Below are 49,553 nucleotides of genomic sequence, written 5' to 3'. Positions count from 1 at the left end.
GGCGGGACCGTGGCGGGGCGGGACCGTGGCGGGGCGGGACCGTGGCGTCGGGTCCGGCCGCGATCGGAGCGGTGGCCGGCGGTCCGGTCACCGTCGGGTTCGGCCGCGACCGAGGCGGCGGCCGGCGGACCGGCGCCGGACCTGCCGCCGGCCCCGCGGGCCCACCGCGCCGTGGTGTCCGGCACGTCCTACCCACGTGCCGGACACCACGGCGCGGACCGCCGCCGGTGCCGACGGGGCCCGGTACGGAGCCCCGCCCACCGGTCCCGCCCACCGGTCCCGATGACCGGGGGCGGTGACCGGGGGCGGGACGGGGCCCGGTGGCGTGTGGCGGCCGCACGGCCCCCACACGCCACAGCGCGGTGCGGGCGGCCGGTGGGCCGCCCGCACCGCGGTTGTCAGCCGATCACCTTGTCGATCGCCTCGGTCGCGGCCTTCCACGCGTCGGCGGGCTTGGTGCCCCGCTGCTCCATGTTGTTGATCTGCGTGGAGATCGTGTCCTTGATCGTCGCGTCCTTCGGGCCGAGCACCGCCTCGGGGATGGACTTGGCCTCGTCGGCGTAGATCTGGCCGATCGGCGCGTTGTTGAAGTACGGGAGCGTCGCGCTCTTCACGCTGGCGAGGTCATAGGCGCCCTTGTTCGACGGGAACACGCCGATCGCCTTGAACACCTCGGCCTGCTGCTCCGGCGCGGTCAGCCACTTGACGAGCTCGGCGGCCTCCTTGGTGTGCTTGCCGCTCTTGGGCACGGCCAGGAAGGAACCGCCCCAGTTGGCGGCCGTCGTACCGGGCGCCTTGGCGATGTCCCACTTGCCCTTGAAGGCGTCACCGGAGTTGGTGGAGATCTGGCCGGCCATCCAGGCGGGGCACGCCACGGTCGCCACGGTGCCCTTGCGCAGCGCCGCCGTCCAGGCGTCGGTGAACTGCGCGAGGCCCTGGGTCAGCTTCTTCGACGCGGCCTCGGCGGCCAGGTTCCAGCCCTGCTGCACGGAGGGGCTGTCCTTGTAGATCGCCTTGCCGTCGGCGTCGTAGTACTGCTGCGCGGAGGAGCTGACCACCGCGTTGTACATGGCGCTCGCGGAGTCCATGAAGTAGGTCCCGGACTGGGCCTTCTTCTTGTACTGCTCGCCGAGCTTGAGGTAGTCCTCCCAGCCGCCCGCGACGGCCTTGGCGACTGCGTCGCGGTCGGTGGGCAGGCCCGCCTTCTGGAAGAGGTCCCGGCGGTAGCACAGGGACATCGGGCCGATGTCGGTGCCGGCGCCTATGACCGTGCCGTCCTTGGCGGTGGCCTGCTTCTCCTTCCAGGACACCCAGTCGTTCACGTCGATCGTCTTGCTCAGGTCGGTGAACTTGGCCGCCTGGGTGTCGGCGACCTCCTTGATGCGCCCCACTTCGATGCCGGTGACGTCGGCCAGGCCACTGCCCGTGTTCAGCTGCTGAAGGAGCTTCGGGTAGTAGTCCTGCTCGTTCGCGGTGGTCTCTTCCTTCACCGTGATGTTCGGGTGCAGCTTGTGGTACTTCGCGAACAGGTCGGCTTCCTTGTAGCCGAACTGACCGAAGTCGGCCACCTTGAGAGTGATGTTCCCGTTGGAGTCCGAGCTGTCCGAGTCGTTGTCGCTGCTGCAACCGGTCAGCAGCAGGGCCGAGGCGGCGAGGACCGATGTGGTCACGGCCGCCGCTCTGCGGCCACGACCGCCGGTACGGGTGATGCGCATTCCACTACTCCTTGTTCCAGTGGGGAACGGGATCTCAGGAATCAGACCGCCGGGGTCCGACGGTCCGGACCTGCCCTCTCGGTGCGAGCAGCGGCCGGCCCACAGCACTCGGTGTGCGGTGAAAAGGTGCTGGTCAACGGGGTGCGATGACGACAGAGGGAAGGACCATGGGGTGGTTCCGTGCACACGGGGGAAGTTCCCCCGACCAACCGTGGGACCGCTCCCACGCGGCATGCCGGAAGACTGGTTCCTGCCGGGCCAGCTGTCAAGACTTGAAAACGGCGTTGTTGCCCAAGCGTGTTCCGCGCGTCACGGGAATGTGTCGCCCCGCGGGGTTTCACCGGCCGGACACCGGCCCGTCGCACGCCGGAATCACGCAGGTCACCGGTGCGGTGATCCCAGGGGCCACAGAAGTCGCAGGCCCCGAGGGGGCGGCAGCGGGGATTTCCCGCACGGGACGGGGAACGGCGGAGGCGGGCGCCGGAAGGTGAACGAAGCGGTTCACGGGCGGACCGAGGGAGGGCCCCGACCGCCCACCCGGCACCCGGAGCCGCCCCACCGGCCACCCACCGGCCCGACCCCCACCGCTTCCGGCCGCGGTCCCCTCGTGGCCGACCACCGCTTCCCGCCGCGGCCCCCTCGTGGCCGGCCACCGCTTCCCGCCGCGGCCCCGTCGTGGCTGATCGCGCGGTTCCCCGCGCCCCTTACGGGGCCTGTAGCGCCGCCCATGCGGATCACGCCACCCAGCACCCGCCGCCGTCGGCCGCAACTCCGTCGTGGCTGATCGCGCAGTTCCCCGCGCCCCTTACGGGGCCCGGGGTCGGCATGGACGGCGGTCGAGGGGCGCGAGCCTGTTCGGCGCCGGTCCGGGCGGCCTGCCCAGGGGCGCGGGGAACCGCGCGGCCGGCCACCGCCGGCCTGCACGTGCCCACCGGCCGGCAGCCGACGGGCCTCGTGGACGCGGGTTGGTCGTGGGAGCGCTCCCATGCATAATGGGGGGCCACCGACCCATGGGAGCGCTTCCATGACCGAACCGCTGACCGTGACCTTTCCTCCGGCCTTCCTCTGGGGCGCCGCGACCTCCGCCTACCAGATCGAGGGGGCGGTCCGGGAGGACGGCCGTACCCCGTCGATCTGGGACACCTTCAGCCATACGCCGGGCAAGACGGCCGGCGGCGAGACCGGTGACATCGCCGTCGACCACTACCACCGCTACCGGGACGACGTGGCGCTGATGGCGGAGCTCGGCCTGGGCTCGTACCGGTTCTCGGTCTCCTGGTCGCGGGTGCAGCCGACCGGCCGTGGCCCCGCCGTCCAGGTGGGCCTGGACTTCTACCGGCGGCTCACCGACGAACTCCTGGCCGCGGGCATCAAACCCGCGATCACCCTCTACCACTGGGACCTGCCGCAGGAGCTGGAGGACGCGGGCGGCTGGCCGGAGCGGGACACGGCGTACCGGTTCGCCGAGTACGCGGGGATCGTCGGCGAGGCACTGGGCGACCGGGTCGAGCACTGGATCACCCTCAACGAACCGTGGTGCAGCGCCTTCCTGGGCTACGGCTCCGGCGTGCACGCCCCCGGCCGTACCGACCCGGCGGCCACCCTGCGCGCCGCCCATCACCTCAACCTCGCGCACGGCCTGGGCGCTTCGGCACTGCGTTCGGTGATGCCGGCCCGCAACCAGCTCGCGATCAGCCTCAACTCCTCGGTGGTGCGCCCGCTTTCGCAGGACCCGGCGGACCTGGCGGCCGTCCGGAAGATCGACGACCTGGCCAACGGGGTGTTCCACGGCCCGATCCTGCACGGCGCGTACCCTCCGTCACTGTTCGCCGCGACGGCGTCGGTGACGGACTGGTCGTACGTCCGGGACGGCGACCTCGCCGCCGTCCACCAGCCACTGGACGCCCTCGGGCTGAACTACTACACGCCCGCCCTGGTGTCGGCGGCGGCCGGTACGGCGGCCGGCCCGCGCGCGGACGGCCACGGCTCCAGCACCCACTCCCCCTGGCCGGGCGCCGACGACGTCACCTTCCACCAGACGCCGGGCGAGCGCACGGAGATGGGCTGGACGATCGACCCGACCGGCCTGCACGAACTGATCATGCGCTACAGCCGCGAGGCCCCGGGGCTGGCCCTCTACATCACCGAGAACGGCGCGGCCTACGACGACAAGCCCGACCCGGACGGCAACGTCCACGACCCGGAGCGCATCGCTTATCTGCACGGCCACCTCTCGGCGGTGCGCCGCGCCATCAGCGACGGCGCGGACGTGCGCGGCTACTACCTGTGGTCCCTGATGGACAACTTCGAGTGGGCGTACGGGTACGGCAAGCGGTTCGGCGCGGTGTACGTCGACTACGCGACGCTCGCCCGCACCCCGAAGGCCTCCGCGCACTGGTACGCGGAGGCGGCCCGCACGGGCACCCTGCCGCCGGCCCGGCCGGCGGCGGCCTGAGAGCCGGGGGCGCGGCCCTAGGGGGGTGCCGCGCCCCCTCCCCTCCCCTCGCCTCCTCCCCTGCTCCTCACAGAAACCGCTCAGCCGACGATCAGCGACCTCTCAACTCACCGGCGTCTCATGGTCCGTACGAGGTGATGGAACCTCGGATCGCACCCCGGATCGAACCTCGGGGCATCGGAGGACGTCATCATGGGTCTCATCGCGCTGGTGGTGCTGGCGCTGGTCGTCGCCGGGGCGGTGGCCTTCGCCGCCAGGAGTCCGCACCAGGCCGCGGCCGGTCCCGGGCCGACGGCGCGGCAGGACCTCGCCGCCGACGCGGGCGCGGAGGCCACCCGCTGGGTGGACCGGCTCGGCGGCGGTATCGCGACCCTGAACGGGGGCGACGACCGGGCGGCCCGGCAGGCGCTGGCGGACGCGACGGAACGGCATCGCGCGGCCCAGGCCCAGCTGGCGACGGCGTACACGCCGGCGCAGTACGCGCTGGTGACCCAGACCGCGGTGGAGGGCCTGCACCACGTACGGGCGGCCCGTACCGCCCTGGGCCTCGACCCCGGCCCCGCCCTGCCGCCGACGGGCGCCGCCCCGGCGGGCCGGCAGGTGACGGTGGACGGCCGCACGTACACGTCCGCGGACCGCCCCGGCGCGGGCACCCCTTACTACTACCCGGGCGGCACGGTCGCCGGCCGCGCCGTCCCCGGCGGCTGGTACAGCACCCCGTGGTGGAAGACGGCCCTGGTCGCGGGCGCGGCGGGGGTGGGCGGCATGCTGCTGGCCGACGCACTCCTCGACGGCTTCCACCACCCTGGCCCGCTCCCGCCGCCCGGCCCCGGCGGACCGGGCGGATTCGGCGGACCGGGCGGGTTCGGCGGACCGGGGGCCTTCTAGCGGTACTCGGATGTCCGTACCGGATGTCCGTACCGGATGTCCGTACCGGATGTCCGTACCGGATGTCCGTACCGGATGTCCGTGGTCCCGGCCGGTTCGAACGGCCCGGACCACGGACGTGCGGGGGTGTCGGCCGTGCGTCAGCCGATCGCCTTGAAGGCGTTCGAGAAGGCGTACGGGTTCTGGACGACCGAGCTGCACGTGGCGTCCGCGGTGGGCTTGGCGCCGCCGGCGCACTGCTTGTCCCGGGTGGCCGACCACATCGAGAGCCCGCCGAGGCCCTTGGACCTGGCGAAGTCCACGAGCTGGGTGGCGTCGTCGACCTTGAAGATCTCGGTGGAGACGTCGTTGACGCCGATCATCGGGGTCACCGCGACCGACTTCCAGGCGGCGGCGTCGGAGAGACCGAGGACGCTCTTGATCTGGGCCTGGGTGGCGGTGGCGGCCTGGGTGGCGTAGGTGCCCATGTCGCCGTTGTACGAGGCGCCGTAGTCCATCGCCATGATGTTGACGGTGCTGATCCGCACCCCGTTGGCCTTGGCGTTCGAGAGCAGGTTCACGCCGTCCTGGGTGAGGCCCTCGGGCATCACCGGGAGGGTGAAGGAGACGTCCAGGCCCGGGTGGCTCGCCTGGAGCTTGGCTATCGCCTTGGCGCGGTTGGTGTTCGCCGTGGTGTTGGGCAGCGCGCCGCCCTCCACGTCGAAGTCGACCTTGGTCAGCTTGTAGGCGTCCACGGCCTTGCCGTACGCCGCCGCCAGCGCGTCCGCGGAGGAGCAGGTGGTGGCGAGTTCGGAGCCGGACGCGCCGCCGAAGGAGACCCGGACGTCACCGCCCTTGGCGCGCAGCGCGCCGATCTGGGCGGCGACCGCGTCGCTGGACAGGTCCGACACCCCGCCCCACTTGGGGGTGCAGCCGCCGCCGTCGGTGATGAAGGCCAGGTTGTAGTTCTTCACGCCGGTCGTGTTCACGGCCGCGAGCAGGTCGAACGCCGGGTAGAGGGAGGTGTCGACGTAGGGCGCGAAGCCGGCGGAGGTGGTGGTGCCGGATCCGGTGCCGGTGCTCTGGGACGGCGAGGCCGTGGGGGTCGGTGTCGCGGTCGGTGCCGCGGTCGGTGTCGCGGTCGGTGTCGCGGTCGGTGTCCGGGTCGCGGACGGGGTGGGGGTCGGGGTCGGGGACTGCGTGGGGCGGCCGCTGGGCTCAGGCGTGGCCGTACCGCCCGTCGAGCAACTCGCGTTGTCGATGCGGCAACCGGTCGGGTCCCCGCTGCCGTTGACGACGAAGCCGACGGTGACCGACTTGCCGGCCGCGAGGCCGTCCGTGTCCCACTTCGCGGGCTTAACGGTGACGTGCTGACCGCTCACGCTCGACTCGGCGTTCCACAGCGAGCTGAGCTTCGCGCCGGCCGGCAGGTCGAACTCCAGGGTCCAGTCCTTCTCCGTCGCACCGCTGTTGTTCGTGACGACGTACTGCGCGGTGTACCCGGTCGACCAGTCGCTGGTCTTCGTGTACGCGGCGCCGACCCCGGCGGCCTGCGCGATGCCGCTGAACACGAGGGCGCCGCCGCCGACGACGGCCGCCGCGACCAGACCGCCGATCGCCTTGCTCCTGTTGCTGATCCTGCGCCGGTGCGTGCTCATGCGCGTGCCTGCCTTCGCCTGCCGAATGGGGTGGGGTGCGGCAGCACGCTAGCGACCGGGAACCGGACAAACGGCCTGATAGGGACGGCTGTCGAAGACCTTAGGGTGCGCTTAAGGAAGGGATCGGGAGCGATTAAAGGTCGAGACCATTTCCTGTCTGCGCGAACGGCGCCGCCGCACCGTGCCGCGATGTCCCTTGCGCTCCGGCTGCCGGCCGCCCAGCTGGATCCAGATCCGGACCTCGGTCCCGCCGAGCACCGACGAGCCGATCCGCACGTCCCCGCCCGTCGACTCGGCGAGCCGGCGCACGATGTCCAGCCCGAGCCCGGTCGACCCGGCCGCCCCCGAACCGCGGCCGCGGGCCATCGCCGCCTCCGGGTCCCGGATGCCCTGCCCGGCGTCCGAGACCAGCACGATCACCGCGTCCTCCGCGTTGTGCACGTCGACGGCGAAGGCGGTGCCCTCGGCGGTGTGCCGGAAGACGTTGCCGAGCAGCGCGTCCAGCGCGGCCGCCAGGTCCGCGCGGGCCACCGGTATCCGGACCGGCCGGTCCACCCCGGCCACCCGCCACTTGCGGCCCTCGTCCTCCGCGAGCGCCGACCAGAACCCCATCCGCTCCCGCACCACCTCGGCCGCGTCGCACCCGGCGCCCGGTCCGACGGCCGCCGTCTGCGGTTTGGCCTCCCGGGCGGTACGGATGATGGTGTCGACCTCGCGCTCCAACTGGGCGACGGCGGCCCGGGTCTGCTCGGCGGCCGTGCCGTCCCCGAGGGAGGCCGCGTTCAGCCGCAGCACGGTGAGCGGGGTGCGCAGCCGGTGCGACAGGTCTGCCGCCAGTTCCCGCTCGTTCGCCAGCAGTTGGACGACCTGGTCGGCCATGGAGTTGAACGCGACCGCCGCCAGCCGGAGTTCGGTCGGCCCTTCCTCGGGCACCCGCGCCCCCAGCTTGCCCTCCCCCAGTTCGTGCGCGCCCTCGACCAGTCGCTGGGCGGGCTGCACCATCCGGACGCCCAGCCGGTCGGCGACGGCGACCGAGCCGACGATCAGCGCCAGGCCGACGGCGGCGAGCACCCCCCAGGCCGCGGAGACCCCGTTGGTCACCTCGGACTCGGGCACGTACACCTCGACGACCGCGATGGCGCCGGTGCCGAGCGCGACCGGCTGTAGCAGGGTCGACCCGCCGGCCACCTCCGTCGTGGAGGCGCGCCCCAGCTTCCGTACGGTCGCGATGTCCCCGTCGGCGGCGCGCTGCCGCCCGATGTCGACGGCGGGGCCGCCACCGGCCGCGGGTATGTGCACGGCCATGCCCCGGTCGGCGCCCGCCGAGGCCACCACCCGCTCCAGCTTGTCCCGGTCGGTGGTGATGGACAGGGCCGGGGCGACGGCGGCGGCCTCCCGCTCGGCGTTGGAGAAGGCGCGGTCGCGGGCCATCTCCTTGATGACGAGACCGAGCGGGACCGCGAAGGCGACCACGACCATCGCGGTGACCGCCAGACAGACCTTGACCAGAGCCCATCTCATCCGACCGGCCTCACTTCCCCGCCCGGTGGCTCCAGCTTCACGCCGACCCCCCGAAGTGTGTGCAGATACCGCGGCCGGGCCGCCGTCTCGCCCAGTTTGCGGCGCAGCCACGACAGATGGACGTCGATCGTCTGGTCGTCGCCGTAGGACTGCTGCCACACCTCAGCGAGCAGTTCCCTGCGCGGTACGACGACACCCGGCCGGCCCGCCAGGAAGGCCAGCAGGTCGAACTCCCGCCGGGTCAGGTCGAGCCGGGCGCCGTCCAGTTCGGCCTGTCTGCGCAGCGGGTCGACGGTCAGTCCGCCCACCCGCAGCACACTCGAAGGGGCCGGTTCACCGCCGCCCGACCGCGCCCGGCGCAGCACGGCCGCCATGCGCGCCGACAGGTGCTCCACGGAGAACGGCTTGGTCAGGTAGTCGTCCGCGCCGGCGTTCAACAGCCTTACGATCTCGGCCTCGTCGTCCCGCGCGGTGGCGATGATCACCGGTACGTCCGTGATCCCGCGGAGCATCTTCAGGGCCTCGGAGCCGTCCAGGTCCGGCAGTCCGAGGTCCAGGACGACCACGTCGAAACGGAAATGGGCGACCTCGCGCAGCGCCTCCAGTGCCGTACCGACGCTGCGCACGGTGTGCGAGGCGTCGGTCAGCTGCCGGATGAGCGCCGAGCGTACGAACTGGTCGTCCTCGACCACGAGCACACTTGCCATGCGCCGCACCGTACGCCATGCGACGGGCACCGGTCGGGGCCTGTGGACAACTCGGGTCGAGTGCGCACGGCGCCCCCGCTGAGGCAGTATGGCCCGCGATGCGCAGAGGACTCGTACACGTACTGGCTTGGCTGCTCGCCACGGGCGCGGCGGTCACGCTGTCGTGGTGGGGCGTCCACACGGTGATGGCGGGCACCGCCTACGACCCGCCGCGCGCCCTCCCCATCACGGCGGCGGACGACGCCCCGACGACGCAGGGCGCCAAGCCGCCGGCGTCCCCGAGCTCCCGCCCGCCCGCGCGGACCGCGGCCCCGCGCCCGTCGGTGACCCCCGTCGCGACCCCCTCCCGAACCCCGGCGACCACCCCGAGCCCGTCGGCCACCGCCGGCGCCACCGCGTCGGGCCAGGTGAAGGCCTACGACACCGACGGCGGCCGGGCGGTCTTCGACCTGGGCGACACCAGCGCGACCCTGGTCTCGGCGACGCCGGGCACGGGCTGGTCGATGCAGGTGTGGAAGACGGAGACCTGGATCCGCATCGAGTTCAGCAGGAGCACGGACCGGGTGTCGGTCTTCTGCACCTGGCACGACGGCCCGCCGCAGGTGCAGGTGCAGACGTACTGAACGCCCCGTCAGGGGTGCGGGGCTGTGTCAACGGGACACGGGCTGTGTCAACGGAACACGGAAGGAGGCGGGGAGGGCGAAGCCACGGCCACCGCATCGGTCACGGCCACGGCCCCGCCGGTGAAATCCCTCAGCGCACGCCCGTGTTCGAGCCGCCCCGGGTGAGGGTCGGACGCACAGCGCCGGGTCAGCTCGGCGACGGGGAGCTGCGCGTCGGCCGCCACCAGCACCGCGTTGCCGAACCGCTTCCCCCGCCAGACCCCCGCGTCCGCCACCACCGCGACCTCCGCGAACCGTGCCGCCGCGGTCGCGATCTGCCCCCTCAGGTGGGCGAGCGGCGGCCCGTCCGCGAGGTTGGCCGCGTACACGCCCCCTGGCCCGAGCGCCCTGCGCACCTCGTCCAGGAACTCCGTGGACGTCAGATGCGCCGGGGTGCGCGCCCCGCTGAACACATCGGCTATGACCAGGTCCGCCCAGGCCTCCGGGACCTTGCCGAGGCCGTCCCGGGCGTCCACGGACCGCACCCGGATCCGCGCGTTCGCGTCCAGCGGCAGCTCCCGCCGCACCAGCTGGACCAGGGCCGCGTCCCGCTCGACGACCTGCTGGGTGGACCGGGGCCGGGTCGCCGCGACGTACCGCGCCAGCGTGAACGCCCCACCGCCGAGGTGCACCACCTGCACCGGCCTGCCCGGCGGTGCCACGAGGTCGATGACGTGGCCGAGGCGCCGCTGGTACTCGAAGGAGAGGTATGCGGGGTCGTCGAGGTCGACGTGCGACTGCGGGGCGCCGTCGATGAGCAGCGTCCAGGCGCGGCCGCGGTCGGGGTCGGGTATGAGCTGCGCGAGGCCGCCGTCGACGGCCTCGACCACGGCCTCGACGGCGGCGGCCGACCGGCGCCGGGTGTTCCTGGACTTGCCCATGGGGTCATTTTCCCAGGTGACTGCCGTGCGCGGAACTCGGGCGTCCGTGAGCGGACATCAGCGGCAGCTGTCCGCCGCCCTGATCATCCGCGCCGCCTCTCCCAGCGCCCGGCGCAGCACCGCCGGGTCCGTCGCGAGGTCGGCCTCGCCGGGTGGCAGCAGCCAGTCGGAGCCCTCGACGGGCGGGCCCGGGTCGAGCCGCAGCCCACGCCCGTCGGTCCCGGTACAGGTGCTGCCGGGAACGTCCCAGCCGGCCGCCGTGCCGGCCGGCACCACGAAGCCGAGGGTGTCGCCCCCGTCGTCGTGGAGCACGGGCCCCACCGCCTCACCGGTCCCCCGGCGCAGGATGTCGACCGCCTCCAGGCCCTGCCGGGCCGGCACCGTCACGAGGTCGCATCCCGCATCGTCTGCCGCCGAAGTGTCCGGTGGCGTACGAGGATCGTTGCTCTGGCTGGTCTCCATCCCGGCCTCCACCGCGCAGCCCTCTTGCCGTCCATGGGGTCCAACGCGCCACCGCGTCAACGGCTACGGCGGAAGTCAGCCGCAAAGGATGGCAGTTCATGGCAGATCAGGGATGAGATATCCGGTTTGTAGCCAAACCCTGCGTCACGGGTCCGACACAGCAGGTACGTTCTTGCCCGCCGGAATCAGGGGTCCACTCGGACAACTCACCACGAGTCCGGCATGGTTCGACGGTTCGCACGAGAGGACCCGGCCATGGCGTCGTCCACCACGACCGCGTCGCAGCCCGATCGGCCGGTACGGCCGAACCTCGCCTTCCGGCAGCTGCGCGGCCGGCACTCGCCGGCCGAGTTCGCCGCGCTGGTCCGGCGTGCCGCCCGCGAGATCGGCGAGCGGGTGAGCTGTGACGCGCGCTACATCGGTCGGGTCGAGGCGGGTGAGATCCGCTGCCCGAACTACGCGTACGAACGGGTGTTCCTGCACATGTTCCCCGGCCGCACGCTCGCCGACCTCGGCTTCGCGCCGCGCTCGGCCGTTCGCGGACGCGCGGCACGCCCGCCGGAGGACGCGCCCCACGCGCCCCTCCCTCTCGCCCGGGGTGAGACGGAGGAGGCCGTCGAGCCGTATGACCAGCAGGACCCGTTCCACCCGCATGAACCGCGCAGGACGCGAAACCCGCAGGACCCGTTCGAGACGCACGACAACTACGAGGAGAGCGACGTGCTGCGTCGCCTATTCATGACCGGCGGGAGCGCCACAGTCGCCACCGCCACGCTGAGCCCGCTGGGCTTCACCATCGACGCGATGGCGGCGGACCGGCCGGTGCGCCGTGCCGGGACCTCGCACGCGGCAGCCCTGGAGGAGGCCGTACGCCGGATCCGGCTGCTGGACGACCGGCACGGCGCCGACGGCCTCTACCGGCGCGCGGCGGCTCCGCTGCGCGCCGCGTACGCGCTCCTTGACGCGGGCGCCACCCGGCAGACGACCGCCGAGCGGTTGCACTCGGGCGCCGGTGAACTGGCCATCTCCGTGGGGTGGCTGGCGCACGACTCCGGCCGCTTCGACGACGCCCGCTCGCACTACGCCGAGGCACTGGCGACCGCGCGGATGACCGGGGACCCGGGCCTCGAGGCGCACGCCTTCTGCAACACGGCGTTCCTGGCCCGGGACGCCGGCCGGCCACGGGAAGCGGTGCGCGCGGCCCAGGCCGCGCAGCGCGTCGGGCGCCCGCTGGGCTCGGCCCGCCTGATGTCCCTGCTGGCGCTGCGCGAGGCGGGCGGCTGGGCGGGGCTCGCCGACCGCACCGGCTGCGAACAGGCGCTGGCCCGCGCCCAGGCCCTCTTCGAGCGAGGCCACTCGGACGCCGACCCCGAGTGGATGAGCTTCTACGGAGAGGCCGAGCTGGAGGGCCTGGAGGCGCAGTGCTGGTCCACGCTGGGCGACTGGCGCAGGGCCGCGCGGCACGCGCGCCGGGCGGCCGACCTCCAGGACCCGCACTTCACCAGGAACATCGCGCTGTACACGGCGGAACTCGCCGACGACCTCGCGCGCGGGGGGCGGCCGGACGAGGCGGCGACGGCGGGGATGCGGGTCCTGGAGCTGCTGGACCAGGTCCAGTCGTCGCGCATCCAGGGGATGCTGGCGGGGACGGCCCGGGTGCTGCTGCCGCACCGGCGGGCCAGCGGGGTGCAGGAGTTCCTGGACCGGCACGCGTCGACACCGAGGGTCGTGTAGGGCCGGCCGGCGTCAGCCCGCCAGGTGCCCCAGGTCGTTCCAGCTCTCGATCGCGGGTTCCCCGTACGCCCATCCCAGCACCGAGAGCGAGGTCGGGTTGAGCCGGACACGGGCCGCGAAGTCCAGCGGCAGGCCCAGCCAGCGCGCGCCGATCGACCGCAGGATGTGCCCGTGGGCGAAGACCAGCACGTCCCGGTCGGCGGAGCGCGCCCAGGACACCACCTCGTCCGCGCGGGCGGTCACCTCGGCCAGGGTCTCCCCCTCGGGAACGCCGTCGCGCCAGATCAGCCAGCCGGGACGGGCGGACTGGATCTCGGCCGGGGTCAGCCCCTCGTACGCCCCGTAGTCCCACTCCATCAGCGTGTCCCACCGGGTGGCCCGGTCACCGAAGCCCGCCAGCTCGCACGTCTCACGCGCGCGTGCCAGCGGGCTGGTGCGCACCTCGGCGTCGGCGAGACCTTCGTACGGCGGCCGGTGCAGCCGCTCGCCGAGCAGCTTGGCCCCCCGCCGGCCCTCCTCCAGGAGCGGTACGTCGGTCCTGCCGGTGTGCTTGCCGGACAACGACCACTCGGTCTGTCCGTGCCGGGCCAGCAGGATGCGCGGTGCCATGGAGGGTGAACCTTTCGGGAGAAATTCGGAAGCGGGACACCCCCATCATCGCCCACGCTGGGAACTCTCCGGGAATGCGCCGGGCCCGTACCGGGCAGGCGCGGGCAGCGGGCAACCCGGCGGGCGCTCTCCGCGTCTTTGAGGGCTGAGCGCCCCGCAGGAGCGGGCACGCGTACACCGTAAAGTGTCACGGTCGGCCCGCGGGGCGCCGCGCAGACAGGGACGAGAAGGGGGAGGCAGTCGGATGCCGCAGACCGAGAAACCGGGCACCGAGGTGGCCGCGCGAACCCGGCTGCGCTGGTGGACCGAGCTGCCGCTGATCCTGCTGGTGTACGGCTGCTACACGGCCGGCCGGCTGCTCGCGCGCGGGAACACCGCCAGCGCCGTCGACCACGGTCTGGCGATCCTGCGCATCGAGAAGGACCTGCGTCTGAACGCCGAGCACCCGCTCAACCGGCTGTTCACACGGGAGCCGTGGCTCGGTGTGCCGGCCGACTTCTGGTACGCCTCGCTGCACTACCTGATCACCCCGGCGATCCTGGTCTGGCTGTTCCGCCGGCGCTCCGAGATCTACCGGGGCGCCCGCACCTGGCTGATGACGTCCACGTTCATCGGCCTGATCGGCTTCACCCTGCTGCCCACCTGCCCGCCCCGGCTGCTGGACGCGAAGTACGGGTTCGTGGACACCATGGCCCAGTACAGCTCGTACGGCTGGTGGGGCGGACAGGCCAGCGCCCCGCGCGGGATGGGCGGCATGACCAACCAGTACGCGGCGATGCCGAGTCTGCACTGCGGCTGGGCGCTGTGGTGCGGGGTGATGCTGTGGCGGTACGGCAACAGCCGGCTGACCAAGGTCCTCGGGGTGGCCTACCCGCTGCTGACCGCGATCGTCGTGATGGGCACCGCCAACCACTACTTCCTGGACGCGGTCGCGGGCGTCGCCGTGATGGGCGCCGGGTTCCTGCTCGCGCCGTACGTCACGCGGGGCGCGGACCTGGTCCGGGCCCGGGTCGCCCCGGGCACCTCGCTCGTCGCGGCCCGCTCGGACGGCGCAGGTTCCCCGATTGTCAGTGGCGGATGCCAGACTTCGCCGGGTGAGCGAATTCCATCGCAGCGCGAGTCCTCTCTCGCCTCCGGAGCCGAACCGGACGCTGCCCCCACAGACGCGGGGGACGGCGCTCCGGCACCGGCTCGCTGAGCTGCGCGGCCCCGACGTCCCCGCCAAGGCCCTCGACGCGCGTGCCCTCGCGGCGCTCGCCGCGAACCCGGGGTGCCGCCGACGGGCGATCCTGGACGGCGCCGGGGTGGACAAGACCGCGCTGGCGAGCGCGCTGGGTTCGCCGTCGGCGTTCGGCCAGTCGCAGTTCGCGCTGACCCGGGGCAACGCGTTCGAGGCGAAGGTGAAGGCGGACGGCGGCGCGGAGTTGCTGCGGCTGGTGCGCGGGCACCTGGACCCGGGCGCCGAGGCGGCCGAGCGGGCCGCCGTGCCCGACCTGTCCGCGATCGGCCCCGAGGGGCGTACGGCCCGTACGGCGCTCGCCCTGCGGGAGGCCGGTGAGGCGGGCGGCTGGACACTGCTCGACCATCCGATGCTGGCCCTGGAGGTGGCCGGCTCCCCCGCGTTCCTGGAACCGGACGCGGTGGTCGTGCACCCCGACGGCAGCTGGACGGTCGTGGAGATCAAGTCCTTCCCGATGCTGGACGGTTCGGCCGACCCGGCGAAGGTGGGTGCGGCCGCCCGCCAGGCGGCGGTGTACGTCCTGGCCCTGGAGGCGGTCGCGGCCCGGCTCGACCCGTCCCCGCGCGTCCGCCACGACGTGCTGCTGGTCTGCCCGAAGGACTTCTCCAACCTGCCCACCGCGTCCGCCGTGGACGTCCGCAAGCAGCGGGCGGTCACCGCCCGGCAGTTGGACCGGCTCACCCGGATCGAGGAGATCGCCGGCACGCTCCCGGCGGGCACCTGCTTCGCCCCGGACCTGCCGGCCGAGCAGCTCACGGCGGCCGTGGAGGCCGTCCCGGCGACCTACGCGCCCGACTGCCTGTCCGCCTGCGAACTGGCCTTCCACTGCCGGCAGCGGTCCCGCGCGGCCGACGAGGTCACCGCGCTGGGCCGCGCGGTCCGCGCCGAACTGGGCGGTCTCACCACCGTGGAGGACGTGCTGTCGGCGGCCCGCGGCGAGAGCGGCGACCCCGCCGATCCGGCGGTCGCGGCCCTGCGCCGGGCGGCGGCCCTGCGGGCCGAGGCCCTTCAGGGGGCCGCGTGTCCCTGATCACCACCCTCGCCCGCCTGGAAGCCGTCAGCACGGGCGTCGCGCAACCCGCCGCGACCGTCCGCCACCGGCATCTCTCCGGGCAGCCGCTGGTCTTCGTGCCGCTCACCACCTCCGGTGAGGCCGGCGCCCCGCTCGGCGCGCTCGTCGGCACCGACCGGGACGCCCCGCGGCTGCTGGTCGTACCGCAGCCGCGCGACCGTGACCTGCGGTTCGCCTTCCTCGCCGAACTGGCCGACGTGGTCCTGCCGTACCTGGACTCCTACGCCGGGTCCGTGGAGGCCGCCGAGCGCACCGAGACCGACCCGGAGACCGGCAAGCGGGTCAAGGTCGAGGTCGAACTCTGCGCGGACGCACCGCAGCTGATCGTGCCGGGGCGCGCGGGCATCGAGTACGTACGGCTGCTGGGCCGGTCCATGCGGTTCCGGCGCACGGCGGAGCAGGATCCCGAGGCGCCCTACCCGGCGCCGCCCCGGGTGCCGCTGCTCGGCCGCTGGCTCACCCACTTCGGGGAGCGTGCCCGGGTTCCCGGTTCCTCCCTCCTGCTCGCCATGACGGACCTGCTGTCCCGGCACTGGGCGACCGGGCAGTCCGGCATCGAGGACCAGCACCTGGGCGCGCTGCTCGCCTGGATCGACCCTCCGCGGGGCAGCACGGGCGCGGCGGCCGCCCGCACGGCGGAGCTGGCGCGGGACACGGACGGGCAGTTGGTGTGCCCGCCGGCCGGTCCGGCCACCGACCCCGCGTTCGACAACAAGCTGCTCGCGCCCGCCTTCGAGCGCTACGACCGGGCCCGCACCGCTCTGGCCGGTGCCGAGGACGGCCTCCAGGCCGACACCCGGCTGGGCATCCTCACCGCCGCCGAGCGGGAGATCCGCGACCTGGTGGCGAGCCGGACCAGGCCCACCTGGGACGCGGTGTGGCGCGGCCTGGACCTGCTGCACCGGCTGCCGGAGGGGGCCAGGGTCGAGGAGCGGTGGACGCGCGACCGCTGGTCGTTCACCGGGCACCGGGACCGGGTGCTGGCCGGCGAGCCGCCGCAGCCGCGCCGGGACGACGCGGTCACCGCCGCCAACAAGCTGGCCACCCGCGAGCGCGAACAGGCCAGGCTCGACGCCCAGGAGGCGCTGGACGACCCGCTGGTGATGGCGGGGCGGCGGCTGTCCGGGGAGGCGTTCGCGGGCGAGGTCCTCGATGTCGTCATGGCGTACGGCGAGGGCAAGCGGCCCAGCCCGCGCCCGCTGGTGACCGTGCGCACCGAGGACCGGCCGCAGCTGGCCGAGGGCGCGAAGACGTACCGCTCGCTGGGCGGCAAGCCGCAGTCGATGGAGTTCGTCGGGCAGGAGGCGGCGGGGGTCGTCGTCCTGCGGGTGCTGGACAAGATGGGCCGGGGGAAGGAACCGGAACCCGGCTCGGTCCCCGAGAAGGGGGACCGGTTCACCCTCACCCTGTTCGAGCACGAGCAGCGCGGCGGGGCGAAGCTGCCCGACCCGGAGGCGACCCCGTGGACGCACGGCGGGCCGCCCGGCGAGGGCGTGCCCGAGCCGGCCGACGCGATGACCCAGGAGGACGTCCTGTGACGACGACCACGGCCTTCGACCCGGGCGCCGAGGCCGCTCGCGCCACCTCCGCGATCCTCCACGACACCCTGCACGGCACCGACCGGGGCGTGGTCGTGGACTCCCCGCCGGGCGCCGGCAAGTCCACGCTGGTGGTCCGCGCGGCGCTCGAACTCGCCGACGCGGGGCGGCCGCTGATGGTGGTCGCGCAGACCAACGCCCAGGTCGACGACCTGGTCCTGCGCCTCGCCGAGAAAAACCCGGAGCTTCCCGTCGGCCGCCTGCACAGCAGCGACTCCGACCCGTACGACAAGGCGCTGGACGACCTGCCCAACGTCCGCAAGTCGGCGAAGGCGGCGGACCTCAGGGGAACGCCGGTCGTGCTGTCCACGGCGGCGAAGTGGGCGCACGTCACGGTGGACGAGCCCTGGCGGCACGCGATCGTCGACGAGGCGTACCAGATGCGTTCGGACTCGCTGCTCGCGGTGGCCGGGCTGTTCGAGCGGGCGCTGTTCGTGGGCGACCCGGGCCAGCTGGACCCGTTCGCGATCGTGGGCAGCGAGCAGTGGGCGGGCCTGTCGTACGACCCCTCGGGCTCGGCCGTCTCGACGCTGCTCGCGCACAACCCGGGCCTCCCCCAGCACCGCCTCCCGGTCTCCTGGCGCCTGCCGGCGTCGGCGGCCCCGCTGGTCTCCGGGGCGTTCTACCCGTACACGCCGTTCCGCAGCGGCACCGGCCACGGTGACCGCCGTCTCTCCTTCGCCGTGCCCGCCGACGGCTCGGGCCCCGACCGGGTGATCGACGAGGCGGCGGAGTCCGGCTGGGGCCTGCTGGAGCTGCCCGCCCGGCACACCCCGCGCACCGATCCGGAGGCGGTGCGGGCGGTGGCGACGGTGGTCCGGCGGCTGCTCGACCGGGGCGGCGCGGCCGTGTCGGAGCGCTCACCGGACCCCACGCCCCTGACCGCCGACCGGGTGGCGGTCGGCACGGCCCACCGCGACCAGGCGGCGGCGGTCCGCGCGGCGCTGGCCGAGCTGGGCGTGAGCGGGGTCACCGTGGACACGGCGAACCGCCTCCAGGGCCGCGAGTACGACGTGACGGTGGTCCTGCACCCGCTCTCCGGCCGCCCCGACGCCACCGCCTTCCACCTGGAGACGGGCCGCCTCTGCGTGCTGGCCTCCCGGCACCGCCACGCCTGCGTCGTGGTCTGCCGGGCCGGCGTGACCGACCTCCTGGACGCCTACCCGTCGACGGAACCGGTCCAACTGGGCACCCTCGTGAAGTTCCCGGACGGCTGGGAGGCGAACCACACGGTCCTGGCGCACCTCGCCGAACACCGCGTGCCCTGGAGACCCTGACCTCCACTCCGGCACCCGCCCCACCAGGGGACCGACGCGGCGCCCCCGCCCGTCGGACGGAGCCCGGCACGCCGCCGGAGGCGGCCAACGATCGCAGCCCCCGACGGCTGGGAGGCGAACCACACGGTCCTGGCCCACCTGAACGAAGACAGAGTGGTCGGGCGGCTCTGAGGGGTCGGGGTGGGGGTACGCAGAGTGAGCCGGCGGCCCTGGGGTCCCCTTGCGCGGCGCGAGAGAATGGACGGTGGCCATCGAACCGTACGAGGAGGACCAGACATGGCGGAGCCCACGCCGCGACGGAACGAACCGCGGCTACGCCCCGCGCCCCTGCTCTTCGAGCCCGTGGCAGCGGTCGCCGACCCGGAGCACTTCTTCGGGCTGGAGTCGATCGACGACCCCGGGGCGCTGCTGACGCGGGCGACGGAGCTGACCCTGGCGTTCCGGGTCGCCACCGACCGCGCCGTGGAGTTCCAGGCCATGGCCGCCGCCCAGCTCGCCGACCCGCGCCGCTTCGACCGGCTGACCCCGGCCGACATCGCCGCGCGGGCCGGGTGGACCGAGGACTACGCGAAGAAGATGGTCGAGTTCGGCCGGGACCTGTTGAAGGGCGCCGAGGGGGCGGAGCCGGCGGAGCCCGTGTAGCGGACGGCCGGCCGGACACCACGACCCGGGGGCATATGCCAGGCGGGCAAGATACCCCGCCGTGCCGGGGAGTGTCCCGGTTTCCGGCAACTCACGGCGAGCGGGCACTCACGAGGGGTATCACATCCCCATGAGCAGCAGACCGTACGAGACCTTCCCCGGCCACCGCGGTGACCGCGGCGACGCGGCCGGGGTCACCTCCGACGGAGCCGCCTGGCTCGCCTCCGCAGGAACGTATCCGCGGAGCATGCTCGCCTTCTGGGAGGAGCGGCCGGACGCCCCGGTCGTCCTGCCCTGCGGTACCGCGTTCGACGTGGTGAACGCCCCGGCGATGCACGGCCGCCGCATGCTGGACCGGCTGTGGGACGAGGGGCCGGGATCCGGGCCGGTGGCGGTGTTCCGGGGCCGGATGCTCCTGTTCGCCGCCCCCGGCACCGCCGCCCGGCTGCACTCGCTGCTGGACTGGGAGGAGTGGGGCGGCCGCGGCGGGGCCGTACCGCCGCTGCTGTGCCACGGCACCGGCGACGCGGTGACCGTCCCGGCACTCAACGGCGATCACGGCCCGGCCCCGGCCGACGCCCGCTGGCTGGTCGCCCCGGACACCCGGCACCCGTGGCTGCCCGGCCCCGAGATCCTGCTCTGGGCGGCGGTACGGGCGGCCCGGCCGGCCGTGCGCATATCGATTTTTCCTCCCCCCGATCAGGATGCTAAGGTCTACGACGTCAGCAGGCGCCGCTAGCTCAGTTGGTTAGAGCAGCTGACTCTTAATCAGCGGGTCCGGGGTTCGAGTCCCTGGCGGCGCACGCGAAGTAGATGACCGATGGGCCGGACTCCAGTGGAGTCCGGCCCATCGGTCATCGTGCGTCTTCTCCGGTCAGGCCAGCTGCCTGGGCGTGATCTTCACGTTCCAGGCGCCGGACGCCGTGCGGCCCTCCACGTCCACCTTCACCCCCTCCCCCGGCACCGTGAAGCTCTCGCCGAGGGCGACCGGGGCGTCTGCCAGCGGCGGGTAGACCGAGTTCTCCCAGCAGGCCTCGGTGCGCGGGTGCGCGTCGATCACCTCGACCGGGCCGCCGCCGGAGGCCGTCTCGTCACGGACCCGGTAGACCAGGACGCCCTGCCGGCAGGTCGCGCTGTCGTTGCCCGCCGCGCCGCGCGCCTCGAAGGCCAGCACGCTGTCCGGACCGGTGCGCACCACCGCCAGCTTGGTGCCGTCGCCGAGCCCGAACGCCGGCGCGCCCGTGGCGCCCTGCTGCGGCACCCCCGGCCCGGCGGACAGCGGCTCCAGGGTCAGCCGGGTCGGTCCGGTCCCCTTCACACACACCACCTGGCGCGGATCCAGCCATCCCAGCTTCCACTTGTGCCAGGCGAAGAAGTCCGGGGACAGCCCGAACTGGCTGCCCATCAGGTCCCAGTCGCCGACGTACGTGTCCCAGTCGCCCTTGCCGTCCACCGGACGGTGGTAGAGGTCGGGGAGGTCGAAGACGTGCCCGGTCTCATGGGCGAGAACCAGCCGGTCCGGCGGATGCTTCTCGAAGACGGTGACCACCCGCCGGACGTCCGTCCCGTCGACGTGCGTCGGGGTGTCCAGGTTGACCACCTTCGTGGCGTCCGAGTCGACGCCGGGCGCGTCCGGGTCGGCCACGAAGTACACGACGTCGTAGTGCGCGAAGTCGACCACCGGATCGGCCACCGCGAACGCGTCCCGCAGGTAGGCGGCCCGCAGCGGCATGCTCCAGTCACGCTGTATGCCGTACGCGACCGACGGCCGGGGCATCCGCAGCCAGTGCGTCAGCGGGTGCGCCCGGATGGTGAACTTCCCGTAGGAGGCCTGCTCGTAGAAGCGGCTGGTGGCCGGGAAGTGGTCGGCGGCCAGCTCCGCGGGGGTGGTCCGCGGGGTGGCGTCCGGAAAGGAGAGGAACACCATCACGGCCGACAGCGGGTGGGTCGGGCGGGTGTAGTCGGGGTTCCAGGTGTCGACGCCCTCGGAGTGGTGCGCGTCCGTGCGGGGCAGGGCGCAGGGGGCCGTGGAGAACGGCTCGGCCACCGACGGCCCGGTCAGGATCGTCGTGGCGACGAGCGCTGACATCGTGGTGAACACGGCGGCGCTGCTGCGCAGCAGGAGACGCGGCACGGAAGGACCTCCGGAGGCGGTTCGCGGGACACCGGACCCAGCCTGCGGGCATTTGTCGCGTTATGACCTGTTTATCTGCACCAGAAGAGTGAGGAACCCCCTGCTTGCCACGGAGAGACCCGAACGGCCGACACCCCGACACGCTCACGGACCGTCACAAGTGGTCGTGCGCCTCAAGAACCCGTCCAGGTGCGGGCAGAAACGATCTGTCAGAACCACCGGTTCATCGTGGACACTGGACAGTGGCTGCACGGCCCTCGGGCCAGCCTCTATGATCGGCAGACTTTCCTGCACGGACAGAGATCGAGTGCACTGCGGGAGCGAGCGGTGAGCGGAACGTCCGAAGGGCCGACGCCCGCGGCAGACCTCGACCGGTCCGCCGTCACAGAGAGTGACAAGACCTATCGGAAGTCGTACGACACGACAGAACTGAAAACCTACGAGTACGCCTTCTCGGCCGCCGCGCTGCCCATGATCGTGGTCGACGGCGAAGGCCTGGTCGGCGCCGCCAACGAGGCCTTCGCCACCCTCATCGGCGCCGATCCGGCCGGACTGGCCGGGCGGGTGGCCGCGGATCTGGTGGACCTCGCCTCCGACGCCCGCACCTGGCACGCCTACCGCGAGGTGCTGCGCGGCCGGCAGGCCAAGCTGCGCTGCACCCGGCGGCTGAAGCATCCCGACGGGCACTCGGTGTGGGTCCAGGTGACCATCGCCCCGCTGGCCAAGGGCGTGCCGGGGGTGCTGATCTCGGTCACCGACATCAGCGACCGGCGTGAACTCCAGGGCCGGCTGAGGCACTTGCAGATGCACGACCCGGTGACCCGGCTGCCCAACCGGACGCTGTTCTTCGAGCGTCTTTCGGCCGCGCTGGAGGCGGAGTCGTACGAGCGCAGCGGCACCGGCCGGATCGGCCTGTGCTATCTCGACCTGGACGGCTTCAAGGCGGTCAACGACACCCTCGGCCACCGGGTCGGCGACCGGCTGCTGGCCGCCGTCGCCGAGCGGCTGACCAGGATCGCCGACGAGGCCGGCTTCGCACGGGCCGGGGCGCCGCTGGTGGCCCGGCTCGGCGGCGACGAGTTCGCGCTGCTGGTCGAGGACTCCACGGGCACCGAACAGCTGGCCGATCTGGCCGAGTCGGCGCTGGCCGCCCTCCAGGCGCCGTTCGACCTGGCCGGCCAGCGGCTGTCACTGTCGGCGTCGATCGGAGTGGTGGAACGGCATGCCGCCGGTACGACCGCGACCGGTCTGATGCAGGCCGCCGACACGACCCTGTACTGGGCGAAGGCCGACGGCAAGTCCCGCTGGACGCTCTTCGACCCGGAGCGCAACGCCCACCTGGTGACCCGCCAGGCGCTCTCGTCCACCCTCCGCCCGGCCATCGAACGCGGGGAGTTCGCGCTCGAGTACCAGCCGCTGGTGGGTATGGGGGACGGGCGGCTCAGTGGCGTCGAGGCCCTGGTCCGCTGGCACCATCCGCAGTTCGGCACCTTGACGCCGAATCGGTTCATCGGACTGGCCGAGGAGGACGGTTCGATCGTCCCGCTCGGCCGCTGGGCCCTGACCACCGCCTGTCGGCAGGCCCGCCGCTGGCAGCTGGACCACCCGGGCGGGCCGCCGATCTTCGTCAGCGTCAACGTCGCCGTCCGCCAGGTCTGGGACTCCGACCTGGTCGCGGACGTGGCCGAGACCCTCGCCGAGACCGGGCTGGCCCCGCACCTGCTGCAACTGGAGCTCACCGAGTCGGCGGTCATGGGCTCGGCGGGCCGCCCGCTCCAGGCCCTCCAGGCCCTCAGCGACATGGGCGTCCGGATCGCCATCGACGACTTCGGCACCGGCTACTCGAACCTGGCCTACCTCAGCCGGCTCCCGGTCTCCGTCCTCAAACTGGACGGCTCCTTCGTCCGGGGCTTCCAGTACGACGACCCGGGCGACCGCCCGAACCCGGCGGACGAGGTGGTGGTGGAGGCGATGATCCAGCTCGCCCACCGGCTCGGACTCACCGTCACCGCGGAGTGCGTCGAGACGTCGGCGCAGGCCTCCCGGCTGCGTCACATCGGCTGCGACACCGGCCAGGGGTGGCTGTACTCCCGGCCGGTGACGGCGGATCGTATCTCCGAACTGCTGGACACCCGGAGCTACGCGGACACCCCGGTCGGCAATCCGTAGGCGTCGGCGACCAGTTCGTAGGAGCGCAGGCGCAGCTCGCCGCGGTGGGCGTGCGTGGTGAGCATCAGCTCGTCGGCGCCGGTGCGCTTCTGGAGGTCGTCGAGGCCGGCGCGGACCTCGTCCGCGGTGCCGTGCACGATGTTGGACGTCCAGGAGCGCACGAACTCCTCCTCCATCGGGGAGAACTCGTGATTCTCGACGTCGTCGGGGTCCGGGAACAGACCGGGCCGCCCGGTGCGCAGCCGCACCATGTTCAGCGCGCCGGCCCGTACCTGCCGCCGGGCCTCGCGCTCCTCGTCCACGGCCAGCACGGAGACGCCGATGAGGGCGTAGGGCTCGTCGAGGACGGCGGACGGGCTGAAGGACTCGCGGTACAGGTCGAGGGCCGGGATCGTGTTCTGCGCGGAGAAGTGGTGCGCGAAGGCGAACGGCAGGCCGAGCATGCCGGCCAGCCGGGCGCTGAACCCGGAGGAGCCGAGCAGCCAGACCGGCGGCCGGTGCGGGGACTGCACACCGCCCGGGGTGGTGCTCTGGACCGGCCCGGGGATCGCGTGGATCCGCCGGTAGGGGTGCCCGTCCGGGAAGTCGTCGTCCAGGAACCGGGTCAGCTCGGCGAGCTGCTGCGGGAAGTCGTCGGCGCCCTCGTTGAGGGTCTGGGTGCGGCGCAGCGCGGCGGCGGTGGCCCCGTCGGTGCCCGGCGCCCGCCCGAGGCCGAGGTCGACCCGTCCGGGGGCCATGGCCTCCAGCGTGCCGAACTGCTCGGCGATGACGAGGGGGGCGTGGTTGGGCAGCATGACCCCGCCCGAGCCGAGCCGGATGCGCTCCGTGTGGGCGGCGAGGTGGGCGAGGATCACGGCGGGCGAGGAGGAGGCCACGCCGGGCATCGAGTGGTGCTCGGCGACCCAGTAGCGGTGGAAGCCGCGCGCCTCACCGAGCCGTGCGAGGCCGACGCTGGTGCGAAGGGCGTCGGTGGCGGTACTGCCGGTGCCGACGGTCACCAGGTCCAGTACGGAGAGGGGGACGGGGGCGGTCCCGTGCGTGATGCCCCGGATCTCGTCTGCCGACACGGTGAGAGCCTCCTGTTTGCCGCCGTGAGCTGTACTGAGGGGCGATAACAGGAGGTGGTCTCCGTTTATTCCGGGGCTCCCTGCCGTATCCCGGCCGCGGGCCGGTGGGGGCTGCTCGCACCGGCCCGCGGGCCGGTGGGGGCTGATCGCGCGGTTCCCCGCGCCCCTCCGGGGCGCTGGGTGAGAGACCGGGGTCAGGGGGCGGGGGTCCCTGATGCCTCGCGCGGTTCCCCGCGCCCCTACGGGGCGCCGGGTGAGTGGGCCCGGGTGTGGTGGGGCGGTCAGGCCTGTACGAGGGGTTCGCGGGTGAACAGGGTGCCCAGGGCCGGCGCGTTCACCCGCCGGTCCGCCAGGCGCAGCCCCTCCCACACCGTCACCTGGTTCGCCGTGAGCACCGGCTTGGAGAGCGCCTTCTCCAGCAGCGGCAGGTGCGCCGCCGTGTGCAGTGCCGTGTCCGGCAGGAGCACCGCCTCGGGCTCACCCGCGTCCGCGGCGCGCGCCAGCGTGAGGACCTCCTCCTCCCCCCACGTCCCCACCTCGGCCGCCGTGACGATCCCCGCGGAGCGCACGCCGGTCACCTCCAGGCCGCCGGCCCGCAGGAAGTCCGCGAAGAGCTGGGCCACGTCGTCCGGGTAGGTCGCGCCGACCGCCACCCGTCGTACGCCGAGCTCCCGCGCCGCGTGCACGAACGCGAAGGGCGTCGCCGACGCCGGCAGCCCGGCCGCCCGGGCGAGGTCGCGGACCTGCTGCTGGGCGCCCTCCCAGCCGTACACGAAGCTTCCGCTGGTGCACGCCCACACCACCGCGTCCGCGCCCGCGAGCCGCAGTTCCGCCACCCCGGCGGCGAGCCGGTCGGCGGAACCCATCTCGCGGAGCGCGTCCACCCGGTGCGCGTCCTCGCCGATGTCGGTGTGGACGACGTCCACCCGGATGTCGCTGCCGAGGAGCTGCTCGATACGGGGATAGTCGTCCTCGGCGGAGTGCCCCGGGTAGAGGAGTCCGAGCGCTGTCATGTCCACCCTTCCTGCTGTTCTTCCGGCAGTACGGGCCACTCCCGCGGCACGGATCCGTCGGGATGACGGACCAGCGTCTGATAGGGCCCAACCGCTCGGGTACCCAGCCTGCGCAGCGCCGCCCACATCGTGACCTGGTTGGCCGACAGGACGGGGACCCGCAGCTCGGCCTCCAGCTGGGGGATGACGTCGTAGGTGGGGAGGTTGGTGCAGGAGATGAACAGGGCGTCGGCGGCCCCGGGCCGTACCGCCCGCCGCGCCATGGCCACCACCTCCCGGTACTGCACCTGCCAGATGTGCCGGGTCAGCCCCATGAACGCGCAGCCCGCGACCCGTACGCCCGCCTCCGCCACGTACTGCGCGAGGGCCCGGGTCACCGACTCGGTGTACGGGGTGACCAGCGCCAGCCGCCGTACGCCCAGCTCGGTCAGCGCGTCGAGGAGCGCGCCGGAGGTGGTGAGGGAGGGCACCGCGCCGGAGCGGGTCATCGCCTCGCACATCGCGCGCTCGCCGGCGATCCCGCCGACGAAGCTGCCGGAGGTGCAGGCGTAGGCGACGACCTCGGGTGCGACGGCGGTCAGCGCGCGCACCGCCTCACCGAGCGTCTCGTGCTCGCTGACCAGCCGGGCCAGGTCGAGGCTGACCTCGACGGGCACGAAGGGGGTCCTCGTCAGGTGCAGGGAGACGTCGTCCGGGACCCAGCGCCACAGCTCGCGGTCGAGCGCGAAGTCGAAGGGCGCCACGACGCCCACACCGCGCTGGGGGCGAGGCCCGCCCAGAAAGGAGACGTCCATGGGGGTCACCGGCCTCACGCTGGAGGACGAGGGGGCAACGGTCGACGGATACGCCCGTGTTGACGAAGGTAGGTTCGGGTGCGAGCGTGGTCAATCCGCGCATCTCAGACGTTCCATTCGCCCATGCCAGACGCTGCCGGACGCCGGGAGACCGCCCCGAAATGACGCCGCCTGTGCCCACCGTGCTGGTCCTCGACGCCGACCCGCCGCCTCGTCTCGGCCGGCTCACCGGCCGCGCCCGGATCGTGCGCACCGACGCGGCCGGCCTCGCCGCCCGGCTGCCGGCCGCCGACGTCCTCCTGGTCTGGGACTTCGCCTCGCGCGCGGTGCGCGAGGCCTGGCCGGGGCCGGGGCCCCGGCCGCGCTGGGTGCACACCGCGAGCGCGGGCGTGGACCATCTGATGTGTCCCGAGCTGGTCGCGTCGGACACGGTCGTCACCAACGCGCGCGGGGTCTTCGACCAGCCGATCGCCGAGTACGTGGCGGCGCTGGTGCTGGCGCTCGCCAAGGACCTGCCGCGGACCCTGGATCTGCAACGGGAACGGACCTGGCGGCACCGCGAGGCGCGCCGGGTGGCCGGCACGCGGGCCTGCGTGGTCGGTTCCGGGCCGATCGGGCGGGCGATCGTCCGCACCCTGAAGGCGCTCGGCGTGACGACCGCGCTGGTCGGCCGGGTGCCGCGGACCGGCATCCACGGCCCCGAGGACCTGGACCGGCTGATGTCCCGGGCGGACTGGGTGATCGCCGCCGCCCCGCTGACCGAGCAGACGCACGGCATGTTCGACGCGCGCCGCTTCGGTGTGATGCAGCCGTCGGCCTGCTTCGTCAACGTCGGGCGGGGCCCGCTGGTCGACGAGGACGCGCTCGTCCAGGCGCTCACCAGACGCTGGATCGCCGCCGCGGCCCTGGACGTCTTCGCCACCGAACCCCTCCCCGCCGACAGCCCGTTGTGGGGGGTGCCGGGTCTGGTCGTCTCCCCGCACATGAGCGGTGACACGGTCGGCTGGCGGGACGAACTGGGCGCCCAGTTCGTGGAGTTGTACGAGCGCTGGGCGGCGGGCAGATCTCTGCTGAACGTGGTCGACAAGAAGCGCGGATACGTGCCAGGTCACTGACCCTCGGGAGGGGCCCATGCAGCTGACCGACCTCACCGCCCGACGACTCCTGGACGGCTACCGCAAGGGTGAGTTCGGCCCCGAGGAGGTGACCCGGGCGGCCCTGGAGCGGGCGGCGCGGATCCAGCCGGCGGTCAACGCGTTCGTCCGCCTCCTGGAGGAGGAGGCCCTGGCGCGGGCCCGGGCGTCGCAGGAGCGGTGGCGGCGGGGCGAGCCGCGGGGCCTGCTGGACGGGGTGCCGGTGACGGTGAAGGACATCCTGCTGCTGCGCGGCCATCCGACCCTGCGCGGCTCCAGAACCGTCTCTCCGTCGGGGAGCTGGGACGAGGACGCGCCCTCGGTCGCCCGGCTGCGCGAGCACGGCGCGGTGTTCGTCGGCAAGACGACCACTCCGGAGTACGGCTGGAAGGGCGTGACGGACTCCCCGCTGTCCGGGATCACCCGCAACCCGTACGACCCCTCGCGCACCGCCGGCGGCTCCAGCGGCGGCAGCGCGGCGGCCGTCGCCCTGGGCGCGGGGCCGCTGTCCCTGGGCACGGACGGCGGCGGCAGCGTCCGGATCCCGGCCGCGTTCTGCGGGATCTTCGGCCTGAAACCGACGTACGGCCGCGTCCCGCTCCATCCCGCGAGCGCCTTCGGCACGCTCTCGCACGTGGGCCCGATGACCCGGGACGCGGCCGACGCGGCCCTGCTGCTCGACGTGATCGGCGCCCCGGACGCCCGGGACTGGTCGGCTCTCGCGCCGGCGCCGGGGCCCTTCTCGACGGTCCTCGACGAGGGCGTGCGCGGCCTGCGGGTGGCCTTCTCGCCGTCCCTGGGCGGGCAGGTGGCGGTGGACCCGGCGGTCGCGTCGACGGTCCGGCGGGCGGTGTCCGGGCTGGCCGGGCTGGGGGCGTACGTCGAGGAGGCCGACCCGGACTTCAGCGATCCGGTGGCGGCGTTCCACACGCTGTGGTTCGCGGGCGCGGCCCGGGTGACGCAGCGACTCTCCCCCGGGCAGCGCGCGTCGCTCGACCCGGGGCTGCGGGAGATCTCCGCGGCCGGTGCCCGGCTCAGCGCGCTCGACTATCTCGCCGCGGTGGACGTCCGGATGGACCTGGGCCGCCGGATGGGTCTCTTCCACGAACGCCACGACCTGCTGGTGACGCCGACCCTGCCGGTCACGGCGTTCGAGGCGGGCCGGGAGGTCCCGGGCGGCTCGGCCCACCGCCGCTGGACGGGCTGGACCCCGTTCACCTACCCCTTCAACCTGACCCAGCAGCCGGCGGCGACGGTCCCGGTGGGGAAGGACGCCGCCGGGCTGCCGGTCGGATTGCAGATCGTCGCCGCCCGCCACCGAGACGACCTGGTACTGCGAGCGGCCCACGCGCTGTACGAGGCGGGCGTGGCCACGGCACCGCCGGAGGGCGCCGTGGTGGCCTAGGGGTCATACGGCGCGGAACGCCAGCCGTTCGCCCGCGGCCCCGTTCCGCCACAGGTCGTTGCAGGCGTCGGCCAGTTCGGTGAGGCCCTCGGTGATCTGCCCCCAGACGATCCCCGGCACCCATCCCACGTCCCCGTTGAGCAGCAGGTTGTTGCGTTCGTAGAAGACGGCCAGGTCGACCAGGGTGGTGCCGGGGTGCACCTCCCGGTCGTAGCCGTAGGCCCGGGTGGCCAACTCCGTGCCGGCGAAGGAGAAGTAGCAGAGGTCGCCGGGGACGGGGGTGACGGTCGGGTTCTCCAGGGGCGGTTCCGTCTCCGCGAATGGCGGGAACAGTGCGTAGATCTCGTTGCGCGCGTACTTGGCGTGGTAGACATCGCCGGAGAGCGGCAGAGCGTTCCAGACGGCGGCGCAGGTGAGCGGGGCGCGGTCGTCCAGGAGGCGGGCCGTGGCGGTGACTCCACGCTTGACCAGCGAGACTTCGATGTGTCGATTGCCCATGCAATCCATGGTGCATAAGTCGGATGGGTCCGGGTAGCCGCGCCGCCATGGCTCCACCACATGGGAACGACACAGACACATCTGGGTATGAATCCAGACATTCTCGGCGGGCGGTGCTCGCGGGTGCCGCGGCTGTCGGCGCCCTGGCCGCCGCCGGGTGTACGCGGGTGGCCACCGCCTCCACCACCAAGGGCGGTGACCTGCTGCAACGCCTGCGTGCCCAGGGTGTCGTACGGCTCGGGATCGCCGGTGAGATTCCCTTCGGGTACATCGGCAAGGACGGCCGTCTGACCGGTGAGGCACCGGAGTTGGCGAAGGCGATCTTCAAGCGGCTCGGGGTCGACAAGGTGCAGCCGGTGCCCACCGAGTTCGGTTCGCTGATTCCCGGACTGAATTCGCAGCAGTTCGATGTCGTGGCCGCCGGGATGTACGTCACCCCGGAACGCTGCCGGCAGGTGATCTTCGCCGACCCGGACTACCAGATGCTCGACTCGTTCGTGGTGCGCAAGGGCAATCCCAAGGGGCTGCACAGCTACCGGGACGTCGTCGCGAAGAAGGCGAAGTTCGCCACGGGGACGGGCTACGCCCAGATCCAGCACGCGGTCGAGGCCGGGTACCGGCAGAGCGACATCCTGATCGTGCCCGACCAGGTCGCCGGGCTGAACGCGGTGGAGGCGGGGCGGGTCGACGTGTTCGCCGGGACCGCGGTCACCGTCCGCGACGTCGTCAAGAAGTCCGCCAAGACCGAGTCGACCAAGCCGTTCGCGCCGCTCGTGGGCGGCAAGCCGCAGATCGACGGGGGCGCGTTCGCGTTCCGGTCGGCGGAGACGCGGCTGCGGGACGCCTTCAACGTGGAGCTGCGCAAGCTGAAGCAGACCGGCGAACTGCTGCGGATCCTGAAGCCGTTCGGCTTCACCCAGGCCGAGATGACCGACCTGACGGCGAAGGAGCTGTGCGGGGGAGGCAGGAGCGGATGACCTCCGGACTCTGGGAACTCGTGCTCAAGGGCACCTGGACGACCCTTCAGCTCCTGGTGCTCAGCGGGCTGCTGATGACGGCCGTGGCCCTCGTGGTGGGCGTGGCGCGGACGAACCGGCTCTGGTTCGTGCGGTTCCTCGCCGGCCTGTACACCGAGGTGTTCCGCGGCACCTCGGCGCTGGTGATGATCTTCTGGGTGTTCTTCGTGCTGCCGGTCGCCTTCGGCTGGCAGCTGGTGCCGCTGTGGGCGGGCACGCTGGCGCTCGGGCTGACGTACGGCGCGTACGGCGCGGAGATCGTGCGCGGGGCGCTGAACGCGGTCGACCCGGCGCAGCGGGAGGGCGGGATCGCACTCAGCTTCACGCCCTGGCAGCGGCTGCGGCTGATCCTGCTGCCGCAGGCCGTGCCGGAGATGATCCCGTCGTACTGCAACCTGCTCGTCGAGCTGCTCAAGGGCACCGCGCTGGTGTCGATCACCGGCATGGGCGACCTCGCCTTCAGCGGGAACCTGGTGCGGCTGGCGTTGCAGGAGAGCGCGCACATCTACACGTATCTGCTGGTCATCTACTTCGTGATCGCGTTCGTCATCACCCGGCTGATGCGTGGGCTCGAGAAGCGGCTGAAGGCCGGGATCGGCAAGGACCCGGGGAACGAGCGCACCGCGCGGGCGGCCAAGCGCAGGGAGACGACCGGGGTCGGTGGTGTCGCGTGAAGTGGGACTGGAGTGCCGTCAGCGAGTTCATGCCGCACTTCTGGGACGGCCTGCTGGTCACCCTCCAGGCACTGGCGCTCGGCTCGGTGATCGCGTTCACGCTGGGACTGGTGTGGACGCTGCTGATGCGGACCCCCACCAGGTGGGTGCGCTGGCCGGTCGGGGTGCTGACCGAGTTCGTGCGCAACACCCCGCTGCTGGTGCAGCTGTTCTTCCTGTTCTACGTGCTGCCCGAGTGGGGGCTGACCTTCTCCGCGCTGACCACCGGGGTCTTCGCGATCGGGCTGCACTACTCGACGTACACCATGCAGGTCTACCGGGCCGGCATCGAGGCGGTGCCGGCCGGCCAGTGGGAGGCGGCGACGGCGCTCAGCCTGCCGGCCCGGCGCACCTGGGCGGTGGTGATCCTGCCGCAGGCGCTGCGCCGGGTGGTGCCGCCGCTCGGCAACTACGTGATCTCGATGCTCAAGGACACGCCGATCCTGATGTCGATCACCGTCCTCGAGATGCTCGGGCAGGCGCGGCTCTTCTCCCAGCAGCACTTCCAGTTCACCGAGCCGGTGACGGTGATCGGCGTCGCCTTCATCGTCATCTCCTACCTCGCCTCCCTTCTCCTGCGCACCCTGGAGCGTCGCCTTGTCCGTTGAGACCAGCAAGCAGAACGACGATCAGCCGGCCACGACCGGCACGACGTCCCCCGAACTCATCCGCCTGGAGGGGATCACCAAGCGGTTCGGGGACAACACCGTCCTCGACGGACTCGACCTGAGCGTCCAGGCCGGCCGGCACGTCACCCTGATCGGGCCCTCCGGGTCGGGCAAGACCACGATCCTGCGGCTGCTGATGACCCTGACCGAACCGGACACCGGCACCATCACCGTCGACGGGCAGCGGCTCTTCCCGGCGTCGGAGAAGGAGCTGCGGGACGTCCGCAAGCAGATCGGGATGGTGTTCCAGCAGTTCAACCTGTTCCCGAACATGACCGTGCTGCGCAACATCACCGAGGCGCCGACGACCGTGCTCGGCCTGTCCAAGGACGAGGCGGAGGCGCGCGCCCGGGAACTGCTGGACCTGGTGGGCCTCGCCGACAAGGCCGACGCCCGGCCGACGAAGCTCTCCGGCGGACAGCAGCAGCGGGTCGCGATCGCCCGCGCGCTGGCCATGCGGCCGAAGGTGCTGCTCCTCGACGAGGTGACCTCGGCGCTCGACCCCGAGCTGGTCGCGGGCGTGCTCGACCTGCTCAGGGACATCGCCCGCACCACCGACATCACGATGCTCTGCGTGACCCACGAGATGAACTTCGCCCGGGACATCTCCGACCAGGTCCTGATGTTCGACTCGGGCCGGATCATCGAGGCGGGTCCCCCGGAGCGGATCTTCAGCGACCCCGAGCAGGAGCGGACCCGGGAGTTCCTCAGCGCGGTGCTGTAGATATTTCCATCGCCACGTCGTAAAAGTTTCCCAACGCAGTCCCATGACTACAGGAAGTGAACGCACGATCAGGCGAGGTCCGGCGGCCGGGGCATTCCGCTGGCATATGCCAGCGGGTCTTCGTCGCAGTTGGGAGCGCCGGAATCTCCTCAACACCCCCTCCGTTTCGGCCGCTTGCCCGTTATCGTGGAGGGGATCCGTCATCCGGACCGCGGCCAGACAGTAGCAGTGCCTAGCGAGCGCAGGGGGACCACCGTGGCGCTGAAGCACGAGCCGACCGCCCCGTACCACTCCGCCCAGGACGCCCTGCGTGTCCTGGAGACGGTGGCACGGCACTCCGCCGGCGTCACCGACACCGAGCTGGCCCGCCTGACCCGCCTGGACCCCGAGCGGCTGACCGGGCTGCTGCGCATGCTGCGCCGAGAGGGCTACGTCGAGCAGGTCGCGGACGGCGCCTACGTCACCGGTGAGACCCTGCGCCGCCTCGGTTCCGCGCACGACCGGGAGCGGGCCCTCGGCGAGCAGCTCCAGGGGACCCTCGACCGGCTGCGCGACTCGGTGGGCGCGGCCGTCTACCTCAGCCGGTACGTCGACGGCGAGGTGCGGATCGGCCAGTTCGCGGCCGGCCCGGCCACCCCCGCGGTCAACGAGTGGGTGGACTTCCGCTCCTCCGCGCACGCCACCGCGATCGGCAAGAGCCTGCTCACCCAGCTCGACCACAACGGCCGCCGCGACCACCTCTCCCGGCACAAGATGGCCCGTCTCACCTCGCGCACCATCACCAGCGACAAGCTGCTGCTCTCCCGCCTGGAGGCGCAGCCGCCGACGGTGCCCGTCCTGGACCTCCAGGAGTACGCGATCGGCACGGTGTGCGCGGCGGTCCCGATCACCGCCGGTTCGGCCGTGGGCTGCCTGGCCCTGTCCCTCCCGGTCGAGCACGCCCACCGGCTCCGCCAGGCCGCCGACACCCTGAACCGCGGCGCGGCCCCGCTCCTGCTGTCCCTCGCCATCTAGGACCCGTCCCGGCGGCCCGGTCCGTGGTCGGAAGCACCCCCGCGGACCAGGTAGTATTTTCTTCGTCGCCACCGCGAGAACGACGTTCGGACGGTCGGCGAGAGTCATGCGCCGCTAGCTCAGTTGGTTAGAGCAGCTGACTCTTAATCAGCGGGTCCGGGGTTCGAGTCCCTGGCGGCGCACAGAAGAGGGGCCTCTCGTGGACACGAGGGGCCCTTCGGCGTCCCCGGGGGTCAGCCTGCGGTACGTGCGCTCCCCCGGCGGCCGCCACCACACCGGGTCCGGGCACCGCACCCCCTCACCGCGCAGCGCGGCCCGCTGGATCTTGTTGGTGGCCGTCACCGGCATCCGCTCCACCACCCGCACGAACCGGGGCGCCATCTTCGTCCCCAGGTCGGGCTGGGCCAGCAGGAACTCGGCGAAGTCCAGCGGGTCGAACCGCCCGGCGACCGTCGCCATCACCTGGTCCCCGGTCACCGGATCCGGCACCCCGTACACGGCGACGGCGTCCGCCCCCTCGTACCGCGCCAGGATGTTCTCGATCATCGCGGCGGCCAGGTTCTCCCCGTCGACCCGGATCCGGTCGTCGGTGCGCCCCGCGAAGTACAGGTAGCCGTCCGCGTCCCGGTAGAAGAGGTCGCCGGTCCAGTACCAGCCTCCCCGCCGCCGCTCGGCCTCCGCGCCGGGGTTGCGCCAGTACCCCTCGAAGGGGTTCGGCGCCCGGTTCACCAGTTCCCCGATCGCCTGCTCCCCGTTGAGCAGCCGCCCGCCGGAGTCGAAGACGGCCGCCGGGCACTCCGCGCCCGACTCCTGGTCGAGTACGACGAGACCGGGCGCCGCCCGTCCCACCGCTCCGGCCGGGGTCCCCGGCGACCACTGGACGGCCGCCCCGCCCTCGGAGGACCCGTACCCCTCGACCAGCCGCACCCCGAACCGCTCCTCGAAGGCCGCCGCGTCCACGGCCCCGGCCTCCGTCCCGAAGCCGAGCCGCAGCGTGTTGTCGCGGTCGTCGGCGCGCGGCTCGGTGGCCAGTACGTACTGCACCGCGCGGCCGACGTAGGTGAAGTAGGTGGCCCGGTACCGGCGCACGTCGGCCAGGAAGCCCGACGCCGAGAACCGCCGCCGCAACGCCACTCCGGCGCCCGTCACCAGTGCGGGGGCCCAGTCGGCGATCACCGCGTTGCCGTGGAACATCGGCATGCAGACGTAGTGCACGTCGTCGGCGGACAGCCCGAACTGCGCCACCAGCGACCGCCCGGCCGCCGCGAGCCTGCCCTGGGAGCAGAGCGCGGCCTTGGGAGCCCCCGTGGACCCCGAGGTGAAGTAGAGCAGCATCCGGTCGGCGGGGCGGGCCCGGGAGGCGTCCGGGAAGGCGCCGAGATAGGGGGTGAGCAGACCGCCGTACTCCGGCCCGTCGGTGACGAGGATCCGGACGCCCGGCAGTTCGAGTCCGGCGAGCAGCGGCAGCCGGGCCCGCTCGGTGACCAGCACCGGGCACTCGGTGTGCAGGATGTCCCGGGCGAGTTCGCTCCCCCGCCGGGTCGGATTGATCCCGGCGACGGCGGCCCCGGCCAGCGCGGCCGCTCCCAGCCAGAGCGGGAACTCAGGGGTGTTGTCGAGCAGCACACCGACATGGGGCACACCCCCGGCCGGCAGCAGATCCTCCAGCAGAGCCGCCCGGGTCGCGGCCCCACCGGCCACCTCATGGTGACTGTAGACCCGCTCCCCACACCACAACCCCGGCCGGTGGTCCCCCCATCGCGCGGCCACCGCTTCAGCGATCGTGCGTATCTCGGAGTCCATGAGCAGGCAGCATAACTGACACACCGTCAGATGTGGAGCGCCCCCGCAGGCGCGCGGGGAACCGCGCGATCGACCACGGCGGACCCGCAGAGCCGCACCCACACACCGTGGCACTCACGGAGCGGCATCGGTCCACGCCGAGAAGATGAAGTGCGCCGCCCCCATGAAGGCCAGCGAGAACCCGATGAACACCACGAAGAAGGCCAGCGAGCACCCCGTCCCCACGGCCAGCCTCCCCTGCGCGGGCGGCTGCGCGGTCGCCTTCTCGGGCCGCTCCGGCAGGTAGTACACCGTCACGAAGTCCCCCTCGACGACGGTCGGCGCCCCGTTGCGCTCGTCGATGCGGACCGCCCGCCCCTCGGCCGTCGTGAACTCGTACACATGGTGGAGCGTGGTCGTCACGGACGTCTCCCCGCCGCCGCTGGTCGTCGTGTACGACCGCAGGCAGCGCGCCTCGGCCGTACGCCCGTGACGCCACGCCCGGCTGATCTCGCTCGACCGCCGCAGCGTCCTGACCACCCCGAGGACCCCGACAACGACGAAGACGGCGGGAATGACGTAGAAGAACGCTTCCATGAAGTCCATGAGGGCCCCCCGGTCCGCACACCGGTCCGACTGACCGGCACGGCCGGAACGTACCCCCCTGGCCTGCGGCGGGTCCTCAAGCGAAGCTCAGATCCACCCGGTGTTACGTACTCGTCGAGCGACTCCGGTCAGAACGTGACGTCCGAGCAGGCGTAGAACGCGTTGCCCGTGTCGGCGATCGTCCAGACCGCCAGGATCACGTGGTGACCGCTCAGCCCCGACGGCAGGGTGCCGCTGTGGCTGAGGGTGGCCGGCGGGCGCTGGCCGTTGTAGGGGACGGTGAGGAACGGGGTGGTGTTGAGGTCCGAACGGGCGAGGGCGTGGTTCTGGTTCCAGCCCTGTTTGGTGACGTAGTACTTGAAGTCGGTCGTGGCGTGCATCGCCGTGAACTGCCAGCGGAACGTGTACGTCTGACCGCCCGTCACCCTGGTCGTGGGCCAGGCCCCGCCCGACGGGGTCGTGGGTGAGCTGAGCTGGGCGAACCGGCTCAGCCCGCCGTTGCAGAGCTGGCCGTCGGCGGGACCGGACGCCGGGAAGCCCTTGGGACCCTCGACGCTCTGCGGCTCGTACTGGATGTCGCCGCAGTTGGTCACGGTGCCGTTGGCACAGAGCTTCTGCCGGCTGATGGGGAGGTCGGTGTAGCCGTGCCCGCTGGCACCGCCGGTGGAGAGTGCGAAGGCTCCGGCGGTCGCCACGCCGAGCACGACGGCCGACACCTTGGTCCGTTTACGCATGCTGCCGCTCCTGGTGAACGTGGGGGAGGTTCGGTGAGCCGTGCAGGTCTAGACCAAGTCCCAGATTATTGCCGAGTATTGAACATGTCCATACCAATCACGACGTGGGCCCGGTGCGCCCCGAGCAGAACGCCACCGTCAGGTCCCGCACCAGCACCTTGCGTTCGTAGTCGTCGAGTTCGACCAGGCCGCGCATGGTCAGCCGGGTCACCGTGTCCTCCACGGAGTCCACGACGGAGGTGAGCATGGTGGCCCGCTGCTGGGCGTCGAGCGCGGCGATCCGGCGCCGGTGCATGGCCGCGGCCACCTCCGGGGCGTACTCGACCCGGACCGGCTGCACGGAGAACACCTCCAGGCCGATCCCGGCCGCGTCCGCCGCCACCCGCCGGGTCAGCGCGTCCGTGGCCGCCTCCGCCGAACCGCGCGCCCCGCCCGGCACCTCCACCGGCACCCGGACCAGCGCCGCCTCCACACACTCGCGCAGATATGTCTCGTGGTCCTCGACGCCGAGCACGGCCCGCGCGGTGTCCCGCACCCGCCACACCACCAGCACGACGACCCGCAGCGCGACGCCGTTGCCGTCCGCGGCCGGCATCTCCTCGCTGCGCCAGTGCCGCAGCCGGACATCGACCCGGCGCCGCAGGTGCAGGGGGTTGACCCAGAGCAGACCGGTGCGGCGGACCGTCCCCCGGTAGCGGCCGAACAGACCGAGCACCCACGCCTGCCCGGTCACCCCGCGCGCGAGGCCCCCGAAACCGCACACGCCGAGCGCGCCCGCCCCGGCGTACGCGGCCCACTGCGCCGGTCCGAGCCCCGCGCCCGCGGACGCCGGCAGCCGCAGCGCGTGCACCGCCAGCGACGGCAGCACCCCGGCCCACCAGGAGGTGGCGAGGCCGCCGGCGAGTCCGCCGAGCCCGGCGAGCACCCCGGCCGCGCCGGGCAGCACGCGCGCGGGCTGTTCCACCAGTTCGGGGTCGACGGTGGCGGCCGGCCGGGGCTTGGCCGGGGCCGGCCGCCGCAGCCGGGGCTGTTCGCCGGTGCCCTGCCGGCGGGCGACGACCGCGGGCCGCAGCGGCACCGACACCGGCGCGGGGTCGTCGCGGAAGAGCAGATGGACGGGGATCTCGGTGGTGGCCTCGTTCTGGATCAGCCGCGGGACCGGACGGGCGGGCGGCCCCTCGTCGAGGGGCTCGCCCGATTCAGGGGTGTGTGCGGTGGTCGTACTCATTCCTGCCTCCAGCCTCCGCGCCAGATGCGTCAGGTGATGTGTTCGTGGGTGCTCGTGGGGGTCGTCACCGGAACAGCCGGCGCCAGGTCTCCGGCCCCGGGTAGCCGTCGGCCGCGCCGCCGCGCCAGCCCTGGGCGCGCTGGAACGCCTCGACGGCCCTGCGGTCCGCCTCGCCCCAGCGCGGCCCCGGACCGTCGGTGTAGAAACGGCCGTAGCCCTTCTCGACCAGCCGCTCACCGAGCCGGGTGACGTGCTCGTTGTCGGCGCCCGGGCGGAAGTGGTTCTTGCCGGGGTAGCCCGGCACCCCGTGCGAGGCGGGGGTGGCCGGGGCGCCGGCGGGCTTGATGTTCCGGCCCCGGCCACTGGCGAGGAGTTCCCAGGTCCGCGGTCCCGGCAGCCCGTCGGCGGCGGCGCCGGTCCAGCCCTGGGCCTGCTGGAAGGCGAGGGTGGCCCGCTGGTCCGCGAGACCCCAGACCGGTCCCGGCCCCTTGCCGTAGAAGCCGCCGGCGCCCCGGGCGACCAGCATCCGGCCGAGGAGGGTGACGTACTTGTTGTCGGCGCCGGGACCGAAGAAGGCCGCCCCCGGGAACGGCCCGGCCGCCTTCCCGGCCAGCGCGCCCGCCGCACCGGGGTCCGCGACCAGTCCCTTGTAGCGGTAGGGGACGTACTTGGCGGAGTTGCTCCAGTAGGCGTACGGCGTGGACTGGCGGCGGGCGTGCGGGGGTGTCTGCTCGTACGCCGTGTACGCCGTGTGCGTGTAGTCCGTCCAGCCGCCGAAGAGCACGACGTGCGAGCCCTTCTCGGGGTTGTCCGGGTTGTGGAAGAGCAGCATGTCGCCGGGCTGGAGCTCGGCCTTGGTGATCTTGGTGCCGAACTGGCCGAGGCTGCCGGTCCACTCGTTGCCGGTCAGACCCCAGGCCATGGAGACGTAGCCGGAGCAGTCCTGGCGGTAGCCGTCCGTCCAGTAGAGGCTCATGCTGTACGGCACCTTGGCGGTGACCCAGGTCTTGGCGCGGTTGATGATCTCCGTACGGGTGATGGGGGGCGTGGTGACCGGGCCGTGCAGAGGCTTGCCGGCCGGGCCGTGCAGGGGGGACTTGGCGCCCTGCGGGGTCTCGGGGTCGGGGTCCACGGGGGCGGCGGACCGGTGGGGGGCGGGCGGGGCGCTGTGGGCGGCGGCCTGCGGGGCGCTCGCGGCGAGGGCGGCGGACGCGGCGGCGGCCACGACCAGCACACCCCGGGCGGCCGGGTGCCCGCCGAAGCGGCCCGGCAGCGGGGAGGAACCGACCCGCCGCCAGTGGACGCATCCGGGGCATTCGCAGTCGTTCGCGGGGTCGAATTCCTCGAATACCGGGGCCGGCATGCGATTCCCCTCACACTTCGGATGGATATGTCCAGGATTGTGCACGTTGATCAGTTTCCCAACTGTCATCCCGGCGCGCATGCTGACGGTCCGAATGATGTACACGGGAGGGACACGGGGGGACGCGGGGGGATCACCCTGGTGGCCGGTGGTCGGGAGCACGCCCCCCGGTCGGGTAGAGTTCTCGCTGTCAGCAGGCGCCGCTAGCTCAGTTGGTTAGAGCAGCTGACTCTTAATCAGCGGGTCCGGGGTTCGAGTCCCTGGCGGCGCACAGACAACCGGAAGGCCCTCCGCAGCAGCGGGGGGCCTTCCGGCATTCGCCCTCGTCCGTCAACGACCGACACGGCCGGTCCACGCGATCCCCACATGTTCCTCAATGCACGCGTATGACCGGTACCAGGGCGTTTCACGTCTTGCGGGCAGGCTGAGCGCCATAGGAACCTGAATGTCCAAAGTCCCGGTGATTCCGGGCACTTGGGGGGTAGATAACCCCGGTTGCCAGATCTGCGGGGAGAGGGGCCCGTCATGAATCGGTGCCGAGGGGGGCACCACGCAACCGGACGGTCACGGTCCGTGTCCGCGCTCCGCGGAACGGCCGTGCCCCGCCATGGACGCGCCCGAGAGGGTCGAGGGGGACCGGATCGGGCGGTGGGACCGACAGACACGCGTTGACCTGCGTGTGTGGGGGGATGACTCATGACGTCGACGCCGACGGGTGCCCGGCTGCCCGCGCACCGCACCACCACCGGCGCCCTGCGCCGGATGAAGAGAACGCTGCCGAGATACGACTACGAGCACTACAGCCGGCTCGCGGGCCCCCTCACCCAGCCCGATCCGGCCCGCCCCTACCGCGTGCGCTACCGCTCGCTGCTCTCCCAGGAACCGCACCGCGTCCGCGCCGCGCTGATGCTGGGCGCGGCCCCGCTGCTCTCGCTGGTCCTGCTGACCTGGCTGCTGCAACCGGAGCACTGGACCCAGCGGGACCAACCGGCCTACGACGTCCTGCCGGTCCTCGACACGGTGATGCTGGTGTCGATCGGCCTGATCGAGTTCTTCCGCTGCATGAACGTGCTGTCCAACGCGCACGCCACCCTGGTCGCCCGCGACCCCGTCCCGGTGGTCCCGCAGACCGGCACCCGGGTCGCCTTCATCACCACGTTCGTGCCCGGCAAGGAACCCCTCGACATGGTCACCCGGACCCTTCGGGCGGCGGTCCGGCTGCGCCACCGCGGGCTGCTGCACGTCTGGCTGCTCGACGAGGGCGACGACCCGGAGGTGAAGCAGGTCTGCGCGCGCCTGGGCGTGCACCACTTCACCCGCAAGGGCGTCGAGAGGTGGAACCGGCCTAAGGGCCCGCACCGCGCGAAGACCAAGCACGGCAACTACAACGCCTGGCTGGAGGCGCACGGCGACGCGTACGACTTCTTCGCCTCCGTCGACACCGACCACGTCCCGCTCCCCAACTACCTGGAGCGGATGCTCGGTTACTTCCGCGACCCGGACGTCGGCTTCGTCATCGGCCCGCAGGTGTACGGCAACTACGACACGTTCGTCACCAAGGCCGCCGAGTCCCAGCAGTTCCTGTTCCACGCCCTGATCCAGCGCGCCGGCAACCGCTACGGCGCCCCCATGTTCGTCGGCACCTCCAACGCCGTGCGCGTCAGGGCGATCAGGCAGATCGGCGGGCTGTACGACTCGATCACCGAGGACATGGCCACCGGCTTCGAGATGCACCGCGCCAGGAACCCGGAGACGGGCCGGAAATGGCGGTCGGTGTACACCCCGGACGTCCTCGCGGTCGGCGAGGGCCCGAGCGCCTGGACCGACTTCTTCACCCAGCAGCTGCGCTGGTCCCGCGGCACGTACGAGACGATCCTCAAGCAGTACTGGAAGGGCCTGTTCTCGCTGCCGCCGGGCAAGCTCCTCAACTACACCATGATGATCGTCTTCTATCCGATGTCGGCCCTCAACTGGATCCTCGCGGCCCTGAGTTGCGCGTTGTTCCTGGGCCTCGGCGCCTCGGGCGTCAACATCGACCCGACCGTGTGGCTGATGCTCTACGGCAACGCCTCCGCGCTCCAGATCGGCCTCTACGTCTGGAACCGCCGGCACAACGTCTCCCCGCACGAGCCGGAGGGCTCCGGCGGCGTGGCCGGCATGGTGATGTCGGCGCTGTCCGCACCGGTCTACGCCCGCTCGCTGATGGACGCGGTACTGCGCCGCGGGAGCCGGTTCGTCGTCACACCGAAGGGCGAGTCGGCCAGCCCGGACACCCTCTTCGGCACGTTCCGGATCCACTGGTTCTTCATCGTCGTCTTCGCCGGTTCGCTGGTCTCGGGTGTCCTGAACGGCCACGCTCAGCCGGCGATGCTCACCTGGGCCTCGCTGGCGCTGCTCATCACGGCCGCGCCGATCGTCGTCTGGCGCCACACCCTGCGCCAGGAGGCGGATCGCGCTCGGCGGCGGACTCGGGGGCGTGCGGAATGACCGAGAGCACCGGCCGCGGCCGGGCCCGACGTCTCGCGGTCGGCACGGCGGTGGGGCTCGTCCTGGCCGGGACGAACGGACCGTGGGTGTACCGCTTCGGGACCGGGCAGTACCACGAGTACAAGATCAACAGACCCGAGTACAAGGCCGAGAACGGCCACTGGGACATCGTCGAGTTCCCGAAGGAGTACCGCCAGGACACCATCCACGCGGTCCTCCTGCACACCGGCAAGGTGCTGCTGGTCGCGGGCTCGGGCAACAACCAGGACAACTTCGACGCGAAGATCTACGACAGCCGGATCTGGGACCCGGCCAAGGGCACCGTCAGGAAGGTGCCCACCCCGGCCGACCTGTTCTGCACCGGCCACACCCAGCTCGCCGACGGCAACATCCTGATCGCCGGCGGCACCAAGCGGTACGAGAAGCTCGAGGGCGACGTCGAGAAGGCCGGCGGCGTCATGATCCTCTACAACGAGAACCCGGACAGGCCGATGACCCTGCCCAAGGGCACCCGGTTCACCGGCAAGCGGAACGGCAGGACCTTCGTCTCCGACGACTCCGCGCTCGTCCCGCGCGCCACCAAGGTCTTCGACCGGAAGACCGGCAGGTTCCTGCGGAACAACCCCGGCTACGCACGGGTGATCGTGGAGGCGCCGAAGCAGGGCACGAAGTACGAGACCGGCGCTCAGGACAACTACAGCATCCAGGGTCTGACCGGTGCCGACGCCCGCAACACCTACGGCATCGCCAACAAACTCGGCCTCGACAAACGGGACTTCCAGGGCATCAGAGACACCTATGAGTTCGACCCGGTCGCCGAGAAGTACATCAAGGTCGACCCGATGAACGAGGCGCGCTGGTACCCGACGCTCACCACCCTGTCGGACGGCAGGGTGCTCGGCGTCTCGGGGCTCGACGACATCGGGCAGCTGGTGCCGGGCAAGAACGAGGTCTTCGACCCGCGGACGAGGTCCTGGACGTACACGCGGTACGAGCGCCAGTTCCCGACCTACCCGGCGCTGTTCCTGCTCCAGGACGGCAGGATCTTCTACTCGGGTTCCAACGCCGGGTACGGGCCGGACGACGTGGGCCGCGACCCGGGGATCTGGGACGTGGACACCAACCGGTTCACCCGGCTGCCGGGGATCGGCGGCCCGAACCTGCTGGAGACGTCCGGGACCGTGCTGCTGCCGCCGGCCCAGGACGAGAAGTACCTGGTGGTCGGGGGCGGCGGGGTCGGCGAGTCCGCGCTGTCGACGAACCGGACCCGGCTGATCGACCTGTCGGCCCGCCACCCGGGGTTCGTGGACGGGCCCACGCTGGAGAAGGGGACGCGCTACCCGCAGATCTCGGTGCTGCCGGACGACACCGTGCTGGTGTCGGGCGGCTCCGAGGACTACCGGGGCCGGGGCGCCTCCGACATCAGGCAGGCACGGCTCTACGACCCCGCGACGAACTCCTTCCGGAGGGTCGCCGACCCGCTGGTGGGGCGGGACTACCACGCCGGTTCGGTGCTGCTGCCGGACGGCCGGGTGATGTTCTTCGGCTCCAACCCGCTGTTCGCGGACCAGGCCGACACCGAACCGGGCGTCTTCGAGCAGCGGATCGAGGTCTACACCCCGCCGTACCTCTACCGGGACTCGCGGCCCTCGCTGAGCGGGGGCCCGGGGACCATCGTCCGGGGCGGGACGGGGACGTTCACGTCACGGCACGCCTCGGCCGTCAGGAAGGTCCGGCTGATCCGGCCCGGCGCCACCACCCATGTGACGGACGTGGACCAGCGGTCGATCGCGCTGGACTTCAGCACGTCCGGTGACCGGATCACGGTGACCGTGCCGAGGAACCGGAACCTGGTGCCGTCCGGGTGGTACATGGTGTTCGTGGACGACGACCAGGGGACGCCCAGCCGGGCGCGGTGGGTGAGGGTGCCGTAGCACCTCCCCGGCCGCGCCCGGCCGTCCGCGTCGCCCCGCCGGGCCCTGGGGCGGGGGACGCGGACGGCCCGCCGGGGCGTCAGTCGTTGATGTCGACGTGCCGGGCCAGCGCGGTGACGGAGAGGTCACCGTGGTCGACCCACTGCTTGAAGGCGAGCGTCTTGTGCGTGGTGGCGGCGGGCGGGGTGATCTCCAGGTAGGAGGCGTGCACCGCGCCCGAGGTGCCGGTGTTGGCGTGGGTCCAGGCGACGACGGCCTCGACGCTCTGACCGTCCCTGAGGGAGATCGTCTTCTTGCCCGGGTCCTTGGCGTACCAGGTGTCGCCCCACGTCACACGGGTCTTGATCGCCCTGTGCGAGGCGTTCTCGAGCCCCAGGCCGGGGTAGCCGCGCACCACGCAGGTCCGGCCGCTGAGGTTGCGCAGGTTGATGACGACGCCCTGGTGGTTCATGCCGCCGGCGAGCTGCCGGCCGAAGGTGGCCTTGAACGCCGACTCCTTGCAGGTCGGGGTCGCCTTGGCAGTGTTCTGGCCGGCCTGGGCCGGGCCCGCCCAGACGAGTCCGAGGCCGGCGAGGGCGACTCCGGCGAGCACCGTACGGCCTGCCTTGCGGCCGGTGCGGCGACGGGACGTGCGACGGTCGATGGTGTTCTGGTCTTCGTTCACGGTGTCGGGCTCCACTCGTGTGCTGCGGTGCGGCCGGGGCGTGCGCCCCGGACCGTCTTCCGGTGCCGTACACAAGCTCAGATGCGTGGTGCGGCGGAAATGTTCGCGGGCGGCGACGGAATTTTCCGGGCCGTCCACCGCGGGCCCGGACCGCCGCTCAGGAAGCCGTCGCCCGTGCCAGTCCCAGGGCGTAGGCCGGCCACCAGTCGCCGGCCCGCGGGCCGCCCTTGCAGGTGCCGTCCGACTCGCCCGGGCGCTTGACCCACAGATAGGCGTCCACCAGGGCGTCCGCCGTCCTCGTCGTCGGGGTCTCGCCGAGCGAGCGGCCCGGCGGGTTGCACCAGCGTTCGGCCGGATCGCCGCCCGCGTACGGGCCGTTGCCGTTCCTGCTGGTGTCGATCACGAAGTGCTTGCCGCGCACCTTCGCCGAGAGCTGTGCGCCGTAGGCGATGGAGTCCCGGGTGGAGTAGAAGTTGGAGACGTTGACCGCGAAGCCGTCCGCCTGTGCGACGCCCGCCTGCTCCAGGGGCCGGTAGATCTGGTCGGGGTGGCCCCAGCCGGCGTTCCCGGCGTCCAGGTACACCTTGGTGTTCCGCAGCGACTTCAGCCTGGTGACCGCGCCGCGCAGCAGGTCGTAGCGCTCCTCGGCGAACCGGGCCGGGGTGCAGCCGTCGACGAGGTGCAGTACGGCGTCCGGTTCCAGGATCACCGTGGCGGCGCGGTCCTGGATGCCGCGGGCGACGCCGTCGATCCACGCCCGGTACGCGTCGCCGTCGGCCGCGCCGCCCTGACTGTACTGGCCGCAGTCACGGTGCGGGATGTCGTAGAGCACCAGGAGGGCGGTGCGGCCGGACCTCCGGGCGGCCTCGGTGAAGCCGCGCGCCTCCTGCTCGGGGTTCTCCGGGCCGATCCACTCGCCGGTCGGCTGTACCGCGATCTTGCGGATCTGCTCGGCGTCGGAGTCCTTGCCCGCCCGCGCGTAACTCCTCACCTGACGGGCCGCGTTGGACTCGGGATTCACCCAGAACGGGTCCGCCCCGACGGACCGCCGGGTACCGGCGCCACCCGTCCCGCCGTCCGGGGAACAGCCGGCGAGCAGTACCGACACCGCGACCGCCACCGCCCGGCCGAACAGCCGGACCCCCCTGCTGCCGTACATCCAATTCCCCCCTGGACGGCCGCACTTGACCACACCCAATCGTGACATACCCCCGCACTCACCACGAGATGCAACGCACCCCACCAGGGCACGGGGAACCGCGCGACGAGCCACCACGAGCCGCATACGGGAACGGCGGGCGGGACACCACAACGCACCCCGCCAGGCGCGCGACCAGCCACCACCAAGCCGCGGACGAGAACGGCGGTGGGGGCGCCGCAACGCACCCCGCCAGAGGCACGGGGAACCGCGCGACCAGCCACCACCAAGCCGCGGACGAGAACGGCGGTGGGGGCGCCGCAACGCACCCCGCCAGAGGCACGGGGAACCGCGCGACCAGCCACCACCAAGCCGCGGACGAGAACGGCGGTGGGGGCGCCGCAACGCACCCCGCCAGGGGCACGGGAACCGCGCGACCAGCCACCACCAAGCCGCGGACGGGAACGGCGGTGGGGGTTGGTGTGGAGGTTGGCGGGTGGATCCCTAGGCTCGGGTGGCCGTCGCCCTCTAGAGTCGCTTGCGGGCGGCCGCCCAGCCCCCCGGCCCCGCCCTCCCAGCCTCCCGCGCCTGCCGCCGGGTTACTCCCGCAGCCCGAGCGCGCGCGGTCGAGGACCGGCCCGGTCGGCGGTCTCAGGGGAGCGGGCCGTCGACCGGGCGCCAGGTGCGGGGCGCCCCCTACGCGGCCGTCCCGGTGAGGTACGCCGAGACGACCACGTTCGCCGTGTAACTGCCGGTGCTCCGGTCGAAGGTGCCGCCGCAGGTGATCAGGCGCAGTTCGGCACGGCCCGACTCGCGCGCCCCGTACGCCTGCCGGGCGTCGAAGTGGTCGCGGGGCAGGACCCGTATGTCGTCGACGGTGAACTCGGCCACGGTGCCGTCGGAACGGACCACCCGGATCCGCTCGCCGGGGCGCAGGGCGCTGATCTTGTAGAAGACGGCGGGCCGGGTCGCGGTGTCGACGTGCCCGACCAGGACCGCGGTGCCGGCCGACCCCGGCCCGGTCCCGGAGCCGTACCAGCCGACCACGCCGGGCTGGTCGAAGGGCGGCGGCTCGACCCCGCCGTTCCCGTCGAGGCCACGGACGACCACGGGGGCCTGCACGCCGAGGTCCGGGATGTCGATGCGCTGGGGTACGGCCGAGGTCAACGGCTCCGCCGCGGGCGGGAGTTCGGCGCCGGCGGGACGCCCCACGGCGGCCACGTCACCCGTGGTGGGCCCGGTCAGGGCGTCGGGCACCTCGGTGACCCCGCGCCCCCACAGCCACAGCCCGAGCAGCAGGACGGCCCAGGCCACGCCGGTCAGCAGCCGTCCGGTGCCGGACGGACGTTCGGTGTCGTCGGACATCCGGGCCCCGTCCTCAGCGTGAGCCGCGGCTCCGCCGGGCGCTCAGCAGCCCGACGGCGGCCGCGGCGAACCCGGCGAGGAGGAGACCGGTGACCGCCTGCGCGGTGTCGGGACCGGCCGAGCGGGACTCCACCGAGGCGAGCGGAGCTGCGCCCCCGCCGCCCGCGTGCACGGGCGCGATGGGCGAGGAGAACAGGGCGTCGGGCGCGTCCTGCCGGGACGCCGACCGCGCCACGACGGTGACACGGCCGGTGACCTCCGAGCCGGCGCAGCCGACCCGCACGTCGTAGGAGCCGGGGCCGGTCGTGGAGCGGACCTGGGTCTCACCGGTCAGCGTGCCGTCGGAGCCGCTGAGGCGGGCGTCGGAGACGAAGGCCGTCGAGACGGCGCTGCCGGTCGTACCGGAGCAGCCGGCGACCCGCAGGGTCACCACGGAGCCGGGGGCCGGCGAGGCGGGGGTGACGGTGACCCCGCGGCCGTCCGCCGCGTACGCGGCCGTCGGGGCGAGGCCGGCGGCCGTGACCAGGAGCCCCGCACAGAGAGTGAGGCGAATTGAGCCCATCGTGAACCTCCAGATATCTGGAGGCTCCCCCGCACCCGGCACCCCCGCATCCTCGGGGGGCGCCGGATTGCTCCGTACGGGTGAGCTCAGGTTTGGCCCAGCCCCGACGGACGGCCGTCTCAGGCCTGACTCGGACTCAGACCCGGTCTCGGACTCAGACCCGGTCTCGGACTCAGACCAGAGTCAGACCCGGTCGACGAGGTCCGCGATGGAGTCGACGACCTCGGAGGGGCGGAAGGGGTAGCGGTCGACGTCGTCGGGCTGGGTGACGCCGGACAGCACCAGGAAGGTGCGCATCCCGGCCTCCAGGCCCGCGAGGACGTCGGTGTCCATCCGGTCGCCGATCATCGCGGAGGTCTCCGAGTGCGCGCCGATCGCGTTCAGCCCGGCCCGCATCATCAGCGGGTTGGGCTTGCCGACGAAGTACGGCTTCTTGCCGGTCGCCGCCGTGATCAGCGCGGCGACCGAACCGGTGGCGGGCAGGTCGCCGTCGGTGGACGGACCGACGTTGTCGGGGTTGGTGGCGATGAACCGGGCGCCGTCGTTGATCAGGCGCACCGCCTTGGTCAGCGCCTCGAAGGAGTAGGTGCGGGTCTCCCCGAGGATCACGAAGTCGGGCTCGTGGTCGGTGAGGATGTACCCGATGTCGTGCAGCGCGGTGGTCAGACCGGCCTCGCCGATGACGTAGGCGCTGCCGCCGGGCCGCTGGTCGTCCAGGAACTGGGCGGTGGCCAGGGCGGAGGTCCAGATGTTGTCCACCGGCACGTCCAGGCCCATCCGCCGCAGCCGTGCGTGCAGGTCGCGGGCGGTGTAGATGGAGTTGTTGGTGAGCACCAGGAAGGGCCGCCCGGACTCCTTCAGCTTCTTCAGGAAGGCGTCCGCGCCGGGGATCGGGACCCCCTCGTGGATGAGAACGCCGTCCATGTCGGTGAGCCATGACTCGATGGGCTTGCGGTCTGCCATGTTGGTGCTTCTCCTGGCGTGCGGATGGCGTGTGTGCGGGTCATGCCTGAGCTGGGGCGCCGGAACCACGGCGTACCGACGGCCCCCAGCCTAAGCGTTCCGCGACACGGACCGGGAGGGGCCGGCGGCCTTCCGCGAACTCATCGTGGCTGGTCGCACGCTTCGTCGGGGCACGGTGCGTGGGCGCTCCCGGCAACTCGACGGCCCGGCCACCGCGTCGGGCACGTGGTTCGGCGGACCACCGGCCGTTTCCGCGACGGCGGATGCGGACGGAGTCATGGCCGGCGACGTGCCAGCAGGAAGGCGGTCGCGCCTACGAGGAGCAGCGCGGCCGTCGCCGTGAGCAGTCCGTGGGCCAGGCCGGCGCCGGTACGGGCCAGTTCCCGGGCGCGTTCCCCGGCCTCGGCGGCCTCCACGGCGAAGGGCAGGGCGCCGTCGGGGGAGGCGGTGGGCGCGGTCCCCGGGGAGGCTCCCGGGGTGGCCGCGCCGGAGACCTCCTCCGTGCCGGCCGAGGGGAGGGCGGAGGCCGGGGCGTCCGGGGTGGCGGGGGCGTCGGGGTCGGCCGTGGGGTCCGGTCCGGCGGATGCCGTGGGCGAGGCCATGGGCGAGGACGGGAGCGGGGGCGGGGGCGGGTCCTGGCCGATGCCGAAGCGGTAGTCGTTGGACTCCCCCACCCAGTCCCCGTCCGAACCCTGCCGCTGGACGAGGGCCGCGTTGGCGGTGACCGCGTTCGGGACGGCGTCGGCGGCGACGGCGAGTCTGACCTTGACCGAGACGGTCGCCCCGGGCGCCACGGTGAAGCCGGGGAAGTCGTTCCCGTCGAAGACGCCGACCAGTTCGGACGCGTCGGTCTCGGTCAGCGCGACCGGGCGGGCGCTGCGGCCGTCGTAGAACTCCAGCTCGGTCTGGGCGGGCTTGAGGGCACGGTGGTCGTCGACGAGGACGACGACCGGGTGGACGTCGGTGCAGACGCGGTTCGTGGTGTTGGTGAGGTCGAGGTACCAGATGCCGTAGCCGCCGGGCTCGTAGGAGGAGGGGCCGTCGTGGATGCGGGTGGCGAGCGGGAAGCCCTGCGCGTCGGCGCCCGTGCAGGACGCCTCCGCGGCGGCGGGGGCTGCGGTCGCCGTGGCCCCGGGGACGAGGACGACGGCTGCGGCGGCTAGGCAGAGGGACAGGGGGGTGCTCAGTCGCATGCGCATGAACAGGTGACTCTGCCGCGCCCAAAGACGAACACCGACACGCCACTCCGCCCACCCCCGACAACTCCACCCACCCAGCC

43 protein-coding genes and 3 tRNA genes are annotated in these 49,553 nt (G+C 72.7%); 23 read left to right on the top strand and 23 right to left on the bottom strand.

From position 1 onward, the window contains the following. Window positions 1-398: 398 nt before the first annotated feature. On the bottom strand, window positions 399-1,715 hold the full coding sequence (locus tag AAW13_RS37235; protein WP_046731028.1) for an ABC transporter substrate-binding protein: 1,317 nt from the start codon (window positions 1,713-1,715) through the stop codon (window positions 399-401). 1,024 nt (window positions 1,716-2,739) lie between these two features. Here AAW13_RS37235 and AAW13_RS37230 point away from each other — a divergent pair. Both AAW13_RS37230 and AAW13_RS37225 read left to right on the top strand, forming a co-directional pair. After that, a complete protein-coding gene (locus AAW13_RS37230; RefSeq protein ID WP_046731029.1) occupies window positions 2,740-4,170 on the top strand; it encodes a GH1 family beta-glucosidase in 1,431 nt (476 codons plus the stop codon). A 192-nt stretch (window positions 4,171-4,362) separates the two neighbouring features. Continuing rightward, the gene (locus AAW13_RS37225) at window positions 4,363-5,058 is read left to right on the top strand and encodes a hypothetical protein (protein WP_046731030.1); all 696 of its coding nucleotides are present in this window, start codon (window positions 4,363-4,365) and stop codon (window positions 5,056-5,058) included. 140 nt (window positions 5,059-5,198) lie between these two features. On the opposite strand, the gene AAW13_RS37220 is transcribed toward AAW13_RS37225, so the two are convergent. The 3 genes from AAW13_RS37220 to AAW13_RS37210 form a co-directional block, all read right to left on the bottom strand. Beyond that, window positions 5,199-6,695, bottom strand: coding sequence for a glycoside hydrolase family 18 protein (locus AAW13_RS37220; protein ID WP_046731031.1), 1,497 nt, complete (start codon window positions 6,693-6,695; stop codon window positions 5,199-5,201). Window positions 6,696-6,806: 111 nt separating this feature from the next. Further along, a complete protein-coding gene (locus tag AAW13_RS37215) occupies window positions 6,807-8,216 on the bottom strand; it encodes a sensor histidine kinase (protein WP_046731032.1) in 1,410 nt (469 codons plus the stop codon). After that, window positions 8,213-8,923, bottom strand: coding sequence for a response regulator transcription factor (locus AAW13_RS37210; protein WP_206306345.1), 711 nt, complete (start codon window positions 8,921-8,923; stop codon window positions 8,213-8,215). The genes AAW13_RS37215 and AAW13_RS37210 overlap by 4 nt, the downstream gene beginning before the upstream one ends. 98 nt (window positions 8,924-9,021) lie before the next feature. Between AAW13_RS37210 and AAW13_RS37205 the strand changes: the two genes are divergently transcribed. Continuing rightward, window positions 9,022-9,546 (top strand): hypothetical protein, encoded by a 525-nt coding sequence (locus tag AAW13_RS37205; protein ID WP_046731033.1) that lies wholly within the window; start codon window positions 9,022-9,024, stop codon window positions 9,544-9,546. A 47-nt stretch (window positions 9,547-9,593) separates the two neighbouring features. Here AAW13_RS37205 and AAW13_RS37200 read toward each other — a convergent pair whose 3' ends face one another. Both AAW13_RS37200 and AAW13_RS37195 read right to left on the bottom strand, forming a co-directional pair. Then, window positions 9,594-10,466, bottom strand: a complete 873-nt coding sequence (locus AAW13_RS37200; RefSeq protein ID WP_046731034.1) for a spermidine synthase — start codon at window positions 10,464-10,466, stop codon at window positions 9,594-9,596. Between the two features lie 57 nt (window positions 10,467-10,523). Then, window positions 10,524-10,928, bottom strand: a complete 405-nt coding sequence (locus AAW13_RS37195) for a hypothetical protein (protein WP_046731035.1) — start codon at window positions 10,926-10,928, stop codon at window positions 10,524-10,526. Window positions 10,929-11,183: 255 nt separating this feature from the next. On the opposite strand from AAW13_RS37195, the gene AAW13_RS37190 reads away from it, so the two are divergent. Continuing rightward, entirely contained in the window at window positions 11,184-12,662 is a 1,479-nt protein-coding gene (locus AAW13_RS37190) for an NsdA family TPR-like regulatory protein (RefSeq protein WP_046731036.1), read from the top strand. 12 nt (window positions 12,663-12,674) lie between these two features. Here the strand turns inward: AAW13_RS37190 and AAW13_RS37185 are convergent, their stop codons facing one another. Further along, window positions 12,675-13,271 (bottom strand): histidine phosphatase family protein, encoded by a 597-nt coding sequence (locus tag AAW13_RS37185; RefSeq protein ID WP_046731037.1) that lies wholly within the window; start codon window positions 13,269-13,271, stop codon window positions 12,675-12,677. 244 nt (window positions 13,272-13,515) lie between these two features. On the opposite strand from AAW13_RS37185, the gene AAW13_RS37180 reads away from it, so the two are divergent. The 7 genes from AAW13_RS37180 (at window position 13,516) to AAW13_RS37150 (ending at window position 19,903) form a co-directional block, all read left to right on the top strand. After that, window positions 13,516-14,469 (top strand): phosphatase PAP2 family protein, encoded by a 954-nt coding sequence (locus AAW13_RS37180; RefSeq protein WP_046731038.1) that lies wholly within the window; start codon window positions 13,516-13,518, stop codon window positions 14,467-14,469. After that, the gene (locus AAW13_RS37175) at window positions 14,423-15,541 is read left to right on the top strand and encodes a hypothetical protein (protein ID WP_071659811.1); all 1,119 of its coding nucleotides are present in this window, start codon (window positions 14,423-14,425) and stop codon (window positions 15,539-15,541) included. The genes AAW13_RS37180 and AAW13_RS37175 overlap by 47 nt, the downstream gene beginning before the upstream one ends. Beyond that, window positions 15,532-17,121, top strand: a complete 1,590-nt coding sequence (locus AAW13_RS37170; protein ID WP_046731040.1) for a hypothetical protein — start codon at window positions 15,532-15,534, stop codon at window positions 17,119-17,121. Before AAW13_RS37175 ends, AAW13_RS37170 begins: the two co-directional genes overlap by 10 nt. Beyond that, a complete protein-coding gene (locus AAW13_RS37165; RefSeq protein ID WP_046731041.1) occupies window positions 17,118-18,458 on the top strand; it encodes an AAA family ATPase in 1,341 nt (446 codons plus the stop codon). The genes AAW13_RS37170 and AAW13_RS37165 overlap by 4 nt, the downstream gene beginning before the upstream one ends. Before the next feature lie 276 nt (window positions 18,459-18,734). Further along, a complete protein-coding gene (locus AAW13_RS37160) occupies window positions 18,735-19,100 on the top strand; it encodes a hypothetical protein (RefSeq protein ID WP_046731042.1) in 366 nt (121 codons plus the stop codon). Between the two features lie 130 nt (window positions 19,101-19,230). Then, entirely contained in the window at window positions 19,231-19,839 is a 609-nt protein-coding gene (locus tag AAW13_RS37155) for a bifunctional DNA primase/polymerase (protein ID WP_063777079.1), read from the top strand. Continuing rightward, window positions 19,830-19,903 (top strand) — tRNA-Lys (locus AAW13_RS37150). Before AAW13_RS37155 ends, AAW13_RS37150 begins: the two co-directional genes overlap by 10 nt. 71 nt (window positions 19,904-19,974) lie before the next feature. Here the strand turns inward: AAW13_RS37150 and AAW13_RS37145 are convergent. Continuing rightward, window positions 19,975-21,189, bottom strand: a complete 1,215-nt coding sequence (locus tag AAW13_RS37145; protein ID WP_046731064.1) for a M6 family metalloprotease domain-containing protein — start codon at window positions 21,187-21,189, stop codon at window positions 19,975-19,977. Between the two features lie 372 nt (window positions 21,190-21,561). Here AAW13_RS37145 and AAW13_RS37140 point away from each other — a divergent pair, with 372 nt between their 5' ends. After that, a complete protein-coding gene (locus AAW13_RS37140) occupies window positions 21,562-23,403 on the top strand; it encodes a putative bifunctional diguanylate cyclase/phosphodiesterase (RefSeq protein WP_046731044.1) in 1,842 nt (613 codons plus the stop codon). Here AAW13_RS37140 and AAW13_RS37135 read toward each other — a convergent pair. From AAW13_RS37135 to AAW13_RS37125, 3 genes are all read right to left on the bottom strand, one after another. Next, window positions 23,373-24,470, bottom strand: a complete 1,098-nt coding sequence (locus AAW13_RS37135; RefSeq protein WP_046731045.1) for an LLM class flavin-dependent oxidoreductase — start codon at window positions 24,468-24,470, stop codon at window positions 23,373-23,375. The two genes, AAW13_RS37140 and AAW13_RS37135, sit on opposite strands and share 31 nt — an antisense overlap. A 281-nt stretch (window positions 24,471-24,751) precedes the next feature. Beyond that, entirely contained in the window at window positions 24,752-25,483 is a 732-nt protein-coding gene (locus AAW13_RS37130) for a maleate cis-trans isomerase family protein (protein ID WP_046731046.1), read from the bottom strand. Further along, window positions 25,480-26,277, bottom strand: a complete 798-nt coding sequence (locus AAW13_RS37125; protein WP_046731047.1) for a maleate cis-trans isomerase family protein — start codon at window positions 26,275-26,277, stop codon at window positions 25,480-25,482. Before AAW13_RS37125 ends, AAW13_RS37130 begins: the two co-directional genes overlap by 4 nt. Before the next feature lie 161 nt (window positions 26,278-26,438). Here AAW13_RS37125 and AAW13_RS37120 point away from each other — a divergent pair, with 161 nt between their 5' ends. Beyond that, entirely contained in the window at window positions 26,439-27,392 is a 954-nt protein-coding gene (locus AAW13_RS37120) for a D-2-hydroxyacid dehydrogenase (RefSeq protein WP_046731048.1), read from the top strand. A gap of 16 nt (window positions 27,393-27,408) precedes the next feature. Beyond that, the gene (locus tag AAW13_RS37115) at window positions 27,409-28,815 is read left to right on the top strand and encodes an amidase (RefSeq protein WP_046731049.1); all 1,407 of its coding nucleotides are present in this window, start codon (window positions 27,409-27,411) and stop codon (window positions 28,813-28,815) included. 3 nt (window positions 28,816-28,818) lie between these two features. On the opposite strand, the gene AAW13_RS37110 is transcribed toward AAW13_RS37115, so the two are convergent. Continuing rightward, window positions 28,819-29,313, bottom strand: coding sequence for a DUF3830 family protein (locus tag AAW13_RS37110; protein ID WP_046731050.1), 495 nt, complete (start codon window positions 29,311-29,313; stop codon window positions 28,819-28,821). Window positions 29,314-29,360: 47 nt separating this feature from the next. Between AAW13_RS37110 and ehuB the strand changes: the two genes are divergently transcribed. From ehuB to AAW13_RS37080, 6 genes are all read left to right on the top strand, one after another. Next, window positions 29,361-30,290, top strand: a complete 930-nt coding sequence (ehuB, locus tag AAW13_RS37105; protein ID WP_046731051.1) for an ectoine/hydroxyectoine ABC transporter substrate-binding protein EhuB — start codon at window positions 29,361-29,363, stop codon at window positions 30,288-30,290. Continuing rightward, window positions 30,287-31,003, top strand: coding sequence for an ectoine/hydroxyectoine ABC transporter permease subunit EhuC (gene ehuC, locus AAW13_RS37100; RefSeq protein ID WP_046731052.1), 717 nt, complete (start codon window positions 30,287-30,289; stop codon window positions 31,001-31,003). The genes ehuB and ehuC overlap by 4 nt, the downstream gene beginning before the upstream one ends. Further along, window positions 31,000-31,650, top strand: coding sequence for an ectoine/hydroxyectoine ABC transporter permease subunit EhuD (ehuD, locus tag AAW13_RS37095; protein ID WP_046731053.1), 651 nt, complete (start codon window positions 31,000-31,002; stop codon window positions 31,648-31,650). Before ehuC ends, ehuD begins: the two co-directional genes overlap by 4 nt. After that, the gene (ehuA, locus tag AAW13_RS37090) at window positions 31,640-32,434 is read left to right on the top strand and encodes an ectoine/hydroxyectoine ABC transporter ATP-binding protein EhuA (RefSeq protein WP_046731054.1); all 795 of its coding nucleotides are present in this window, start codon (window positions 31,640-31,642) and stop codon (window positions 32,432-32,434) included. Before ehuD ends, ehuA begins: the two co-directional genes overlap by 11 nt. 255 nt (window positions 32,435-32,689) lie before the next feature. Next, entirely contained in the window at window positions 32,690-33,448 is a 759-nt protein-coding gene (locus AAW13_RS37085; RefSeq protein ID WP_046731055.1) for an IclR family transcriptional regulator, read from the top strand. 108 nt (window positions 33,449-33,556) lie between these two features. Continuing rightward, window positions 33,557-33,630, top strand: a tRNA-Lys gene (locus AAW13_RS37080). Here AAW13_RS37080 and AAW13_RS37075 read toward each other — a convergent pair. From AAW13_RS37075 to AAW13_RS37055, 5 genes are all read right to left on the bottom strand, one after another. Next, window positions 33,596-35,251: a long-chain-fatty-acid--CoA ligase gene (locus AAW13_RS37075; RefSeq protein WP_071659810.1), complete on the bottom strand. Its 1,656-nt coding sequence runs from the start codon at window positions 35,249-35,251 to the stop codon at window positions 33,596-33,598. The two genes, AAW13_RS37080 and AAW13_RS37075, sit on opposite strands and share 35 nt — an antisense overlap. Window positions 35,252-35,365: 114 nt before the next feature. Then, a complete protein-coding gene (locus AAW13_RS37070) occupies window positions 35,366-35,836 on the bottom strand; it encodes a DUF3592 domain-containing protein (RefSeq protein WP_338059078.1) in 471 nt (156 codons plus the stop codon). Window positions 35,837-35,964: 128 nt separating this feature from the next. Beyond that, the gene (locus tag AAW13_RS37065) at window positions 35,965-36,570 is read right to left on the bottom strand and encodes a lytic polysaccharide monooxygenase auxiliary activity family 9 protein (protein ID WP_046731057.1); all 606 of its coding nucleotides are present in this window, start codon (window positions 36,568-36,570) and stop codon (window positions 35,965-35,967) included. 97 nt (window positions 36,571-36,667) lie between these two features. Beyond that, window positions 36,668-37,798 carry an SPFH domain-containing protein gene (locus AAW13_RS37060; RefSeq protein ID WP_046731058.1) on the bottom strand — a complete coding sequence of 377 codons (1,131 nt, stop codon included), beginning with the start codon at window positions 37,796-37,798 and terminating at the stop codon, window positions 36,668-36,670. A gap of 64 nt (window positions 37,799-37,862) precedes the next feature. Beyond that, window positions 37,863-39,161, bottom strand: a complete 1,299-nt coding sequence (locus AAW13_RS37055) for a peptidoglycan-binding protein (protein WP_046731059.1) — start codon at window positions 39,159-39,161, stop codon at window positions 37,863-37,865. Between the two features lie 197 nt (window positions 39,162-39,358). On the opposite strand from AAW13_RS37055, the gene AAW13_RS37050 reads away from it, so the two are divergent. The 3 genes from AAW13_RS37050 to glxA all read left to right on the top strand — a co-directional run bounded on the left by AAW13_RS37050 (window position 39,359) and on the right by glxA (window position 43,582). Then, a tRNA-Lys gene (locus AAW13_RS37050) sits at window positions 39,359-39,432 on the top strand. Window positions 39,433-39,857: 425 nt separating this feature from the next. Next, the gene (locus tag AAW13_RS37045; RefSeq protein ID WP_079179119.1) at window positions 39,858-41,648 is read left to right on the top strand and encodes a glycosyltransferase family 2 protein; all 1,791 of its coding nucleotides are present in this window, start codon (window positions 39,858-39,860) and stop codon (window positions 41,646-41,648) included. Next, the gene (gene glxA, locus AAW13_RS37040; protein ID WP_046731060.1) at window positions 41,645-43,582 is read left to right on the top strand and encodes a radical copper oxidase GlxA; all 1,938 of its coding nucleotides are present in this window, start codon (window positions 41,645-41,647) and stop codon (window positions 43,580-43,582) included. The genes AAW13_RS37045 and glxA overlap by 4 nt, the downstream gene beginning before the upstream one ends. Window positions 43,583-43,661: 79 nt before the next feature. Here the strand turns inward: glxA and AAW13_RS37035 are convergent, their stop codons facing one another. From AAW13_RS37035 to AAW13_RS37010, 6 genes are all read right to left on the bottom strand, one after another. Beyond that, window positions 43,662-44,246, bottom strand: coding sequence for a DUF4232 domain-containing protein (locus AAW13_RS37035; RefSeq protein WP_046731061.1), 585 nt, complete (start codon window positions 44,244-44,246; stop codon window positions 43,662-43,664). 157 nt (window positions 44,247-44,403) lie between these two features. Continuing rightward, complete coding sequence (locus tag AAW13_RS37030) at window positions 44,404-45,405, bottom strand: glycoside hydrolase family 6 protein (RefSeq protein WP_046731062.1); 1,002 nt, start codon at window positions 45,403-45,405, stop codon at window positions 44,404-44,406. Window positions 45,406-46,080: 675 nt separating this feature from the next. Then, window positions 46,081-46,749, bottom strand: coding sequence for a class F sortase (locus tag AAW13_RS37025; protein ID WP_046734715.1), 669 nt, complete (start codon window positions 46,747-46,749; stop codon window positions 46,081-46,083). Window positions 46,750-46,762: 13 nt separating this feature from the next. Beyond that, window positions 46,763-47,311: a hypothetical protein gene (locus AAW13_RS37020; protein ID WP_046734716.1), complete on the bottom strand. Its 549-nt coding sequence runs from the start codon at window positions 47,309-47,311 to the stop codon at window positions 46,763-46,765. 183 nt (window positions 47,312-47,494) lie between these two features. Then, entirely contained in the window at window positions 47,495-48,274 is a 780-nt protein-coding gene (locus AAW13_RS37015) for an HAD-IIA family hydrolase (protein ID WP_046734717.1), read from the bottom strand. A 275-nt stretch (window positions 48,275-48,549) separates the two neighbouring features. Continuing rightward, complete coding sequence (locus AAW13_RS37010) at window positions 48,550-49,467, bottom strand: hypothetical protein (protein ID WP_420855511.1); 918 nt, start codon at window positions 49,465-49,467, stop codon at window positions 48,550-48,552. Between the last annotated feature and the right edge of the window lie 86 nt (window positions 49,468-49,553).

This window comes from Streptomyces humi, from assembly GCF_001005085.2.
GTDB classification, from domain to species: domain Bacteria; phylum Actinomycetota; class Actinomycetes; order Streptomycetales; family Streptomycetaceae; genus Streptomyces; species Streptomyces humi.
The sequence above is the reverse complement of the archived record's forward strand: the minus strand, read 5'-3'. Positions and strand labels throughout refer to the sequence as shown.

Excerpts from the sequence above, each read along its gene's own strand:
- AAW13_RS37215 (WP_046731032.1), bottom strand. The coding sequence starts at position 8,216 with ATGAGATGGGCTCTGGTCAAGGTCTGTCTGGCGGTCACCGCGATGGTC.
- AAW13_RS37120 (WP_046731048.1), top strand. The coding sequence starts at position 26,439 with ATGACGCCGCCTGTGCCCACCGTGCTGGTCCTCGACGCCGACCCGCCG.
- AAW13_RS37225 (WP_046731030.1), top strand. The coding sequence starts at position 4,363 with ATGGGTCTCATCGCGCTGGTGGTGCTGGCGCTGGTCGTCGCCGGGGCG.
- AAW13_RS37230 (WP_046731029.1), top strand. The coding sequence starts at position 2,740 with ATGACCGAACCGCTGACCGTGACCTTTCCTCCGGCCTTCCTCTGGGGC.
- AAW13_RS37045 (WP_079179119.1), top strand. The coding sequence starts at position 39,858 with ATGACGTCGACGCCGACGGGTGCCCGGCTGCCCGCGCACCGCACCACC.
- AAW13_RS37235 (WP_046731028.1), bottom strand. The coding sequence starts at position 1,715 with ATGCGCATCACCCGTACCGGCGGTCGTGGCCGCAGAGCGGCGGCCGTG.
- AAW13_RS37070 (WP_338059078.1), bottom strand. The coding sequence starts at position 35,836 with ATGGACTTCATGGAAGCGTTCTTCTACGTCATTCCCGCCGTCTTCGTC.
- AAW13_RS37020 (WP_046734716.1), bottom strand. The coding sequence starts at position 47,311 with ATGGGCTCAATTCGCCTCACTCTCTGTGCGGGGCTCCTGGTCACGGCC.
- AAW13_RS37160 (WP_046731042.1), top strand. The coding sequence starts at position 18,735 with ATGGCGGAGCCCACGCCGCGACGGAACGAACCGCGGCTACGCCCCGCG.
- AAW13_RS37125 (WP_046731047.1), bottom strand. The coding sequence starts at position 26,277 with ATGGACGTCTCCTTTCTGGGCGGGCCTCGCCCCCAGCGCGGTGTGGGC.
- AAW13_RS37055 (WP_046731059.1), bottom strand. The coding sequence starts at position 39,161 with ATGCCGGCCCCGGTATTCGAGGAATTCGACCCCGCGAACGACTGCGAA.
- AAW13_RS37130 (WP_046731046.1), bottom strand. The coding sequence starts at position 25,483 with ATGACAGCGCTCGGACTCCTCTACCCGGGGCACTCCGCCGAGGACGAC.
- AAW13_RS37110 (WP_046731050.1), bottom strand. The coding sequence starts at position 29,313 with ATGGGCAATCGACACATCGAAGTCTCGCTGGTCAAGCGTGGAGTCACC.
- AAW13_RS37030 (WP_046731062.1), bottom strand. The coding sequence starts at position 45,405 with ATGTACGGCAGCAGGGGGGTCCGGCTGTTCGGCCGGGCGGTGGCGGTC.
- AAW13_RS37210 (WP_206306345.1), bottom strand. The coding sequence starts at position 8,923 with ATGGCAAGTGTGCTCGTGGTCGAGGACGACCAGTTCGTACGCTCGGCG.
- AAW13_RS37065 (WP_046731057.1), bottom strand. The coding sequence starts at position 36,570 with ATGCGTAAACGGACCAAGGTGTCGGCCGTCGTGCTCGGCGTGGCGACC.
- ehuB (WP_046731051.1), top strand. The coding sequence starts at position 29,361 with ATGGCTCCACCACATGGGAACGACACAGACACATCTGGGTATGAATCC.
- AAW13_RS37180 (WP_046731038.1), top strand. The coding sequence starts at position 13,516 with ATGCCGCAGACCGAGAAACCGGGCACCGAGGTGGCCGCGCGAACCCGG.
- AAW13_RS37010 (WP_420855511.1), bottom strand. The coding sequence starts at position 49,467 with ATGCGACTGAGCACCCCCCTGTCCCTCTGCCTAGCCGCCGCAGCCGTC.
- AAW13_RS37155 (WP_063777079.1), top strand. The coding sequence starts at position 19,231 with ATGAGCAGCAGACCGTACGAGACCTTCCCCGGCCACCGCGGTGACCGC.
- AAW13_RS37185 (WP_046731037.1), bottom strand. The coding sequence starts at position 13,271 with ATGGCACCGCGCATCCTGCTGGCCCGGCACGGACAGACCGAGTGGTCG.
- AAW13_RS37060 (WP_046731058.1), bottom strand. The coding sequence starts at position 37,798 with ATGAGTACGACCACCGCACACACCCCTGAATCGGGCGAGCCCCTCGAC.
- AAW13_RS37205 (WP_046731033.1), top strand. The coding sequence starts at position 9,022 with ATGCGCAGAGGACTCGTACACGTACTGGCTTGGCTGCTCGCCACGGGC.
- AAW13_RS37145 (WP_046731064.1), bottom strand. The coding sequence starts at position 21,189 with ATGTCAGCGCTCGTCGCCACGACGATCCTGACCGGGCCGTCGGTGGCC.
- glxA (WP_046731060.1), top strand. The coding sequence starts at position 41,645 with ATGACCGAGAGCACCGGCCGCGGCCGGGCCCGACGTCTCGCGGTCGGC.
- AAW13_RS37115 (WP_046731049.1), top strand. The coding sequence starts at position 27,409 with ATGCAGCTGACCGACCTCACCGCCCGACGACTCCTGGACGGCTACCGC.
- AAW13_RS37015 (WP_046734717.1), bottom strand. The coding sequence starts at position 48,274 with ATGGCAGACCGCAAGCCCATCGAGTCATGGCTCACCGACATGGACGGC.
- AAW13_RS37195 (WP_046731035.1), bottom strand. The coding sequence starts at position 10,928 with ATGGAGACCAGCCAGAGCAACGATCCTCGTACGCCACCGGACACTTCG.
- AAW13_RS37190 (WP_046731036.1), top strand. The coding sequence starts at position 11,184 with ATGGCGTCGTCCACCACGACCGCGTCGCAGCCCGATCGGCCGGTACGG.
- AAW13_RS37220 (WP_046731031.1), bottom strand. The coding sequence starts at position 6,695 with ATGAGCACGCACCGGCGCAGGATCAGCAACAGGAGCAAGGCGATCGGC.
- AAW13_RS37075 (WP_071659810.1), bottom strand. The coding sequence starts at position 35,251 with ATGGACTCCGAGATACGCACGATCGCTGAAGCGGTGGCCGCGCGATGG.
- AAW13_RS37200 (WP_046731034.1), bottom strand. The coding sequence starts at position 10,466 with ATGGGCAAGTCCAGGAACACCCGGCGCCGGTCGGCCGCCGCCGTCGAG.
- AAW13_RS37025 (WP_046734715.1), bottom strand. The coding sequence starts at position 46,749 with ATGTCCGACGACACCGAACGTCCGTCCGGCACCGGACGGCTGCTGACC.
- ehuC (WP_046731052.1), top strand. The coding sequence starts at position 30,287 with ATGACCTCCGGACTCTGGGAACTCGTGCTCAAGGGCACCTGGACGACC.